The 47195-nt window shown below is 67.2% G+C and carries 47 protein-coding genes and 1 tRNA gene; 16 read left to right on the top strand and 32 right to left on the bottom strand.

Annotated features, from left to right (window positions below; all coding sequences use genetic code 11):
* Positions 1–194 precede the first annotated feature (194 nt).
* From ybeY to AC1Q7Q_RS38985, 5 genes are all read right to left on the bottom strand, one after another.
* Positions 195–947: an rRNA maturation RNase YbeY gene (gene ybeY, locus AC1Q7Q_RS39005; protein WP_183034470.1), complete on the bottom strand. Its 753-nt coding sequence runs from the start codon at positions 945–947 to the stop codon at positions 195–197.
* A gap of 14 nt (positions 948–961) precedes the next feature.
* On the bottom strand, positions 962–1957 hold the full coding sequence (locus tag AC1Q7Q_RS39000) for a PhoH family protein (RefSeq protein WP_043343789.1): 996 nt from the start codon (positions 1955–1957) through the stop codon (positions 962–964).
* Between the two features lie 40 nt (positions 1958–1997).
* The gene (gene miaB, locus AC1Q7Q_RS38995; RefSeq protein WP_492373758.1) at positions 1998–3350 is read right to left on the bottom strand and encodes a tRNA (N6-isopentenyl adenosine(37)-C2)-methylthiotransferase MiaB; all 1353 of its coding nucleotides are present in this window, start codon (positions 3348–3350) and stop codon (positions 1998–2000) included.
* 94 nt (positions 3351–3444) lie between these two features.
* Positions 3445–3825: a hypothetical protein gene (locus tag AC1Q7Q_RS38990; RefSeq protein WP_492373759.1), complete on the bottom strand. Its 381-nt coding sequence runs from the start codon at positions 3823–3825 to the stop codon at positions 3445–3447.
* A gap of 137 nt (positions 3826–3962) precedes the next feature.
* Positions 3963–5651 carry a ClcB-like voltage-gated chloride channel protein gene (locus AC1Q7Q_RS38985; protein ID WP_492373760.1) on the bottom strand — a complete coding sequence of 563 codons (1689 nt, stop codon included), beginning with the start codon at positions 5649–5651 and terminating at the stop codon, positions 3963–3965.
* A gap of 307 nt (positions 5652–5958) precedes the next feature.
* On the opposite strand from AC1Q7Q_RS38985, the gene AC1Q7Q_RS38980 reads away from it, so the two are divergent.
* Together AC1Q7Q_RS38980 and AC1Q7Q_RS38975 are read left to right on the top strand one after the other, a co-directional pair.
* Positions 5959–7629, top strand: a complete 1671-nt coding sequence (locus AC1Q7Q_RS38980) for a DEAD/DEAH box helicase (protein ID WP_492373761.1) — start codon at positions 5959–5961, stop codon at positions 7627–7629.
* A 33-nt stretch (positions 7630–7662) separates the two neighbouring features.
* On the top strand, positions 7663–8724 hold the full coding sequence (locus AC1Q7Q_RS38975; RefSeq protein ID WP_492373762.1) for a serine/threonine protein kinase: 1062 nt from the start codon (positions 7663–7665) through the stop codon (positions 8722–8724).
* Between the two features lie 30 nt (positions 8725–8754).
* Here AC1Q7Q_RS38975 and AC1Q7Q_RS38970 read toward each other — a convergent pair whose 3' ends face one another.
* Positions 8755–9192, bottom strand: coding sequence for a universal stress protein (locus tag AC1Q7Q_RS38970; protein WP_183034476.1), 438 nt, complete (start codon positions 9190–9192; stop codon positions 8755–8757).
* A gap of 82 nt (positions 9193–9274) precedes the next feature.
* Entirely contained in the window at positions 9275–9682 is a 408-nt protein-coding gene (locus AC1Q7Q_RS38965; protein WP_492373763.1) for a hypothetical protein, read from the bottom strand.
* Between the two features lie 226 nt (positions 9683–9908).
* Between AC1Q7Q_RS38965 and AC1Q7Q_RS38960 the strand changes: the two genes are divergently transcribed.
* Both AC1Q7Q_RS38960 and AC1Q7Q_RS38955 read left to right on the top strand, forming a co-directional pair.
* On the top strand, positions 9909–11426 hold the full coding sequence (locus tag AC1Q7Q_RS38960; protein ID WP_492373803.1) for a M20/M25/M40 family metallo-hydrolase: 1518 nt from the start codon (positions 9909–9911) through the stop codon (positions 11424–11426).
* Between the two features lie 89 nt (positions 11427–11515).
* Positions 11516–11935 (top strand): carboxymuconolactone decarboxylase family protein, encoded by a 420-nt coding sequence (locus tag AC1Q7Q_RS38955; protein WP_492373764.1) that lies wholly within the window; start codon positions 11516–11518, stop codon positions 11933–11935.
* A 293-nt stretch (positions 11936–12228) separates the two neighbouring features.
* Here AC1Q7Q_RS38955 and AC1Q7Q_RS38950 read toward each other — a convergent pair whose 3' ends face one another.
* Both AC1Q7Q_RS38950 and AC1Q7Q_RS38945 read right to left on the bottom strand, forming a co-directional pair.
* Entirely contained in the window at positions 12229–12459 is a 231-nt protein-coding gene (locus tag AC1Q7Q_RS38950) for a hypothetical protein (RefSeq protein ID WP_150993073.1), read from the bottom strand.
* A 117-nt stretch (positions 12460–12576) separates the two neighbouring features.
* Positions 12577–13518, bottom strand: coding sequence for a LysR substrate-binding domain-containing protein (locus tag AC1Q7Q_RS38945; protein WP_492373765.1), 942 nt, complete (start codon positions 13516–13518; stop codon positions 12577–12579).
* A 263-nt stretch (positions 13519–13781) separates the two neighbouring features.
* On the opposite strand from AC1Q7Q_RS38945, the gene AC1Q7Q_RS38940 reads away from it, so the two are divergent.
* Positions 13782–14738 (top strand): Bug family tripartite tricarboxylate transporter substrate binding protein, encoded by a 957-nt coding sequence (locus AC1Q7Q_RS38940; protein WP_492373804.1) that lies wholly within the window; start codon positions 13782–13784, stop codon positions 14736–14738.
* 42 nt (positions 14739–14780) lie between these two features.
* Positions 14781–16007 (top strand): aminotransferase-like domain-containing protein, encoded by a 1227-nt coding sequence (locus AC1Q7Q_RS38935; RefSeq protein ID WP_492373766.1) that lies wholly within the window; start codon positions 14781–14783, stop codon positions 16005–16007.
* A 31-nt stretch (positions 16008–16038) separates the two neighbouring features.
* On the opposite strand, the gene AC1Q7Q_RS38930 is transcribed toward AC1Q7Q_RS38935, so the two are convergent.
* From AC1Q7Q_RS38930 to AC1Q7Q_RS38915, 4 genes are all read right to left on the bottom strand, one after another.
* Positions 16039–16776: a helix-turn-helix transcriptional regulator gene (locus AC1Q7Q_RS38930; protein WP_492373767.1), complete on the bottom strand. Its 738-nt coding sequence runs from the start codon at positions 16774–16776 to the stop codon at positions 16039–16041.
* Between the two features lie 221 nt (positions 16777–16997).
* A complete protein-coding gene (locus AC1Q7Q_RS38925) occupies positions 16998–17573 on the bottom strand; it encodes a flavodoxin family protein (protein ID WP_492373768.1) in 576 nt (191 codons plus the stop codon).
* An 83-nt stretch (positions 17574–17656) separates the two neighbouring features.
* Positions 17657–18412 carry an AAA family ATPase gene (locus tag AC1Q7Q_RS38920; RefSeq protein ID WP_492373769.1) on the bottom strand — a complete coding sequence of 252 codons (756 nt, stop codon included), beginning with the start codon at positions 18410–18412 and terminating at the stop codon, positions 17657–17659.
* 1 nt (position 18413) lies between these two features.
* Positions 18414–19463: an AvrD family protein gene (locus AC1Q7Q_RS38915; protein WP_492373770.1), complete on the bottom strand. Its 1050-nt coding sequence runs from the start codon at positions 19461–19463 to the stop codon at positions 18414–18416.
* A 231-nt stretch (positions 19464–19694) separates the two neighbouring features.
* On the opposite strand from AC1Q7Q_RS38915, the gene AC1Q7Q_RS38910 reads away from it, so the two are divergent.
* Positions 19695–20726, top strand: coding sequence for a DUF6352 family protein (locus AC1Q7Q_RS38910; protein WP_492373771.1), 1032 nt, complete (start codon positions 19695–19697; stop codon positions 20724–20726).
* A gap of 51 nt (positions 20727–20777) precedes the next feature.
* Here the strand turns inward: AC1Q7Q_RS38910 and AC1Q7Q_RS38905 are convergent, their stop codons facing one another.
* Entirely contained in the window at positions 20778–21152 is a 375-nt protein-coding gene (locus AC1Q7Q_RS38905; RefSeq protein WP_492373772.1) for a hypothetical protein, read from the bottom strand.
* Between the two features lie 114 nt (positions 21153–21266).
* Entirely contained in the window at positions 21267–22178 is a 912-nt protein-coding gene (locus AC1Q7Q_RS38900) for a DMT family transporter (protein WP_492373773.1), read from the bottom strand.
* A gap of 162 nt (positions 22179–22340) precedes the next feature.
* On the opposite strand from AC1Q7Q_RS38900, the gene AC1Q7Q_RS38895 reads away from it, so the two are divergent.
* Positions 22341–22811 (top strand): Lrp/AsnC family transcriptional regulator, encoded by a 471-nt coding sequence (locus AC1Q7Q_RS38895; protein WP_006158020.1) that lies wholly within the window; start codon positions 22341–22343, stop codon positions 22809–22811.
* A gap of 9 nt (positions 22812–22820) precedes the next feature.
* On the opposite strand, the gene mdcH is transcribed toward AC1Q7Q_RS38895, so the two are convergent.
* From mdcH to mdcA, 7 genes are read right to left on the bottom strand one after another with little or no spacing between them, the layout of a single operon-like run.
* Positions 22821–23759, bottom strand: coding sequence for a malonate decarboxylase subunit epsilon (mdcH, locus tag AC1Q7Q_RS38890; RefSeq protein ID WP_492373774.1), 939 nt, complete (start codon positions 23757–23759; stop codon positions 22821–22823).
* Positions 23756–24394, bottom strand: coding sequence for a malonate decarboxylase holo-ACP synthase (locus AC1Q7Q_RS38885; RefSeq protein WP_492373775.1), 639 nt, complete (start codon positions 24392–24394; stop codon positions 23756–23758). The genes mdcH and AC1Q7Q_RS38885 overlap by 4 nt, the downstream gene beginning before the upstream one ends.
* Before the next feature lie 24 nt (positions 24395–24418).
* Complete coding sequence (gene mdcE, locus AC1Q7Q_RS38880) at positions 24419–25237, bottom strand: biotin-independent malonate decarboxylase subunit gamma (RefSeq protein ID WP_492373776.1); 819 nt, start codon at positions 25235–25237, stop codon at positions 24419–24421.
* A complete protein-coding gene (locus AC1Q7Q_RS38875; protein WP_477134436.1) occupies positions 25234–26085 on the bottom strand; it encodes a biotin-independent malonate decarboxylase subunit beta in 852 nt (283 codons plus the stop codon). The genes mdcE and AC1Q7Q_RS38875 overlap by 4 nt, the downstream gene beginning before the upstream one ends.
* A complete protein-coding gene (locus AC1Q7Q_RS38870; protein ID WP_492373777.1) occupies positions 26082–26390 on the bottom strand; it encodes a malonate decarboxylase subunit delta in 309 nt (102 codons plus the stop codon). Before AC1Q7Q_RS38870 ends, AC1Q7Q_RS38875 begins: the two co-directional genes overlap by 4 nt.
* Entirely contained in the window at positions 26390–27295 is a 906-nt protein-coding gene (locus AC1Q7Q_RS38865) for a triphosphoribosyl-dephospho-CoA synthase (protein ID WP_492373778.1), read from the bottom strand. Before AC1Q7Q_RS38865 ends, AC1Q7Q_RS38870 begins: the two co-directional genes overlap by 1 nt.
* On the bottom strand, positions 27295–28953 hold the full coding sequence (gene mdcA / locus AC1Q7Q_RS38860; RefSeq protein ID WP_183034496.1) for a malonate decarboxylase subunit alpha: 1659 nt from the start codon (positions 28951–28953) through the stop codon (positions 27295–27297). The genes AC1Q7Q_RS38865 and mdcA overlap by 1 nt, the downstream gene beginning before the upstream one ends.
* 348 nt (positions 28954–29301) lie before the next feature.
* Between mdcA and madL the strand changes: the two genes are divergently transcribed.
* Positions 29302–29712: a malonate transporter subunit MadL gene (madL, locus tag AC1Q7Q_RS38855; RefSeq protein WP_174427787.1), complete on the top strand. Its 411-nt coding sequence runs from the start codon at positions 29302–29304 to the stop codon at positions 29710–29712.
* 10 nt (positions 29713–29722) lie between these two features.
* The gene (gene madM / locus AC1Q7Q_RS38850; protein WP_416047649.1) at positions 29723–30499 is read left to right on the top strand and encodes a malonate transporter subunit MadM; all 777 of its coding nucleotides are present in this window, start codon (positions 29723–29725) and stop codon (positions 30497–30499) included.
* Here the strand turns inward: madM and AC1Q7Q_RS38845 are convergent.
* The 5 genes from AC1Q7Q_RS38845 to AC1Q7Q_RS38825 form a co-directional block, all read right to left on the bottom strand.
* Positions 30496–31416: a LysR family transcriptional regulator gene (locus AC1Q7Q_RS38845; protein WP_492373779.1), complete on the bottom strand. Its 921-nt coding sequence runs from the start codon at positions 31414–31416 to the stop codon at positions 30496–30498. The two genes, madM and AC1Q7Q_RS38845, sit on opposite strands and share 4 nt — an antisense overlap.
* 92 nt (positions 31417–31508) lie before the next feature.
* Positions 31509–32516 carry a Bug family tripartite tricarboxylate transporter substrate binding protein gene (locus tag AC1Q7Q_RS38840; protein ID WP_492373780.1) on the bottom strand — a complete coding sequence of 336 codons (1008 nt, stop codon included), beginning with the start codon at positions 32514–32516 and terminating at the stop codon, positions 31509–31511.
* Between the two features lie 93 nt (positions 32517–32609).
* Positions 32610–33374: an SDR family NAD(P)-dependent oxidoreductase gene (locus AC1Q7Q_RS38835; protein ID WP_492373781.1), complete on the bottom strand. Its 765-nt coding sequence runs from the start codon at positions 33372–33374 to the stop codon at positions 32610–32612.
* Between the two features lie 38 nt (positions 33375–33412).
* The gene (locus AC1Q7Q_RS38830; protein WP_492373782.1) at positions 33413–34591 is read right to left on the bottom strand and encodes a thiolase family protein; all 1179 of its coding nucleotides are present in this window, start codon (positions 34589–34591) and stop codon (positions 33413–33415) included.
* 45 nt (positions 34592–34636) lie between these two features.
* Complete coding sequence (locus AC1Q7Q_RS38825; RefSeq protein WP_492373783.1) at positions 34637–35434, bottom strand: crotonase/enoyl-CoA hydratase family protein; 798 nt, start codon at positions 35432–35434, stop codon at positions 34637–34639.
* 329 nt (positions 35435–35763) lie between these two features.
* On the opposite strand from AC1Q7Q_RS38825, the gene AC1Q7Q_RS38820 reads away from it, so the two are divergent.
* The 6 genes from AC1Q7Q_RS38820 (at position 35764) to AC1Q7Q_RS38795 (ending at position 41883) form a co-directional block, all read left to right on the top strand.
* Positions 35764–36225 carry a MarR family winged helix-turn-helix transcriptional regulator gene (locus AC1Q7Q_RS38820; RefSeq protein ID WP_492373784.1) on the top strand — a complete coding sequence of 154 codons (462 nt, stop codon included), beginning with the start codon at positions 35764–35766 and terminating at the stop codon, positions 36223–36225.
* Between the two features lie 4 nt (positions 36226–36229).
* Complete coding sequence (locus AC1Q7Q_RS38815; RefSeq protein WP_492373785.1) at positions 36230–38317, top strand: FUSC family protein; 2088 nt, start codon at positions 36230–36232, stop codon at positions 38315–38317.
* The gene (locus AC1Q7Q_RS38810) at positions 38314–38523 is read left to right on the top strand and encodes a DUF1656 domain-containing protein (RefSeq protein ID WP_150991902.1); all 210 of its coding nucleotides are present in this window, start codon (positions 38314–38316) and stop codon (positions 38521–38523) included. The genes AC1Q7Q_RS38815 and AC1Q7Q_RS38810 overlap by 4 nt, the downstream gene beginning before the upstream one ends.
* Positions 38520–39488: an efflux RND transporter periplasmic adaptor subunit gene (locus AC1Q7Q_RS38805; protein ID WP_492373786.1), complete on the top strand. Its 969-nt coding sequence runs from the start codon at positions 38520–38522 to the stop codon at positions 39486–39488. Before AC1Q7Q_RS38810 ends, AC1Q7Q_RS38805 begins: the two co-directional genes overlap by 4 nt.
* A complete protein-coding gene (locus tag AC1Q7Q_RS38800) occupies positions 39485–40948 on the top strand; it encodes an efflux transporter outer membrane subunit (RefSeq protein WP_492373787.1) in 1464 nt (487 codons plus the stop codon). Before AC1Q7Q_RS38805 ends, AC1Q7Q_RS38800 begins: the two co-directional genes overlap by 4 nt.
* Positions 40949–41031: 83 nt before the next feature.
* Positions 41032–41883, top strand: coding sequence for a MetQ/NlpA family ABC transporter substrate-binding protein (locus AC1Q7Q_RS38795; protein ID WP_492373788.1), 852 nt, complete (start codon positions 41032–41034; stop codon positions 41881–41883).
* Positions 41884–42001: 118 nt separating this feature from the next.
* Here AC1Q7Q_RS38795 and tolA read toward each other — a convergent pair whose 3' ends face one another.
* The 5 genes from tolA to AC1Q7Q_RS38770 form a co-directional block, all read right to left on the bottom strand.
* Positions 42002–42748: a cell envelope integrity protein TolA gene (gene tolA / locus AC1Q7Q_RS38790; protein WP_492373789.1), complete on the bottom strand. Its 747-nt coding sequence runs from the start codon at positions 42746–42748 to the stop codon at positions 42002–42004.
* A gap of 319 nt (positions 42749–43067) precedes the next feature.
* Positions 43068–43144, bottom strand: a tRNA-Met gene (locus AC1Q7Q_RS38785).
* Between the two features lie 206 nt (positions 43145–43350).
* On the bottom strand, positions 43351–45051 hold the full coding sequence (locus AC1Q7Q_RS38780) for an MFS transporter (protein ID WP_492373790.1): 1701 nt from the start codon (positions 45049–45051) through the stop codon (positions 43351–43353).
* Between the two features lie 263 nt (positions 45052–45314).
* Positions 45315–45632, bottom strand: a complete 318-nt coding sequence (locus tag AC1Q7Q_RS38775) for a DUF4212 domain-containing protein (RefSeq protein WP_492373791.1) — start codon at positions 45630–45632, stop codon at positions 45315–45317.
* On the bottom strand, positions 45629–47195 hold a 1567-nt coding region (locus AC1Q7Q_RS38770; RefSeq protein ID WP_492387290.1), incomplete at its 5' end, for a sensor histidine kinase. The genes AC1Q7Q_RS38770 and AC1Q7Q_RS38775, both read right to left, overlap by 4 nt.

The raw sequence follows: 47195 nt of genomic DNA, 5'->3' as shown, positions 1-47195 counted from the left end.
CCTCGGGCTTCGACGAAAAGAGCGGCCGGGACCCAAACTCGCATCGCCTTAAGGCGATACTCAGACATGGGTCCCTCGTTTCCGCTCTTTTCGCCGAAGCCCGAGGCGCCCCATACGGCCTAGGTGAACCTTGACGGCTCGCTTCGCATCGCGCTGGGGTGTTCGCCGCCTGGGGGCGGGTCACACGGCTACACCTAGTCCTTGATTTTGATGTTGCCGTCTGCCAGGTACGGATCCGGGAAGCCTAGGGCTTGCAGCGTTTCCGTCTCGATGGCTTCCATTTCTTCCGCTTCGCCATCTTCTTCGTGCTCGTAGCCCTGCGCATGCAGGACGCCGTGCACGATCAGGTGGGCGTAGTGCGCTTCAAGCGACTTTTTCTGCTCGCGGGCTTCCTGCTCCACTACCGGGCAGCACAGGACGATGTCGCCGCTGACCGGGTCGGACTCGTGCTCGGCATAGGCGAAGGTCAGCACATTGGTCGCGTAGTCCTTGCCGCGGTAGCTGCGGTTCAGGCTGCGGCCTTCTTCCTCGCCCACGAAGCGGATGGTCAGCGTCGCATCGGCGTACAGCGCGGACTTGGCCCAGGTCTGGACCTTGCGCTGGGTCGGCAGGCCGCGCTGCCCCTTGATGCCTTCGCCATATTGCAGTGCCAGTTCCAGGGATGGCGGCGTGGCGGGTGTGCCGGTGGTGGTGACCGTAGGCGTGGCGGTAACGGCGACCGACAAGGCGTCGTGGTTGTCCGGGCGCACCAGCAGGCCGGCCTGCTGGCGGTCGTCGGTGTGCTCGGCCAGCAGCGCGACGACGCCGTCGGCGGCTTGCGACAGGTCCACGGTGATGCTGCGGCCGTCAGGCAGTTGCACGCGCAGGGCGTGTGCCTGGGTCTTGCGCGCGCGGCCTTCGGCGTCGAACAGGATCAGGCTGGCGGGGGAGGAGGATTTTGCGTTCACGATTGGGCGTTTGATTAAGCGTCTCGGTGTTGAGCGTGATATTCGTCATAGGCATCGACGATGCGCGCCACCAGCGGGTGTCGCACCACGTCGGTGCTGGTAAAGCGGGTCATGGCCACGCCGCGCACTTCACGCAGCACGTGCTGGGCTTCCACCAGCCCGCTCTTCTGCCCGCGTGGCAGGTCGATCTGGGTGGTGTCGCCGGTGATGACCGCCTTGGAGCCAAAGCCGATCCGGGTCAGGAACATCTTCATCTGCTCGGGCGTGGTGTTCTGCGCCTCGTCCAGGATGATGAAGGCGTGGTTCAGCGTGCGCCCGCGCATATAGGCCAGCGGCGCGACCTCGATCATCTGGCGCTCGAACATCTTCTGCGTGCGGTCGAAGCCGAGCAGGTCGTAGAGTGCGTCGTACAGCGGCCGCAGGTAAGGATCGATCTTCTGGGCCAGGTCGCCGGGCAGGAAGCCCAGGCGTTCGCCGGCTTCCACCGCCGGTCGCGTCAGCACGATGCGCTTGACCGAGTCGCGCTCGAGCGCGTCCACGGCGCAGGCCACCGCCAGGTAGGTCTTGCCGGTGCCGGCCGGGCCGATGCCCAGAGTCAGGTCGTGCGCCAGCACGTTGCGCAGGTAGTCGCGCTGCATGGGCGTGCGCCCGTGCAGGCCCGCGCGGCGCGTGTGCAGCACGGGGGATTCGTCATCGTCGCTGCCGGTATCCGCGCTCGCGCCGTCGGGCACATAGCCGCCGTGCGCGGCGACCTGGCGCGCCTCGACCAGGCCGAGCTGCACGTCGTCGATCGACAGGGCGGTGCGGGCGTTGTTGTAGAAGCGCTCAAGGGCCGCCGCGGCGTCGCGGGCGTAGGCGCCGCGCACGGTCATGCGATGGCCGCGGCGCTGGATGGTGACGTCGAGCGCTTGCTCGATCTGGCGCAGGTTCTCGTCAAGCGGCCCGCACAGGTTCTGCAGGCGGGCGTTGTCGTCCTTGGGGGCGACGAATTCGGCTGAAGGGATTTTCATCTGGGTACGAGTGGCTGCATCGGGCTGCATCGGGCGTGGGTTACTGGCGCACGACGATTTCGCCGCGCAGCGAATGCGGGAAGGCTTCGGTGATGGCCACATCCACCATTTCGCCGACCATGCGGTCGCGCCTGGCCTGGGGCACGCCGGGCAGTGCGAAGTTCACCACGCGGTTGTTCTCGGTGCGGCCGTGCAGCTCGGTTGGATCCTTGCGTGCCGGGCCTTCCACCAGGATGCGCTGCACCGATCCGACCATGCCTTTGCTGATGCGCTGCACGTTCTCCTCGATGGTGGCCTGCAGATGCTGCAGGCGCCGCAGCTTGACCTCGTGCGGCGTGTCGTCGGCCAGGCTGGCCGCCGGCGTGCCGGGGCGCGGGCTGAAGATAAACGAGAACGAAGTGTCGTAGCCGATCTCCTCGATCATCGCCATCAGCTTGTCGAAGTCCGCCTCGGTCTCGCCGGGGAAGCCGATGATGAAGTCGGATGACAGCGACATGTCCGGGCGCAGCGCGCGCAACTTGCGGATGATGCTCTTGTATTCCAGCACGCTGTAGCCGCGCTTCATCGCCATCAGGATGCGGTCTGAAGCGTGCTGCACCGGCAGGTGCAGGTGGTTGACCAGCTTCGGGCAGCGCTCGTACATCTCGATCAGGCGCGGCGTGAACTCCTTCGGGTGGCTGGTGGTGTAGCGGATGCGCTCGATGCCGGGGATCTCGGCCACGTATTCGATCAGCAGCGCGAAGTCGGCGATCTCGCTGGTGCCGCCCATGGCGCCGCGATACGCATTGACGTTCTGGCCCAGCAACGTGACTTCGCGCACGCCTTGCTCGGCCAGCCCGGCGACTTCCGCCAGTACGTCCTCGAACGGGCGGGAGACTTCCTCGCCACGGGTGTAGGGCACCACGCAGTAGCTGCAGTACTTGGAGCAGCCTTCCATGATGGAGACAAAGGCGCTCGGGCCTTCCACGCGTGCCGGCGGCAGATGGTCGAACTTTTCGATTTCGGGAAAGGAAATGTCCACCTGCGAGTGGCCGGTCTGCTGGCGGCGGTTGATCATGTCAGGCAGGCGGTGCAGCGTCTGCGGGCCGAACACCACGTCGACATAGGGCGCACGCTTGACGATGGCGGCGCCTTCCTGGCTCGCCACGCAGCCGCCCACGCCGATCACCAGGTCCGGCTTGACGGCCTTGAGCGCCTTCAGGCGGCCCAGTTCGGAGAACACCTTCTCTTGCGCCTTCTCGCGCACGGAGCAGGTGTTAAAGAGGATGACGTCCGCTTCTTCCAGCGTGTCTGTCTTCTCCATGCCCTGGGTGGCATGGAGCATATCGACCATCTTGTCCGAGTCATACTCGTTCATCTGACAGCCGTAGGTTTTGACGAAGACTTTTTTCATGGTGCCGATCTCAGTGGTTGACCTGGGGGCATCAGGGTTTTATGGGGGCGAAAGATATCCGGGCCTCGGCGCGTCGCCGCGCCCCGGACTACGACTATTGCGCTGCTTTTTGTTCCTGCTCGGTCAGCACCCAGGCCGTCAGCAACTGGCCGTAGAGGTCGAGCTTGAACCGTACCGGCAGCTTCTGGCCGGCCACCGCCCCGATGGGCAGCAACTGGTTGTCCGTGCCGAACAGCCGCAGGCCCGGCGCCACGCCAACGGTCTTGCCGTCCAGCGTGGCCGACTGTGGCGCGCTGGGCGACTGCGCGGCGAGCACCAGCTTGGCCTTGGCCGCGTCCGCGGGGATCACGCGCAACGCTTGCTGCGCATACGCCGTTGCCGGCAGCAGCGCGGCGGGCAAAACAAGCGATGCAGCTAGCAAGGTGGCCCGGACCAAAGCGAAAAAGGCAGGGCGCGCGGCACGGTTGGCTGGCATGAAGGCTCCGGCAGAAACGGTTCGGAAAAAGAAAGCGGATAACGAAAGCGGAAAACGAAAGCGATTCGGGTCTTCTCCCCGGTGGCGCGGGCCGGGCAACCTAATATTCTACCCGGTCGCCCGCCGGCCGCGCGGCGCTAGAACAGCCCGGATGCTTCCTGCAGCACACGCTGCTTGGAGACCGTGCCCATCAGCTCGCGCCCGGCCGTATCGCGGATCAGCGGGATCCGGTTGAGCGCGTGATGGGTGAACAGCCGCAGCGCGTCGGGCAGCCGCGACTCCGGCGTCAGGGTGGGGAAATCGCGTTCGCACAGTGCCAGCAGGCCCGCGTGCGGCCGCTCGCGCAGGGCACGTTGCACCGCATGGATCGACAGCGCGCCCAGCAGGCAGCCATCCGGCCCAATCATATAAAGATAGCGCGTGCCGGTCTCGGCGAACTTGTCGCTGGCCTGCTCCAGCGTGGCCTCGGGGCCGATGACGGTGTCGGTGGCGTCGCACAGCCCGGCCAGCGTCAGCGCCCGCGCGCGCTCCGCGGCGGCGGATGCCTGGGTGCGCTCTGCCACCACGCTGTACAAGGACAAGGTCTGGCAACGCGATGCGGTGTAGTAGGCCGCCGCAGCGCCGATCATGCCCGGCAGCAGCAGCGCCGGGGCCAGCGTCATCTCGAACACCATCAGCACCGACATCAGCGGCGCCTGGCTGGTGGCGGCCAGGAAGGCGGCCATGCCAACCAGCGGCAGCAGCGGCGCGCCGCTGCCGCCTGGCACGGCGGGTGCCAGCAGTTGTCCGAGCGCCGCGCCGACGAACAGCGAAGGCGTGAACACGCCGCCCACCGCACCCGAGCCCATGCTGAGCACGGTGGCCAGCAGCTTGGCCAGCAACACCGCCGCCAGCGATACGCTCAAGGGGTGCGCCTGCAAGATCGACTGGATGGTGTAGTAGCCGTTGCCGACCACCTCGGGCACCCAGATCGCCAACACGCCCACCATCGCACCGCCCAGCGCCAGGCGCGGCACCAGGCCGCCCGGCACCCGGGCAAAGGCACCCTTGGCCAGGCTGGAGGCGCGCATGAAGAGGGCGCCGGACACGCCGGCCAGCACGCCGAGCAAGACCGCCGCCAGCAGCATGGGCGGATGCAGCAGGTCGGCGGGCACGGTCAGGCCGGGGTAGAGCGGCTGCAGGCCGCCATGTAACTGGCTGACCACCGTGCCCGCCACGGAAGCCAGGAACAGCGGCATCAGGCGCTGCACTGCCACTGCGCCGAAAACCACCTCGGCCACGAAGACCGCCGCCGATAGCGGCGTGTGGTACACCGAGGCCAGCCCGGCGGCCGCCGCGCAAGCCGTGAGCATGCGCCGCAGGTTGGTGTCGCCATCCGGCCCGCTGCCGCCGCGCGCGGACGGAAACACCGATCCGCACAGGGCCGCGAGCTGGATCATCGCGCCTTCCTTGCCCACCGAGCTGCCGGTGACGATGGAGCAGAACGAAGACAGCGCGCGCAGCAAGGTGATGCGCACCGGCAGGCGCCCGGTGCCGCTGGCAACCGCCTCCATATAGTCGGAGACGCCTGGCTGCGCGGCGTTGAGCTTGGCTGCCGCCGTCAGCAGCAAGCCCGCGATCACGCCGCCGAGCGTCGGGATCGCCACCCGCCAGATCAGGGCGAGGCCCGCGAATACCGTGACGATATCGGCATGCGTGCCAAACATCACATAGCCGCTTGCGTCCAGCGCCTCCTTGAACAGGGTGGTGACGATGGCCGCGGCAATCCCTACCGGGATGGCAGTAAAGAGGGTGACTTCCTGGTCTTCGATGAACCTGAACCGCATCGTGTCGGCATCCGGGGGCTGGGATGGGCTGGGCCGGGCTGGCGCGCGCCCGCGCGGTGCGTGGGCTCACCCAGGCAGGGGCCAGGCGGGGGATGGCCGCCATCATAGCGCAGCGGCGCGCGCGTCCCTCGGGGCGCAGCGCGCGCGTGAAAGCGCCAGGCTGGTACACTAGCGGTCTTTCCTCCTAAAGAAGCGGGGGCAGTCGCCTCGCTTCGCCGGTCGGTATTTCCGGTTTTCGGTTTTCTCACTCACGTCGCCCCCGCGATTGGCGCACCACATGCGCAAAGGGCGGCCGAAGCGTCAATTCATGTCTTTTTCCGAACTTGGCTTGTCCGACAAGCTTATGCGTGCCGTGGCCGAACAGGGCTATACCACGCCGACTCCGATTCAAGCGCAGGCGATTCCCGCCATCCTGAAAGGGGGCGACCTGCTTGCCGGCGCGCAGACCGGCACCGGCAAGACGGCCGGCTTCACGCTGCCGCTGCTGCAACTGCTGTCCGAATCCTCGGCCGGCCGCGAACCCGCGCGTGGACAGCGCCTGCCGGTGCGCGCACTGGTCCTGACCCCGACCCGCGAACTGGCGGCGCAGGTGGAAGAAAGCGTCCGTAACTACGGCAAGTACCTCAAGCTGCGCTCCATGGTGATGTTCGGCGGCGTGGGCATCAACCCGCAGATCGAACAGCTCAAGCGTGGTGTCGATATCGTGGTGGCCACGCCCGGCCGCCTGCTCGATCACCTGTCCCAGCGCACCATCGACCTGTCGCACGTGGAAATGCTCGTGCTGGACGAAGCCGACCGCATGCTCGACATGGGCTTCATCCACGACATCCGCAAGATCCTCAACGTCTTGCCGCCGAAGCGCCAGAACCTGCTGTTCTCGGCCACCTTCTCCGACGAGATCCGTGGCCTGGCCGACCGCCTGCTGGACAACCCCGCTTCCATTGAAGTGGCGCGCCGCAATACCACGGCCGAAACCGTGGCGCAACGCGTCTACCCGGTGGACCGCGAGCGCAAGCGCGAACTGCTGGCCCACCTGGTGCGCGAGAACGACTGGCACCAGGTGCTGGTGTTTACCCGCACCAAGCACGGCGCCAACCGCCTGGCCGAGCAGCTCGACAAGGACGGCCTGTCGGCATTGGCGATCCACGGCAACAAGAGCCAGTCGGCCCGCACGCGCGCGCTGACCGAGTTCAAGGCCGGCACGCTGCGCCTGCTGGTGGCGACCGATATCGCCGCGCGCGGCATCGACATCGACCAACTGCCCCACGTGGTCAACTACGACCTCCCCAACGTGCCCGAAGACTACGTGCACCGTATCGGCCGTACCGGCCGCGCCGGCGCCGAGGGCGAGGCGATCTCGCTGGTCTGCGTGGATGAAATCTCGCTGATGCGCGATATCGAGCGGCTGATCAAGCGCCAGATCGAGCAAACCATCTTGCCGGGCTTCGAGGTCGATCCGAGCATTCCGGCCGAGCCGATCCAGAAGGGCCGGCAGGCACGCGGCCAGGGCCAGGGCAACGGTGGTGGCGGCCGTGGCCGCGGCCAGGCACCCGCCGGCGGCCAGCCGCGCGGCCGTGCACCGGCAGCGGAAGCTGGCGAGCGCCAGCAACGTCCGGCACGCGCGCCGCAAGGCCGCGGCCAGGCTCCGGCCGCGGCCGATGGGCAAGGCCAGCGCCGCGCGCCGCAGGCACCGGGCCAGCGCCCGGCGCAGGGCAGCGGCCGCCCGGCTTCGGCCGGGCAAGGCAACCCGCGTAACGGTCAGGCCAACGGCAACCGCACCGGCGAGGCCAACGGCAACCGTGCCGCTGGCAATGGCAATGGCAACCGTGATCGCAATGGCGATGTCAACGGCAACCGCGCCGGTGCCAACACCCACGCCGCGCAGCCGCGCACCGGACAGGATCCGGCGGCACGCGGCCGCCGTCCGGCGCCGCAAGCCGCGCTGCTGGGCGGCCAGCGCGCCAAGCCCACGCGCTAACTCCATAACGTTCCCCAACGGCTGCCACGCGCAATGTCCAGTTCAGGGTTTGACCTTCAGGTGCCCGGCGACGGCGGCACGCCCATCGATGGCGATGGCGTGCCCTACGCCAGCCTCACGCCGGACCTGATGCTGGATGCCATGGAGGCCGCCGGGTTCGAGCCGGATGGCCGCCTGCTGGCGCTCAATAGCTATGAGAACCGGGTCTGGCAGGTGGGGATCGAAGGCAGCGCGCCGGTGGTGGTCAAGTTCTACCGCCCCGGCCGCTGGAGCGACGCCGCCATCCTGGAAGAGCATGCTTTCGTGCGGCAACTGGCCGACGCCGAGATTCCGGCGGTGCCGGCCATCGCGCGCGACGGCGCCACGCTGCTGGCGCATGCGGGTTTTCGCTTCGCGGTGTTTCCCCGCTGCGGGGGGCGCGAACCGGAGCTGGATCGTGCCGATACGCTGACCTGGCTTGGCCGTTTCATCGGCCGCATCCATGCGCTCGGCGCCACGCATCCTTACCAGGCACGCCCCACCATCGACGTGGACACCTTCGGGGTGGCCCCGCGCGACTGGCTGCTGGCGCAAGACTGTATTCCCCTGGAACTGCGCCCGGCTTGGCAGGCGGTTGCCGACCTCGCCGTGGATGGCGCTCGCCGCTGCTTCGAGCGCGCGGGCGATGTCGCGCAGTTGCGCCTGCATGGCGATTGCCATCGCGGCAATGTGCTGTGGATCGAGGAGTCGCATGCGGGTTCGCGCCCACCCGGGCCGCACTTTGTCGATTTCGACGATAGCCGCATGGGGCCGGCGGTGCAGGATCTGTGGATGCTGCTGGAAGGCGACCGCGCCGCCCAGCAGGGCCAGATGGCCGACATCCTGGCCGGCTATGAGGATTTCGCGGAATTCCAGCCGCGTGAGCTTTACCTGATCGAGGCGCTGCGCACGCTGCGCCTGCTGCATTACAGCGCCTGGCTGGCCAGCCGCTGGCGCGATCCGGCCTTTCCGGCGGCATTCCCGTGGTTTGGGACTGCCCGCTACTGGCAGGACCGCATCCTCGAGCTGCGCGAGCAGGTCGCGCTGATGGACGAGCCGCCGCTCTGGCCGGTCTGACCCGGCGCCGGCCAGCCCAGGCCGGCTGCCTTACTTCTTGCCCGGGGCCTTGACCAGGACGACCGGGCACGGGGCGTGCGCCAGCACCCGTCCCGCCACCGAACCAATCACCGCATCGAAGAACGAGCCGCGGCCGTGCGTGCCCATGACGATGCCGCGTGCGTCCACGCTGGCGGCGTAGGCGACGATGCGCTCCGGCGCAAAGCCGTGCAGCGCATGTTGCTCGAAGGCGATGCCCGCGGCGCCGAGGATGTCGGCCACGGACTGCATGGCCTTACCGCTTTCTTCCTGATGCCAGGCGTCGATGGTTTCCTTGCTGACGAAGGCGCGTACCTGTCCGGTGACATCGGGCGTCACATGGACCACATGCACGGTAAAGCCGCTTTGCAGCAGTTTGCCTTCGGCGATAAAGCGAGCGGCTGCGTCGGAAAAGGGCGAACCGTCGGTGGCGAGCACGATGTTGGTCATGGCGGCTATCTCCTATAGTGGCTGTGATCGTTGTCGGCATGGCGGCCCCCGCCGGGTGGCTCGGGGGCGGTCACTACTGTCATCATGGCACCCTGCGGGCAACCTTGCCTGGATCCAGATCAAGTCCGGGCGCAATCGCCGGCACCTTCCATGAGCCTTCCAATTTCCCGTTTTGACGGTTTTTTTGCACCGTGCCGTGGCATCTCAGCGCCTTTTTGATGCGGGGAAATCTACGCTGCAGATAGGACAACTCTGTCGGATGTTCCGGCTTGCCGCCATGTGGATCTACTATCGGTTGGCGATCGGCGCGCTGGCCATGCTCGCGCTGATCCTGCTTTTTGCCATGGAATTCGGGCTGGCCAGTGCCATTGCGCGCCGCGAGGAGGGCTTTTCCCGGTCGCCCGATGAGCAGGGTCCCTGAAGGTGCCTGCGCGCTGCCGGGCCCGATGAAGGCGCGCCGCCAGGGGCGCCGTGCGTGGACAAGTTGCATGTAGCGGTTCAGACTGCCGGGTGCGGGCCGCGCGGCTGTCTCGCGGCCCGCCCGTCGTATCCGTCGCCATGCACTTTCCTATCCAACAAGAGCCATGAGACTACGTTCCCTTGCCCGCGCGCCTGGCAGCGCGCCGCATTGCGCCCCCCTGCATACCCATTCCCATACCTTCCAGTCCCCCTTGCGCAGCGCTGTCCGCGCGACCGTGTGCAGCGCCCTCGGCGCCATGCTGCTGGCCGCTGGCGCGCACGCCGCCACGCTCGACGGCGTGCAGCTGCAGCAGCACGCCGATCAGGCCGCGGCGCGCAGTTACCGCGAATGGGTCGAGTTGCTGGCGCTGCCCAACGACGCCACCGTGCCGGCGGATATCCAGAAGAACGCGGACTGGCTGGTCAAGGCCTTCGCCCGGCGTGGCTTCCAGGCGCGCGAGCTGCCCAATAACGGCAAGCCGATGGTCTACGCCGAATACCCCGCCAGCACGCAGCAAAGCGCTGGCCCGCGTAAGACCGTGCTGTTCTACATGCATTTCGACGGCCAGTCGGTAACGCCGTCGCAATGGGCGCAGCCCAGCCCGTGGGAGGCTACGCTCAAGGCGCGCAGCGCCGATGGCAAGTGGGAAACGCTGCCGCTGGACAAACTCTACGCCGGCCAGGTCGATCCCGAATGGCGCGTGTTCGGGCGTTCGTCGTCCGACGACAAGGGCCCCATCGTGATGTTCCTGGCCGCCATGGATGCGCTCAAGGCCGCCGGGGTGGACCCGGCGGTCGATATCAAGGTGCTGCTGGATTCCGAGGAGGAGAAGGGCTCGCCGTCGCTGGGCAAGGTGATCGCGGACAACCTGGCGCTGCTGCGCAATGACGGCATGGTGATCTTCGATGGCCCCATGCACCAGAGCAACCAGCCCACGCTGATCTTCGGCAACCGCGGCGTGCTGCTGGTGCAGCTCAAGGTATTCGGCGCCAGCCAGGGCCTGCACAGCGGCCACTACGGCAACTATGCCGCCAACCCCGCGCAGCGGCTGGCAAACCTGCTCGCCACCATGAAGGACGACGACGGCCGCGTCACCATTGCCGGTTACTACAAGCCGGTAAAGATCGATGAACGCGCGCGCCGCATCATGGCCGCCGTGCCAGACGACGAGGCCGCGCTGCGCCGCCGCCTGGGCATCGCGCGCGCCGAGCGCGTTGGCGCCAACTACCAGGAGGCCATGCAGTACCCCACGCTGAACGTGCGCGGCATGGCCGCCGGCGACGTGGGCGAGAAGGCCCGCACCATCATTCCGGAAGTGGCGGTGGCCGAAATCGATATCCGCACCGTGCCGGAGACCAGCCCGCAATCCCTGTTCGGCCTCGTCAGGCAGCACGTGGAAAAACAGGGCTACCACCTGGTCAAGGGCGAGCCTACCGACGACGACCGCGCGCGCTATCCCAAGCTTGCTTCGGTCACCGCGGGCGAGGTCTCGGCCTCCAGCTCCGCCGCGCGCACGGACCTGTCGGCGCCGATCAGCCGGTGGCTCACTCAGGCTATGCAACAGTCCTACGGCAAAGCGCCGGTGCAGATCCGAATGATGGGTGGCACCGTGCCGACCGGCGCGGCGGTGCAGGCGCTGCAGGCGCCGTTCGTGATCGTGCCGCTGGTCAATGCGGACAATAACCAGCACAGCTACGACGAGAACATGCGGTTGGGCAATTACCGCGATGGCATCCGTACCGTGATGGGCATCCTGCAGACACCGTTCAAGTAAGGGGCAACGCCGTAGGCCGCAGGCGCCGCGTATCCGCCAGGACGCGGCGTGCCTGCCCAATGACCCATGCAATCACAGGAGATAGCAAGATGACGCAAGCCAGGCAAGATCCCGCCGCCTACGCGCAAACGCCGGCCTTCGAAGCCGGCCGGCAGGTACGTTCGGAAGTCATGGGAGAACAACACGTGCAGCGCGCGTTCGACGCCGCGCAACAGCAGGGCGATGTCGGCCTGCAGCAACTGGTGACGGAGTTCGCCTGGGGCACGGTGTGGACGCGTGACGGCCTGGACCGCAAGCAGCGCAGCCTGGCCACGGTATCGATGCTGATCGCGCTCAACCGGCCGCAGGAACTGACCGGCCATCTGCGCGGCGCCCTGGCCAATGGCGTGACGCCGCTGGAATTGCGTGAACTGGTGGTGCACAGCGCGGTGTACTGTGGCTTTCCGGCGGCGCTGGACGCCGGGCGCAAGCTGGCCGAAGTGCTGGAGGCTGCCAACGTGAAGGGCTAAGTGGGCGGTAGCAGGCGGGAGCAGGCTTGTGGCAGATGCACGGTGCGGATTCAACCGGAATCATGCCAAATGCGCGGCGCTTGCCTTGCAAGCGCTTAACCGCCCAGGCGCGCAAGCGTGTCAGTCCTAACGCTGCAGCGCCTGCGCGGCGAAGCTCACGAGGTAGCCGCTGCCCAGGCAGGCGGCGATCCATCCGGCGAGGATCAGGGCGGTGTCTTTGACGGTCATGATGCGTTCCTGCTGTCTGTGCAGTCTGTGCTGTCTGTGCTTTCCGTGCAGCGCTTGCTTGATGCTCACACGGAGAAACCGAACGGATAGTCGTGCTTGACCGTGCGGGCGCCGTCGCTGAACGCGTCGACCTTGCGCGCGCCATCGGTATAGGCGTCGGCCGAGCGGTGCACGTAGCCGTAGTTGTCGCCGGCGTGGGTGCCGCGAGCGTCCGCGGCAAAGGCGGAGTTCAGGGAGAGCAGGGCGGTGCCGGCGATGGCGGCAGCGAGGAACAGGCGGGCGGTGGTAATTCTCATGATCTATCTGCCTTGTTGAAATTGGGAGAACATGTTCCGTCTCCATGTGACAAAGGATAGATCTGGTACGGGATCGATAAGGGTCCCTGTATCGTATTCGATATTCAAATTTTCTGATTAAACGTCCTGTGCAAGCCCCGGGGCCCGCCCCGAGGCCTGCCGCGCGGCAAAATCCTGCGCCGCCGCCAGCAGCCAGGTCCGCAGGCGCGACATCGCATCGCTCATTGGCCGCGAGTCCGGCGCCACCAGGTAGTAGGCGCGCTGCGAGCGCATGGCCTGCGCCACCGGCATCACCAGCAGGCCCAGCGCCAGGTACTCCTCCACCAGGAAGCGCGGCACCAGGCCCACGCCCAGCTTGGCGCGGGCGGCGCTGATCACCATGCTGTGGTGGTCATAGCGCGTGCCGCGCATGGCGTTGACGTCGCCCACACCGGCCGCCTCCATCCAGTTCTTCCAGTCCAGCCGGCGCGTCGACAGGTGCAGCAAGGGCGCCTGCGCGATGCGCTGGGCGCTGACCGGCCCTTCGCCGGCAAACAGCTCAGGATGGCAGATCGGCACCGATTCTTCATCGAACAGCGGGTCGGCGCGGCCGCCCGGATAGTTGGCTTCGCCGTAGTGGATGGCAGCGTCGTACGGCGTGCCGTCGAACAGGAACACATCCGCTTGCGCGCTGAAGTTGACCACCACCTGTGGATGCTGCGCGTAGAACGCCGGCAAGCGGGGGATCAGCCATTCCACGGCCAGGGTCGGCACGCAGGCCAGTTCCACGATACCGCCCGCGCCCTCGTGCGCCATGATGTCCAGCGTGTCGCGCTGCAGCTTTTGCAGGCTTTCCCGTACCTGGTAGCCGTAGAGCGATCCGGCCGGCGTCAGGCTGACACGCTGGTTGGCGCGGTGGAACAGCGCCACGCCGAGCTGGCTTTCCAGTGTGGCGATCTGGCGCGAGACGGCGCTCTCGCTCAGGCAGAGTTCCGCCGCGGCCCGGCGCAGGTTCTGGTGTCGGGCGGCGGCTTCGAAGGCGCGCAGGCTGCTGAGGCTGGGAATGCGGGAGGCGCTCATGGGGCGAGTGGCAGGGGGCGGTTGACTTGGGCATCTCACTGGCACCCCAGTTTGATGCATGAAAGTCATCATCCTATGCGTAAATCTCGCTTGATGTAAAAAAGTTGATGACTAAAAATGCCGAACTCCCGGAATGTTGCCTATAGGCCTTCCGGCGTTCCCCGCCCCCCAAGAGACCAGAGACGGGACATCACAACCAATAAGGAAACGAGGAGACCGGCATGAATCGACTGCTTCGCATCATCGGCCATTGCGGCATTTCAATGGGTTTGCTGGCCGTGACCGCGGCCACGGCCAATGCGGACGACTTCCCCAACAAGCCGGTCCGCATCATCGTGCCGTATCCGGCCGGCGGCACCACCGACATGGTGGCGCGCATGATCGGCGACCAGCTTACCGTGATGTGGAAGCAGCCGGTGCTGGTGGACAACCGTCCTGGCGCCGGCGGCATCGTTGGCACCGGCGTGGCGGCCAAGTCGCCGGCGGATGGCTACACGCTGCTGATGGGCTCGGTCGGCGAGTTCGGCATCAATCCCACGCTGTACAAGAAGCTGCCCTACGACGCCGCGGCGGACTTCGTGCCCGTTTCGCTGGTGGCCAAGGTGCCCAACGTGGTGGTGATCTCGCCGGCATTTGCCGAGCGCGCCCGCGTGACCACGCTGGCGGAGTTCATCGCCTACCTCAAGGCCAATCCCGCCAAGGTCAACATGGCCTCGGCCGGCAACGGCACGTCGACCCATCTGGCGGGCGAGCTGTTCCAGCGCATGACCGGTACGCAGATGAGCCACGTTGCCTACAAGGGCAGCAGCCCGGCGCTGGCCGACCTGATGGGCGGCAGCGTCGACGTGATGTTCGATAACTTGCCCGCATCGATCCAGTTCGTCCGTGCCGGCAAGCTCAAGGCGCTGGCGGTTACCTCCGCAGCTCGTTCGGCGGCGCTGCCCAATGTGCCCACCGTGGCAGCGGCCGGGCCGGTCGAAGGCTTCGACGCCAGCCCGTGGTTCGGCCTGTTTGCGCCCAAGGGCCTGCCCGCCGCGATTGCGCAGAAGATCAGCCGCGACCTGGCACGCGCCACCAGCGATCCCGCCATCCAGGCCAAGCTGCGCGAGCAGGGCGCCGAGCTGGCGCCGAACTCGCCGGAAGCGTTCGCCGAACTGGTGCGCAACGATCGCCGCAAGTGGGGCGAGATCGTCAAGCTCTCCGGCGCCACCGTCGATTGATCGACTGATCGACCGATCGACTGATCCCACACCGAGCCTCTCATGAGCACGCCAGTCCATCCTTACGCGTTCGCGCCGGCCATGCGGGAGCCGCAAGGCTCGCCCATCCGCGAGCTGTTTCCCTACATGAGCCTGCCGGACATGATCTCGTTCGCGGGTGGCTATCCCTCGCCGGCCAGCTTCGATGCCACCGCGCTGCAGGATGCCGCGTCCAAGGTCATGGCCACCAATCCCGCGCAATGCCTGCAGTATGGGCCGACCGAGGGCATGCCCGCGCTGCGCCAGGCATTGTCCGCGCTGATGGCGGAGCGCGGCGCGCCGTTGCCGCCCGAGCAGGTCGTAGTGACTTCGGGCTCGCAGCAAGGCTTCGACCTGCTGGTGCAGGCCTTTGTCGCGCCGGGCACGCCGGTGTGGGTGGAAACGCCGACCTATCCCGCCGCCGTGCAGGCGCTGCGGCTCGCCGGCGCCGCCGTGCGCGCCATCCCTTCCGACCAGGACGGGCTGTGCGTGCAGGCCCTTGCCACCATGCTGGCGGATTGCCCCGACGCCGAACGGCCGCGCCTGCTCTACCTGGTGCCCACCTTCGCCAACCCGAGCGGGCGCACGCTGGCGCTGGCGCGCCGCCGCGCCGTGCTCGCGCTCGCCGCGCAGCACCGCATCGTGGTGGTGGAAGACGATCCCTACGGCAGCCTGCGCTTTGACGGCGAGCCGCTGCCCTCGCTGCTGTCTCTGGCCGCGCAGGAGCCCGCGCTGACACCGTGGGTGATCTATCTCGGCAGCTTCTCCAAGACCATGGCGCCCGGGCTGCGCCTAGGCTGGATGGCCGGGCCCGCCGAAATCCTGCGGCGCGCGGTGATCGCCAAGCAAGTCTGCGATCTGTGTACCTCGCCGTGGCTGCAGCTCGCCATGGCAAGCTGCCTGGCGGACGGCCTGCTGCCCCGCCAGACCGCGCGCATCATCGACCTTTACCGCCACAAGCGCGACCTGATGGTGCAGGCCCTGGCCGATGCGTTCGGTTCCGCGCTGCGCTGCGAAACCCCGCAAGGCGGCATGTTCCTGTGGTGCGAGATCGACGGCGTGGCCGACGCGGCCAGCCTGCTGCCGCACGCCATCGCGGCGCGCGTGATGTATGTGCCGGGCGCCAGCTTTGGCGTGGACGGACAGCGCTCGGCCGCGCTGCGGCTATCGTTCGCCACCGCGTCCGATACGCAGATCGTGGAAGGCGTGGCGCGTTTGCGGCAGGCGGTAATGTCCAGCCAGGGCGCTTAGCCAGAACCGCTTCGCTTCATGAAACGGCCACTTAGCGGGATATCGCCACCTGCCGGTTCCTGGCATCCAGTTTGCGCAGGATGTGTTGAACCTGGGTCTTCACCGTCCACTCGCTCTTGTTGAGGATACGTGCGATTTCCCAGTTGGTCTTGCCTTGGCGGAGCCAATGGAAGACCGCTTGCTCCGCTTTGGTGAGGGATCGTACGGCCGCGCTCGCGGGATTGCCGCTCCCTCTGAGATGATGGATCTTGACGAGAGCTTCGTGGACCCCGAGGGCAACCGCCTCGGCATGGTGCTCGTGGTGAGCGCGGCGCGCCGTATCCACGCCGAACAGCGCGAAATAAGACGCCAGCCCGCGGTCCGCATCGACGTGCCCGTGGAGAAAAAGATTGCCAAGCGCGTATTGCTTGAATAACGACGCCAATGCCACGTTCTCGCCGGCCATGTCCGGGCAGAAAAACTGAGGAGTGCGCGCCAGGATCCAGTGCGAAAAAACCGGGCAGCCCACGCCTGGGCTACGCGTAACCTGTTGCAGGTAGGCCTCCGGCACGCGAAAGGTGAACGTTTCGAGTGGCCTGACCCCCAAGGTATGTTTGGTGGTCAGGCCGAATGCGGACATCTGGTGCGGGATCAGTTCATTGAGCCAGGTGCGTGACCAGTGCAGGAAGCTATCCGGATCCGCAATCGCGGCGGACCGCATGGACTGCTGAATCTCCCGGCCACGGCTGGAAGGTGCTTTCACATAAAGCGCAGACGCATGCATGTCCATCGTTGTCGCTCCTTAAGCACCTGCCCTTGCGCATTGGATGCGCACGGTGGGTTGGATGGGTAGGGACGGAGCGCGCGCCGGGTGAGCGATGTGTCGTGTCCGCCGATCGTTATGGAGGCGCATGCCACAACCGCTGGTGCCGGCGCCGAAGTACCCGGAAATCATCGTCCGGGCATGTCCTCGGGTCAAGCGGATAATTCTCGAACTTGGCCCGCGCTCAATCAGCGCGTGCCGTAGATGAACCGGGTGGCAATTTCGGCGACTTGCTTGCCCAGTGCCTGAGCCGTATCGCGATCGCATTGCGGCGGAGCGACATCGGGCGATTCGTCCGCATTGGCCTGGGCCATGGCGCCCAGGAAGCCGCCGACCCGGTTCAGGTCCCGCGGGGTTCCCTGGCTGGTGTGATAGCCGGGCATCGTACCCAGCGGTACCCAGATCATGGCGTGTTGCGCGGCAAAGATCGTCATTTGCATCAGGGTGTTCAGCTTGTCCCCGCTCCAGCATGCCGAGCAAGTGAACCCGGCCGCAAGCTTGTTACGCCAGCCCTGCGACGCCCAGACGACGGAGGAGTCATCCATGAATCGCTTGAAGTCGGCAGGGACGTTCCCCATGAACGTGGGGGCGCCAAAGATGATTGCGTCGGCCTGGTCGAGTTCGCTCCAGCGGCTGTTCACCTCAGAGACAGGAATGAGGCTTGTGGTTGTGTTGGCGATCGACTGCGCGCCCACTTGGACCGCATGGGCGAGCACGGCGGTGTGGCCTGCGTTACTTTGATAGACGATGGCAATCCTGGGCATGGGGAACTCCTTTTTGCGTTGTTGGCGGTGGGAAACTGGAAGGCAGAAGACTCGGCCTCGGCCCGCTGGGCGTTGTGAATGCTCTACAAGGTGCTCAATCCGCGCACCAGGCGATGGCGCCAGTCCATGCCTTCACGGAACGACTGATGGCGGGCGTTGCTCTCCTGCTCGATGCGTGCCGCGTTGGCGCGGGCCATGGCGATGGCGTCGGGGATGCTGCATAGGTGCGGCCATCCATAGAGCGCTGTAATTTGCGCGAGTCTCTGTTCGATCGATCCGCCCACCACGCGGCAGGGAATGCCAAGCGCCTGCAACCTCTCCAGCAACATGCGCTCCGTCATGCGGCGAAACGCTTCCGAGACGGGGCGATGGCCGTCGTCGGTCATCGGGAACTCGATCGGCAGGTGGATCACCTCCTCATACGAGGCGCGGGCGTGCGCCTCCACCGCGTGCATGAGTCGCTCAAAGATGTGTTCATGCGTGGGGCGATAGCGCAAGCCCAGTAGCTTGCGCAGGCCACGGGTTAGTGGCCCATTGGCGGGATTGATCCCCGCGATCAGGCGGCCTCGGGCATAGATCCACTCGTGCAGGCAGGAGCCGTCCGAAATGTAGGTGTCTCCGCACAGGTGCTCGGACACGACACGCTCCTTGAACCGCCACAGGCAGAGTTCCATCAGTTCGGGAATGCTGCACTGCTCAAGCACCTTGCCCGGTAGCGCTTCCGGCATGATTTCGCGCATGGTGCGGGCATTGGTGCGGGGAATGCCGGTCAGGTAACCCAGGGCATCGGTCGTGGTCGACTTGCCGGTGGAGTAAGTGCCGGAGATCACGATGCGCATGTCAGTCCCTGCTCGCAGGCGGGGCATCTTCTTCCGTCGCGGGGAGGTGGTGGGCGAATGTGAAGGTGGCGGTCATTGTGCCAAGCTGGCATAGGAAGCGGAAGACGGACCAATTGCATCCATTCGCGCGCCTGCGCTTGTGGCTCAACGTGTGCAGCTCGATCAATTGCTGGCGGCGGACCTTGCAGGGCACGGCGGTGCTGATAATGAAATCCCGCATCCAGAGCGTATTGCTCCGGGTTCGTGAAATCCTGTCTTTCTGGTAGATGACGGCTTGCGCCATCTGGGCGCAAGCCAATACGAACTCCACATTGGAAAGCGTTCGGTAGACGGATGTAGGGGCACTGAAGATGGTCTCCGCGATGGCATGGCCGTCGTCGGGACTGAGCATGAGATGGTGCAGATCGATCCCGTAGACGCCGCCGATCGCCAGCCTGCCGGCTACCGATTGCGGCGCATCGTGTTCGAGCATTCCGGTGTTGTCGACGTGTGTCGCATCGTTGCGCGGCTGCCCGTTGTGGGTCAGGGTCACCGCCAGTTCCATGCCGCCAAGCTGCAGTTCAATCCGCGTGGAAAAGCGGTAGAGCGAGCGGCGATCCTTGAGCGGCTCGGTGACAATGCGATGGATGGCATAAGGCAGGGCGTCGAGCTGTTCATCGGGTGCATTTCCACTGCGAATCTCACAGCGATTGATCAGCACTTCAGGCTCGGACGGACTTGTCGAGAATCGCTGAGCTACCGCCCACTCGGAGAGCACCGCGCCCAGATGGGTTGCGTCCACTGTCGAGAGATGCGGCGGCGCCGTAGCGCCGGTGGACTTCCTGGACCAGTCCTGAGGATAGATGACCGCAACCTTGCCCTGGCATGGCAGCGCTGCGATGTCGGTGCAGGGCGCTATCACGCGATACTGGACGCGCTTGAATCCGGATCCGAAGTAGCGTTGTTCTCGCGGGCCCAGCAACTGATCAATGTCGGCAAAGTGGCGTGACTGTCCGCGCTGGGACGGGTGTTGCCGTGCGTGATTGGCGTCAGCCCTGGCGCTGAAGTGCATGGTTCGCCCCGTGAATTGTGCAGGAGGGAGAGTATCTGCGCGGGCGGTTTGCAGCGTACATACTCTGGTCGGAGTATTGCGCTCGGCAATCAAGTGCGGTCTGTGCGGGTTCTCCCAAGCGAGCCGCGCAATGGCCGCGCGCCAGGAAACTGGTTCTTTTCTGCCAAGGCGCAAGGGGCTCGCTGCCGCGGCCTATGGGATACTGAGGCTCCCCTTGTTTGCTAACCCACCATGGTTGAATCCATCCCCGCCCGCTGGCCCCATTCCGGCTTCGACTCCGCTGCGCGCGACGGTGACGGCCAGCTGCTGGCCAGCGACCACCTGCTGCGGATGTGGTGGCGCCGCCCGGAGGTAGCACCGGTGGACGAATCTTGCGACGCCGAGCGAGCGCTGCATGCTGCGTTGATCGCCGAGCCACGGCGGGCCGTGCCGGCCAGCGAGCTTGCCGCCTTGCAAGACCCCGATGCCCGCGACAACTACGCCGTGGTGCTGGCCATGCGCGAGCGCCTGCTTGCCGCGCCGACCATCGAGGCGGCCTATCTGGATATTTTCCGCGAGGGCAACGTCAGGGTGCCGCCGGTCTTTATCGACCAGCTTGCGCACCTGATCGTGCACGGCATCCTGCATGACAGTGACAAGCCGGATCCGATGGAGTGGCGCGCCGCGGAGTTGTTCTCCCGCGCGCAGAAGGTCTCGCTGCAGGAAGGCGGGGTGATGCTGGCCGATGCCGACACCGTCGAGCTGCACGCGTCGGGCAGTGTCTACGGCGAGCTAGGCCGCATGCTGGCCGAAGCGCAGGTCCCGGCGCGCAAGGTGGAACTGGATGTGCTGGATCGCGATAACGCGCAGGCTTACTGGGGACGCAGCGAGCGCCACGACACGGTGATCCGCTTCGCCAGCGGCAGCGCGGCGCTGGCTGCGTTCAGCCGCGTGCTCGCGCGTTGGGTGCGGCATTTCTTCGGGGTGGAGGTGACGGTGATGCCGCTCTCCGCGATCGAGGACCGGCAGTGGGCCTGGCATATCGGGCTGGACGCGCAGGCCACGCTGTTGCTCAATGACCTGTATCGCGGCGTGGAACTGGAGCCGCAGCGGCAGCGGCGCATCTTGTCGCTGTTCCGGCTGGATTTTGCCGATCCATCCGTGGTGCGCCCGGATGTGGCTGGCCGGCCCGTCTACCTGGCGGCGGCGATGAACGAGGCCGGGATCCTCAAGGTGAAGCCGCAGAATCTGCTGCTGAACCTGCCTCTGGCCTCGATCTCATAGCCGCTGGCCGCAGGAGCACCACGACCAGCAGGAGGAGCCACGTCCGCGCCATCAACGGCGCCATTCGCGGTCGCGGTCATGGTCGTGTTCGTGCCAATCACGCTCGCGCCGATCGCGTTCACGCCACTCGTGTTCACGCCATTCACGTTCGCGCCAGGCGCGCTCGCGCATACCGGGGCCGTAGTAGCCGGGGCCATAGTAACCCGGGCCTGTCACTACCACCGGCTGGGGCTGCACATACACCGGGGCCGGTTCATAGACTGGCGCGGCCCGGTACACGGGGGCTGGCTGGTAGACGGGAGCCGGCGCGACAAACACCGGGCCGGGCATGCCGATGCCGATGTCCACATCCACGCGCGCGAATGCGGCGCTGGATGCAAGGCCTGCAACAGCAGCAATGACGCAAAGGGTGGCAGTTTTCCGCACGGGTGGCTCCGGTTAGTGATTGGCTCCACTGTAAGCCGGCGCGCCGATGTCAGGTATTAGCGGGGTAATACAACTGTGTCTTCTTGTAACGTTTGATGCTTAATTTCCAAAGCATCAGGCGCCGCGCCACTGCAGCCGCCGTCCCAGCCACGGCGCCAGCGCCGACGTTGCCACCCCCAACGCGATCAGCGCCAGCCCGGCCGACAGATCCGCCGAGATCCGCTCCTGGAACGCCACCGCCGAGACCACCAGCCCGATCAGCGGCACGCACAGCATGGCGATCGAGGTGGCTGCAGGCGGCAAGGCCTGCGTCATGTTGAGCACCACGATAAAGGTCAGTGCGGTGGCCAGCGGTCCGGTGTAGAACAGCAGCGGCCAGATCTCCGGCACCGAGAGGAAGTGGGGCGCGCCGTCACGCAGCAGTGCCAGCACCACCAGCGGCACCGAGGCCACGGCGGTTTCCCACGGGATCATGTCCGCGCCCAGGCGCACCGTGCGGTTGGCGCGCAGCTGGATGATGCTGAGCGACCAGGCCAGCGACGCGCCGAGCAGCATCACCAGGCCCACGGCGGTATGCAACTGCCAGTCCCGCACGGTCGGGGCGATCATCAGCGCGATGCCGGCATAGCTCAGGCCGGTGGCGATCCACTGTGGGCGCGACAGCCGCTCCTTGAGCACCAGCGACGACAGCGGAATCACCCACACCGAGGTGGCATAGGCGATCACCGAGGCCCGCCCCGGCGGCACGTACTGCAGCGCCCACAGCGCCAGCGCGGTGAAGGCCGCCATCTGCAGCAGGCCCACACCGATCACCAGCGGCCATTCCTGCCGCGTGGGCACGCGCAGCCGGCGAAATGCACCCAGCACCAGGAAGCTGATGGCGGCGGCCGAGACGAAGCGCGCTGCGGCAAACCAGAGCGGGCTGACGTGGGTCAGGCCCAGCTTCATGACCGGCCAGTTGCCGCCCCAGATCGCCACGGCGCAGGCGAGGGGAATAAACCGGCGCCATCCTTGTTGTACTTGCATGCTTCGACTCGATTCTTTGACCAGGTTGTCCCGCCGCCATGAGATGGGAGGGGGATGCTGGAAAGTCTACGGTTTATTGCGCCGCAGCAAAAACCGAAAGCGGCTGCAAATGCGTGTCGTTGCGGCATAGAATGCTGTCATATAAAAAAACAGGAGTGCAACGTGCTGGACATCGACCTGGACGCCACGGATATCCGGATCCTCAACGAGCTGCAGCGAGACGCCAGCCTGACCAACGTGGAACTGGCCAGCCGCGTCAGCCTGTCCCCCTCGCCCTGCCTGGCGCGGGTCAAGCAGCTGGAAAAGCAAGGCGTGATCTCGCGCCGTGTCACGCTGCTGGACGCGCGCCGGCTCGGGCTGAAGGTGGTGGTGTTTATCCAGATCTCGCTGGACAAGCAGCGCCGCGAAACCCTGGATGCCTTCGAGCGGCGCATCACCACCCTGCCGCAGGTGATGGAGTGCTACCTGATGTCGGGCGATGCAGACTATCTGCTGCGCGTGGTGGTGGCCGATGTGGAAGCGCTGGAGCGGCTGATCATCGACCAGATCACGCGCATTCCCGGCGTGTCCAGCATCCGCTCCAGCTTTGCGCTCAAGCAGGTCCTGTACAGCACGGCGTTGCCGCTGGGCTGATGGCCCGGTTCAGGACGACGCCCGCAGCGCTTCACGCGCCGTGAGCGCCACCACGCTGTCGATGCGCGTGTCGGCGCAGGCCACGGCGATGCCGTCCGGCTGCAGCGGCGCGGCCAGCCGCGTCAGCACATTGCCGGGCGGCATTTCCACCGCCAGGCGCACGCCGCATTCGCGCGCCAGCAGCATGGCCTCATGCCAGCGCACCGGCACGGCAAGGTTGCGCGCCAGGTCGGCGGCGATGCGCGCCGGTTCGCGCAACTCGCGTGCCGCGCTAGCGCTGAAGTAGCGCAGGCGCGGCCGGTTGATGCGCACACCCTCGAACGCGCGAGCGAGCTCGATTGCCGCGCCGTCGAGCAGAGCGCAGTGCGAGGGCACGCTGATGGCAATGGGTTTGGCCGCGTGCGCGCCATTGTCCAGCGCCAGTTCCGCAACGCGTGCCATGGCCGTCGCGGCGCCGGCAATCACGAATTGGGCGGGCGCATTGAGATTGGCCAGGTAGACCGGCGACGCCGGTCCGTGTACCTGCGCGATGATGCGCTCCAGCGGGCCCAGCTCCATGCCGAGGATCGCCGTCATGCCATAGCCGCTCGGATACGCTTGCTCCATCAGCTTTGCGCGCTGCGCCACCAGCCTGACCGCATCGGCATGGTCCAGCACGCCTGCGCAGACCGCCGCCGGGAAGGCGCCGATCGACAGGCCGGCCACGGCATCGGGTTTGGCGCCTTCGGCAAGCAGGCAGCGCGCCATCGCCACGCCAGCGGTCAACAGGCACAACTGCACGGCCACGGTGGACGCTAGTTCGGCCGCGCTGTCCAGCGCCAGCACATCGCGCCCGAGCACTTCGCTGGTCTCGCTTACAGTAGTGCGCACGGCAGGGTGGTCGGGCAGCGCATGCAGCATGCCGGGGCGCTGGGCGCCTTGCCCCGGAAAGGTGAATAGTGTGCTCATGGCTGCGGCTGCCAAGGGTCCTGGCTCATGACAGGGCCAGTCGCCGTTTTGAGCAACACGCGGCCGCCGGTGCGCACGCGCTCGCGCAGCGCGAACGCGCCAAACGGGGTGGCCACCTGGATGTCGATGCGCGCTTGCGCATCGTCGAGCAAGGCAGCCAGAGTGCGGGCCAGGCCGGCCGAAAGCGGCCTGCCCGCCGTAACCAGCAGGTCCAGGTCGCTGCCCGCATGCAGCACGTCGATGCCGCTGGCCAGCGTAAAGCCGACACCGCCGGTCACGCCCCAGTCCACCTGCGCAGCATCCAGCGCTGGCGCGATGCGCGCCAGCGCGGCAAGCGCAGGCAACGCGGCGCGGCGCGGATGATCCCGCCAGCGTGCCTGCCGCGCGAGCATGCCCGGCGTGACCACGCGCGCTACCTGCGCGGCGGGCAGCCACGCCGCGTGGCGCTGCGCGCGCGTGGTGCCGCGCAGCCCGACCGGGATGCGGCCTTCGATGGCGCCATCGCGCCGCACCACCAGCGGGGCTTGCGCGAGCCAGTCGGCACTTGCCCACTGCGGCAGCGCATTGGCACGGGCGAAGCCCGGTGCGTCCGCGAGCCACAGCAGGTCATGCGGCAGGAGCGTGCTTGTGGTCATCTCATGCGCCGGTCGTGCAATGGTTCAGTCCTGCCACTGCTGCGCGAGCACTTCGCGCACACGGCTGGAAGCCTGGCGGTTTTCTCCACCCAGGCGGCTGCGCAGATCCCGTTGCGGATCCGCCTGGATATCAGCCAGCGCGGCTTGCAGCGCGCCATGCACGGTATCGAGATCGGCCGCGTCGGGCTGCGCCGCGTGGTTGACGCCGACCCGCTTCCACAGCAGGCCCAGCGTGGCGTAGTTGCCAATGTCATACGCCATCGGCGGCACGGTGGCGGCAAAGCTCTCCAGGTCCTCCACGCTGCGCATGGTGATGCGCGCGGCGGCCTGCTTGCCCATGGCGTGTACCTGCACGCCGGCATCACTCAGCGCGATCAGGCGGTTGGCCTGGTATCCGTGCGCGAGGAAGGCGCCCGACATGGCGCGCCCGACCAGCAGCGCGATCACCGGATGCCCTTGCAGCCGCGCCGTGGCGTAGGCGTCGGCCGCGCCCGCCAGCGACTGATGAATGCCGAAGGCTTCCTCGCGCCGTCCGTAGGCCTGGCTGGGCGTATCGACGATGGCCACGATGGGCCGCTTGATGGCGCCGTCGCGGTCGGCCAGCACGATCTCGTGCACGGCGCGCGCCAGCGACCAGCCTTCGAGCAGGCCGACCTCGCCGTCGCGCACGCGCGGGAAGGTGTTGCCGGCGTCGGGCACCACGGCGATAAAGCGCGCCGGCTGGCCGGCCAGTTCGGCGTCGGCCACCTGCACGGTGGCGGGATAGCCGGGGCGGCGCGGGGCGTTGCGCGTCAGCGCCGCGAGCCAGGCCTCGCCGCGGCCCTGGGTGTTTGCTGAACTCATGGCTTTGCTCCGTGTGCGTAGATGGTGCGGACGGTTTGCGGCTCCGGCTGGCGTGCCGGATCGTATTCGGCCAGGCGTTGCAGGTAATGCGCGTAGCGCTCGCTGCGGTGCACGGCCGGCACGCCCTGCGCCAGGGCCTCGCGCACCGTGGCGCGGATGGCTTCGGTGTCGTCCTCCACGTAGCGATCCGCCAGGCCCGTGGCAATGCGTTGCTCGCCGCCGGTAAAGCTCCAGATAAAGGGCCGGTCACGCGAATCGTATTCGGCCACGCCCGCTTCTTGCTCGATCACCGCCGGCCCATTCAGGCCGAGGCGAGCCTCGCGCGTCACCACCAGGCAGCTGCACAGGCCGGCCGCGATGGACATGCCGCCGAAGCAGCCCACGGTGCCGGCGATCACGCCAACCACCGGCTGGTAGCGGCGCAGGTCGACAATGCCCGCGTGGATCTCGGCGATGGCCGCCAGTCCCAGGTTGGCCTCCTGCAGCCGCACGCCGCCGGTCTCGAACAGGATCACTGCGCGCGTGGGCACGCCGCGCCGGTTGTCCTGCGCCGCCAGCTCCAGCGCCCCGGCGATCTTGGCGCCGCCCACTTCGCCCAGGCTGCCGCCCTGGAACGCGCCTTCGATGGCGAGGACCACGGCAGGATGGCCGTCGATGCGGCCCTTGGCCACCACCACGCCGTCATCCGCCTGCGGCACCACGCCCTGGCGTTCCAGCCACGGCGAGACCAGCTGGTCGAAGGGGCCGGCGAGTTCGCGCAAGGTGCCGGGATCGAGCAGCGCATGCACGCGGGCGCGCGCGCCGAGTTCGACAAAGCTCTCGCGGTTCAGCAGCGATGCGTGGTTCATGGTTGCTCCGGTTGATCGAGGGCTTCGAAGGCCTCCGCCAGCCGCATGCCCACTACCCCCGGCGTGGCGCCGAAATCATGGATGTGGATGCGCATGGCCGCGCGCGGCTCGGTGCTGAACACGCGCGAGAGCTGCGCGTCCCAGACCTTTCCGTAGCCGTCCACCGAGGTGGTGACGTGAACCAGCGTGGTACCGGCCGTGCCGGGCTCGACCATGACTTCGAGATCGCCGGAGCCGACCACGCCGACCAGCACGCGCTGGCTTGCCGGCGCGCCGGCGGGATATTCGAACTGGAGCTGTTCCATTATTTGTCTCCTTGCACGGGGGCTTTGGCCGGCCGCGCTGCGGGTGGCAGCCGGTCCAGGAAGAAAGTGGCGGCGAGCAGGTCCGCTGCGCCGCCGGGAGAGGCGTTGCAGGCGAGCATGCCGCCTTCGAGCCGGCGCAGCAGGCGGCGTCCGGCCAGCGTGCCGATGCCGCCGGCTGCCAGCACCTGGCCCGCGCCGTCCTGCATTAGCGCCAGGCCTTCGCGGCCGGCGCGGGCCAGCACGCAGGTATCGTCGAGCCGCTGCATGATCGCCAGCAGCGCATTGACGCGCGCGCTGGGCTCGGCGTCGCCGCGCGCCCGGCTGCGAATCAGCTCTGGCAGGCCAGCGCGCAGCACATGCGGGAAGCCCGCCTGCGCCTGGCCGCGCGCGCCGGCGACGCCGTAGTTGATGCAGGCCCGTTCGCCCTTGTTGCCCGTGCGCGCGGGACGGTGCCGGTCGGGCAAGCGTGCGATGGCGCCGGCGGTGCGGGCTATGCCATGCGCGCCATGTCCATGCCGGTGCAAGCCCGCCGCGCCAACCAGCAGTCCCAGGCTCCAGATCGCGCCGCGATGCGTGTTGATGCCGCCGGTGGCGCGCATCATCGCGGCCTCCGCTTCGCGGCCCAGCGCGCCGAGCCGCTCGCGCAACGCCACGCTGGGCTGCGCCGCGCGCATGCCCGCCGCCGCCATCTCGGCAAAGGCGGGATGCAGCGCGCGCGCCGAGACGCGCATCAGGTCCAGGTTGAGGTCGGCGTGGGCGCCATTGCCGCGGCCATCCACCAGCCCCGGCTTGGGCGACAGCGCGGCCTCGTCGATCAGGGCATTGACGGCGAGATCGGCCAGCGCGATGGCGGCGGGGTTGAAGGCATCGTCACGGTGCCCGGCAGGTAACGCGAGGCTTGCCATCACCAGCTCCGGAAGCGTGCCGGCGGCTCATACAGCCCGCCGGACCAGTCGACCAGGTCGGCCATGCTCTTGGCCGCCAGCAGCGAGCGCGTAGCCTGGCTGCGCTGCACGCCGAGGTCTTCGGGCAGCGCGATCAGGCCATCGCTGCGCATGCGGCGCGTGGTGCTGGTGTCGTGGCGCAGGCCGATCGGCGTCACCCCGGCCACGGCCGCCAGCATGGCGCGGCGCTCCTCCAGCGAGCGTGCCTTGTAGAGATAGGCGATGCCTTCCTCGGTCAGCACGTGCGTGACGTCGTCGCCGTAGATCATCACCGGCGCCAGCGGCATGCCGCTGTCCTTGGCCACCTGCACCGCATCGAGCGATTCGACAAAGGTCGGCTTGCCGCCTGCCTGGAAGGTCTCCACCATCTGCACCACCAGCTTGCGGCCGCGCGCGAGCGGGTCGTCGGTCTCGATCAGGTCGAGCCACGCTGGTGTGGGATGGCGCCGGCCGCCCGGGTTGTGGCCCATGTTGGGCGCGCCGCCAAAGCCGGACAGGCGCCCGCGCGTGACCGTGGAGGAGTGGCCGTCGCCGTCGATCTGCAGCGTGGAGCCGATGAACAGGTCCACCGCGTACTGGCCGGCAAGCTGGCAGAAGGCGCGGTTGGAGCGCATCGATCCATCCGCGCCGGTGAAGAACACATCCGGGCGCGCGGCCACATAGTTCTCCATGCCGAGCTCGCTGCCAAAGCTGTGCACGCTCTCCACCCAGCCCGACTCGATGGCGGGGATCAGCGTGGGGTGGGGGTTGAGCGTCCAGTACTTGCAGATCTTGCCCTTGAGGCCGAGCGACTCGCCATAGGTCGGCAGGATCAGTTCGATGGCAGCGGTATTGAAGCCGATGCCATGGTTGAGCGACTGCACCTGGTGGCGCTCGTACACGCCGCGGATCGCCATCATGGCCATCAGCACATGCACCGGCTTGATCAGGCGCGGGTCGCGCGTGAACAGGGGCTCGCAGAAAAAGGGCTTGTCGGCCTGCACCACGTAGTCGATCCAGGAACCGGGGATATCCACGCGCGGCAGCCCGGCGGGGTCATCCACGATCTCGTTGACCTGGGCCACCACGATGCCGTCGCGGAAGGTGGCGGCCTCCACCAGCGCGGGCGTGTCCTCGGTGCTGGCACCGGTGTAGAGGTTGCCGTCGCGGTCCGCCTTGTAGCCGGCGATCAGCACGATGTTGGGCGTCAGGTCCACATAGAGCCGCGCGTACAGCTCGATGTAGGTGTGGATGGCGCCGACCTCCAGTTGGCCATCTTCCAGGAACTGCGAGATGCGCAGGCTCTGTGCGCCGGCATAGGCAAAGTCCAGTTTCCTGGCGATGCCGCGCTCGAACAGGTCGAGATGCTCCACCCGGCTCACGCTCGGGATGATCATGTGCAAGCCGTGCACCTTGGCCGGGTCTACCTCGGCCAGCGAGCGCGAGAGGAAGTCGGCCTGCTTCTGGTTGTTGCCCTCCAGCACCACGCGGTCGCCCGGCGCGGTGATGGCTTCGAGGAATGGGACGATGTCGGCCGTGGGCACGACCCGGCCGCTGGCAAAGGCGGCGCCGCGCGCCATGCGGCGGCGCTTTTCGCTGCGGCGGGTGTCCCACTGTCGGTCCGTGGCTGGGTTCGGCATCGCGTCTCCGGTGTGCTTGATGCAAGGAATGGCACCAAGATACGCAGCGCGCGCGGCGCAAGCAATGACGCCCGGCGTGGCATCGTTACTCTAGATGTAAGTGTTGGCGGCCCGACATGCAAGGCGCGCGGTCCCGGCCGGGGGCGCACTGTACGCCGCCGCACCTGGCACGCAAGAGCCGGCCTGGTCACTAGTGCGCCGGATGGCGGCATCCCGCCGTTAATCCCACGCTAACGATTCTCCCGCCGGGTTGATTGATGCAGCGCGATGGCTGGCCTAGATTGCATCCATCAAACCTAGAACCAGCCCGCGCGCAACCCTGCCGACGGGCCAACAGGAGACAGCACCATGATCATCTACGGAACCGCCTTGCTGGCGCTCTGCCACCTAATCGGCTTGTTCCTTGGCGAACTGCTAGGCATTGCGATCGGCGTCAAGGCCAATGTGGGCGGGGTCGGCATTGCCATGCTGCTGCTGATCTCGATACGGCTCTTCCTGCACGGGCGCGGCCTCCTGCCCAAGGAGACCGAGGCGGGCGTCGGCTTCTGGGGCGCGATGTACATCCCGGTGGTGGTGGCGATGGCGGCGCAACAGAACGTGGTCGCCGCGTTGCGCGGCGGGCCGGTAGCCCTGATCGCGGCAGTCGGCGCGGTGCTGGTCTCGGCCTGCTGCATCGCGGTGCTCAGCCGCACCGGCGACCACGCGCCATTGCCGCCGCTGCCCTCGCCGGAAGCCACCCCCAGCCACGCATCGCGCTAAGGACGCCGCCATGCCGCATTCCATTTCGCACATGATCGAGAACATCCTGCTGCAGAACGCCCTGGTCACCGCGTTTGCCGCGGTTGGCATCATCATGTGGCTGTCGTCAAGGCTCTCGCGCTGGCTGACCTTCGGTCGCGTCCACGCCTCCGCCATCGCCATCGTGATCGGCCTGCTGCTGGCCTACTATGGCGGCATCGTCACCGGCAAGGAAAAAGGCCTGGCCGATCTCTCGCTGTTCTCCGGCATCGGCCTGATGGGCGGCGCCATGCTGCGTGACTTCGCCATCGTTGCCACCGCCTTCGAGGTGCAGGTGACCGAGGCACGCAAGGCCGGGCTGGTCGGCGCGGTGTCGCTGCTGCTCGGCACCATCCTGCCGTTTATCGTGGGTGCTGCCGTGGCGCGCGCCTTCGGCTACAGCGATGCGGTCAGCATGACCACCATCGGCGCCGGAGCGGTGACGTATATCGTGGGGCCGGTGACCGGCGCGGCGCTGGGCGCCAGCTCCGACGTGATCGCGCTGAGCATCGCCACCGGGCTGATCAAGGCCATCATCGTGATGGTCGGCACGCCCATGGCGGCAGGCTTCCTTGGCCTGAACAACCCGCGCGCCGCGATGGTGTTCGGCGGGTTGGCTGGCACCGTCAGCGGGGTATCGGCGGGGCTGGCGGCGACGGACCGCAGGCTGGTGCCTTACGGTGCGCTGGTGGCGACGTTCCACACGGGGTTGGGGTGCCTGCTGGGGCCGTCGTTGTTGTTTCTGGCGACCAAGGCGGTGGTGGGTTAGGCGGGCTGCGGCACCCGCATCGCCAACCGGCAAACCGCCGCCAGCGCCAGCAGGTTCGGATCCCGCTCGCGCCGCCGCAGAAAGCTCAGCCCGATGGTCTGGCGCAGCCGGTACTGCGAGGACAGTGGAACCAGCGTCACCTTGTGCGCAAACACGTCGCGCACGCGGCCGGGCAGCAGCGCGTAGCCTACGCCGCCGCTGACCAGGTTCATCAGCGAGAAGATGTCACCGACCTTCATCACCACATTGGGTGTGAAGTCGGCGATGCGAAAGGCGTCCATGAAGCCCTGGTAGGTGATGAAGCCTTCGCTGAGCGTGACGAAGGGCTCGTCCCGGCATTGCCGCAGGTCGATGGAGGCTTGCCGCGCATAAGGCGAATCCGCCGGCGCGGCGAAGTAGATTTCGTCCTCGAACAGCGCAATGGATTCGATCTCGGGGTCCGGCTCGGGCATGGCCATCAGCGCAGCGTCGATGGCGCCTTGCTTGAGCTTGAAGAGCAGGTCGGCGTTGGAGCCGAGCACCAGTTCGGCCTGTAGTTCGGGCCGCCTGACCTTGATGCCGATCACCACGTCGGGCACCGTGCGGATGGTCAGAGAATAGAGCGAGCCGATCTTCATGTGATCGGCCGAATACCCGGCGGCCTGGCGCGTGGCGCGGATGCCGTCGGCCATGGCCTTGAGGACATCGGTGGCCACATCCGCCAGCACGTGCGCGGCTTCGGTCGGCAGCAGGTTGCGCCCTTCGTGGCGGAACAACGCGCAGCGCATGCCTTCTTCCAGCGAGTGCAGCGCGCGGTGCACGCTGACCGTGCTCACATCCAGCGCCTCGGCGGCCTTGGCGAGGTTGCCGGTCTCCATGTAGGCGAGCAGGACTTCGAGCTTGCGCAAGGTGATTTCTTCGTTGATCCGGTTTCGCATGGGAGGCGGGGCGTGCGTGCGTGCGTGCGTGCGGTGGCGGTGACCGGAGCATGATAACCAGATTCGATGCCGGATGGTTCGGGGGGCGCTCCTCAGTCCAGGTTCAGGTTCGACGCGCGGATGGTTTCCCCCCAACGTTTCTGCTCGCTGCCGACGAACCTGGCGAAACTCGCCTGCGGCTGTCCGCCGGCCAGTCCCCCCATCTCCTTGAACCTGGCCGCTACCTCGGTGTCGCGCATGACGCTCGCCAGGCTGGCCTGGAGCTTGGAGACCAGGGCCGGCGGCGTGCGTGCCGCGGCGAATATGCCGAGCCAGCCCATCACCACGAAATCGTTCACGCCTGCCTGTGCCATGGTCGGCACGTCCGGCAGGCTGGGCAGGCGCTCGGCGCTGGTGACCGCCAGCGCGCGCAGCTTGCCCGCGCGGATGTGCGGCAGCGCCTGCGTCAGGTTGTCGAACATGAAGGTGGTTTCCCCGGACAGCAGCGCGGTGGTGGCTGGTGTCGAGCCACGGTAGGGCACGTGGATGACCTCGGTCGCGGACCGCATGCGGAACAGCTCGGCGGTGAGATGGGTGGTCTGCCCGATGCCGGCGGAACCATAAGAGAGCTGGCCGGGCTTTTTCTTCAGTTCCGCGCTCAGGTCGGCCACGGTCTTGATGGGCGATTGCGCGTTGACCACCAGCACGTTGGGAAACGAGATCATGTCGGTGATCGGCACGAAGTCCTGGGGCCGGTAGTTCAGGTGCTTGTAGGCGCTGTAGTTGATGGCATGGGAGCCAGTGTTGCCGACCAGCAAGGTGTAGCCATCGTCCGGCGCGCGCAGCAGGGCCTGCGTGCCGATGATGCCGCCGCTGCCGGGGCGGTTGTCGACGATGACCGGCTGGCCCAGCATGGCGCTGAGCTTTTGCGCCACCAGCCGGGTCGGGAGGTCGGTGGTGCCACCCGGCGCGCCGGGCACGATGATCGTGATAGGGCGTTCAGGCCATGCCGGCTCGGCCAGGGCCGTGCCGGCGGCGGGCAGCATCGCGGCCGCGCACAAGGTAAGCGCGGCCGCGCGTAGCGGGGTGGCGCAAAGCCTGCCGAACAGCGTGATAGGCATGGGGTGTCTCCTCCGGTATGCATGGTCGCCCTCGTGCGGGCGTGGCGGCGCGTCCGCTTCCCGGTCCGCACCGCCATTGCGACGACTGCGCCTTTAGCGCGGCGCCATGCGGATCGCGCCGTCGAGCCGGATGGTCTCCCCGTTGAGCATGGCGTTCTCCAGGATGTGCAGCGCCGTCGAGGCGAATTCATCCGGCATGCCGAGCCTCGCCGGATGCGGCACCGAGGCGCCCAGCGAGGCGCGCACATTTTCCGGCAGGCGCGCCAGCAGCGGCGTATCGAACAGCCCGGGAGCAATGGTGCACACGCGGATCATGCGCTGCGCCAGGTCGCGCGCCGCCACCAGCGTCATGCCGACGATGCCGGCCTTGGCGGACGCATAGGGGATCTGCCCGATCTGCCCTTCATAGGCTGCCACCGACGCCGTCAGCACGCACGCGCCGCGCTCGCCGTCGACCAGCTCGTTGCGGGCCATGCGCGCGGCGGCCAGGCGCAGCGTGTTGAAGGTGCCGACGAGATTGATGCGCACGATCGATTCGTATTTTTCCAGCGAGCCGGGCTGGCCGTCCTTCTCCACTAGGCGCACCGGGCCGCCCACGCCAGCACAATGGATCAGCGCGCGCATGGTGCCGAGCGTGTCGGCCGCGTCGAACACGCGGGTCATCTGTGCGGTGTCGCAGACATCAGCCTGGACAAAGCGGGCGAGCGCGCCGAGCTCCTCTACGGCGGCCGCACCGTTGTCTTCGGACAGGTCGGCGATCACCACGGCGACGCCGCGTTCGGTGAGGCGGCGGGCGCAGGCGAGGCCCAGCCCGGAGGCGCCCCCGGTGACGACGGCGGACATGTTGGCAAGCTTCATCTGGTATCTCCTCGTTCTGGATATGGGTGCGTGCCGGCTCAGAGCCGTTCGATGATGGTGGCGTTGGCCATGCCGCCGGCTTCGCACATCGATTGCAGGCCGTAGCGCTCGCCGCTGTCTTCCAGCGCGTGCAGCATGGTGGTCATCAGCCGCGCGCCCGAAGCGCCCAGCGGGTGGCCGAGCGCGATCGCGCCACCACGCGGGTTCAGGCGTGCCGGGTCGGCGCCCAGCGCGCGCTGCCACGCGAGCGGCACGCAGGCAAAGGCCTCGTTGATCTCGTAGTGTGCAATCGCATCGAGCGCAAGGCCGCCTTTGTCCAGCGCGCGCTGGCTCGACGGGATCGGCGCGGTCAGCATGGTCAGGGGGCTGTCGCCGCAGGCATCGAAGGCGACGAAGCGCGCGCGGGCGTTCAGGCCCAGGCGGGAGGCGGCGCGCTCGCTCATCAGCAAGATGGCGGCGGCGCCGTCGCTGATCTGCGAGGCGTTGCCGGCGGTCACATGCCAGCCGATCTGCGGGAAGCGCTGGCCGAGCGTCTCGTCGCGAAAGGACGGCGCCAGCGTGGCCAGGCGCTCGGCGGTGGTGGCGGGGCGGATGGTTTCATCGTGCGCGATGAGGCCCGCGGCGGTACGGATTGGCAGGATCTCGCGGCGGAAGGCGCCGGCCTCGCGCGCCTGGTGCGCGCGCTGGTGCGATTGCGCGGCGTACTGATCGAGATCATCGCGTGACAGTTCCCACTGCGCCGTGACCAGCTCCGCCGCGACCCCTTGCGACACCAGCCCGGGCGCATAGCGCGCCTCGAACGACGGGCCGTACGGATTCTGCCCAATGCGCCCTGAGCCCATTGGCACGCGGCTCATGGATTCGATGCCGCAGGCAACCACGATGTCGTAGGCGCCCGCCATGATGCCTTGCGCGGCAAAGTGCACGGCCTGCTGGCTGGAGCCGCATTTACGGTCGATGGTGGTGGAGGGCACATGCTCTGGGAATCCCGCCGCCAGCCAGGCCACGCGGCCGGGCGTGGCGGATTGCTCGCCCACCTGGCTCACGCATCCGGTGATGACGTCTTCCACCAGCCCGGGGTCCAGCTTGTTGCGCGCGACCAGCCCTGCCAGCACCTGCGCCAGCAGCTCCGTGGGATGGAGTTCAGTGAAGGCCGAGCCGGGCTTGGCGCGGCCCATGGGCGAACGGATGGCGTCGACGATGACGGCTTGCTGCATGGCGGGTCTCCGATGTTTCTTGACGGAAATGGGAACGACGATGGATCAACTGCCGGTGAACTCGGGCTTGCGCTTTTCCAGAAAGGCCGACACCGCCTCACGGTGATCCGAGGTCTGGTGCGACAGCGCCTGGAAGCCGGCCGACAATTCCAGCAGCGTGTCCAGCCGGGTATGCAATGCCTCGCGCAGCAGGCGCTTGGCCAGCCGCACCGCATGCGGCGGATTGGCGGCAATGCGTTCGGCCAGTGCATTGGCCGTGGGCAGCAGCTGATCCGGCGGCACCACGCGCGAGACGAGGTTCCACTCCAGCGCCTGGCGCGCATCGATGACCTGTCCGGTGAAGGTCAGCTCGGCGGCGCGCGCAAGGCCGATCACGCGCGGCAGCAGCCAGGCGCCGCCATCGCCCGGAATGATCCCCAGCTTGACGAAGCTCTCGGCAAACTGCGCCTGCTCGGACGCAATGCGCATGTCGCACATGCAGGCCAGGTCCAGGCCCGCACCCATGGCCGCGCCGTTGACGGCGGCGATCACCGGTACCTCCAGGTTGAACAGCGCCAGCGGCAGGCGCTGGATGCCCAGGCGATAGTCCTGGCGAATCTCCATGCCGGGCACCTGGCCCGAAGCCTGGCGTTCCATATCGCGGATATTGCCACCTGAGGAAAACGCGGTGCCGGCGCCGGTGATGATCACCGCGCGCACGCTGGTGTCGCGGTGGATGCGGTCGATGGCCTCCAGGAAGTCGGCCACAGCGGTGTTGCCGGTGAGGGGGTTACGCCGCTCCGGCTCGTTCATGGTCAGGGTCACGATGTGGCCCTGCTGCTCGTAGCGCAGGAAGCTTGTCATGCTGGTCTCCGGTCGTTGTTGTCGTCGTCGTCGTCGCCTTGGCTCGGGACGGCCGGCGCAGCGCGGCGCCGCCGACAATCGCTTGCCCAAAAGGCTAAGGGACCGTGCCCTCGGGTGTCCAATATTCATTTCGGCGATGCCGATATCCCGCGTATATCAGTGCCGGTGCCGTTTGGCAGCGGCGCGAGCCTGGATGCGCAAGGCAGGTTCAACTGGCGATGCGATTTCCATGTGCTTCCCGCATCGCCCCGCATCGGCTTGTATCAGCGGAGATTGCTTTGTAGTGTGATAATTTGCATCCTAACTATATGGCTGCTATCATTCCGTCCATGCCTTCCATCGACGCCCTCCGTTTTGCCTTTACCGGCCAGCTGATGCTGGCCGGGCGCCAATGGCGCCACATTTCGCAGGGCGCCGTCACCGCCTACGGGATTTCCGCGGCGGCGGCGGGGCCCCTGCTGTTTATCCGCCGCCTTGGCGGCGGCGTGCGCCAGGTCACCCTGGCCGACTATGTCGGGCTGGAAGGCGCATCGCTGGTCCGTCTGGTTGACCAGCTCTCCGCCGCCGGCCTGGTGCGCCGGGAAGTGGATGCGAACGATCGCCGGGCCAATGCGCTCTGGCTCACCGACGCTGGCGAGGCGCTCGCCGAAAAAATCGAGGTCGAGCTCAAGCATCTCCGCGCCAGCGTCTTCGCTGGCATCAGCGAGCAGGACTTCGAGGGCGCCATGCGCGTGCTCAACGCGCTCGCCCAAGCCGCCGAGTCCGCGCCCACCACTGCTTTCGGGTCGTAAGAACATGGTCAGCTGGCCCACCGGACGGGACTGGATCTTCTCCCTCAAAGCCTTTGCAGCGGCCATGCTGGCGTTGTTCATCGCGCTGTACCTGGGCCTGCCGCGCCCGTACTGGGCCATGGCCTCCGTGTATATCGTGGCGCATCCGCTCACCGGCGCGACGCGCTCCAAGGCGCTGTATCGCGTGCTTGGCACGCTGCTTGGCGCGGCCGCATCCGTCGCCATCGTGCCGCCGCTGGTCAATGCGCCAGTGCTGCTGATGGCCGCGGTGGCGTTATGGACCGGCATCCTGCTCTACGTCGCGCTGCTGCACCGCACGCCGCGCAGCTATGTGTTCATGCTGGCGGCCTATACGCTGCCGATGGTGGCCTTGCCCTCGGTGAGCGATCCCTCGGGCGTGTTCGACATCGCCGTGGCGCGGGCCGAGGAAATCTGCCTGGGCATCGTGTGCGCGAGCATTGTCGGCTCGACCATTTTCCCCGCCAAGGTTGCCACGGTGCTCGGCCAGAAATCCGCCCAGTGGCTGGCGGACGCCGCGCTGTGGGCCACCGATATGCTTTCGGCGCATCCGGCCGCGAAGGTGTCGCGCCATCACAGCCGCCATCGCCTGGCCGCCGACATCCTCGCGCTCGACCAGTTGATCAGCCATCTCTCCTACGACGCCGAAAGCGCCGCGCGCGTGAAGCACGCGCAGGAGTTGCGTGGCCGCATGACCATGCTGCTGCCCGTGCTGTCGTCGCTGGCTTCCGTGGTTGACGCCTTGCACCAGCACGCTGCGGGCATTCCGCAACGCCTGTCGCACAACATGGCGCTGGTGTCGGCATGGATCAGCGCGGGCGCGCAGGCGCCGCTGCCGGCGTTGCAGCTATCGCCGGACGCGCCGATCGACGACGCCGGCCTGGAGCCAGGCAGTGCCGGGCCAGACTGGCACGCGGCGCTGGCCGCCACGGCCGAGGGCCGTCTGCGCGAGCTGATGGAGTTGTGGCAGGACTGCGTGTCGCTGCAGCGCCGTATCGGCGAGGCCGCACCGCAGGGCGACTGGGCGCCGGTGTTCCAGCGCTGGGGCGTGGGCGCCGCGCGCCATTACGATCACGGCATGCTGCTGTTCTCCACCGCCACGACCGCGCTGGCGATCTTCAGCATGGGCATGGTGTGGATCTGGACGGGCTGGGCGGATGGCGCGGGCGCGGTCGCGCTGGGCGCGGTGTCGTGCTGCTTCTTTGCCGCGATGGACGAGCCGGCGCCCATGATCCGCTCGTTCTTCCGCTGGAACGTGGTCTGCCTGGTGCTCGCCACCATCTACTTGTTCGTGGTCCTGCCGAACGCGCACGATTTCGAGATGCTGGTGCTGATGTTCGCGGTGCCCTACCTGATCATCGGCGTGATGATGGCGCAGCCCCGGCTCGCGCTGATCGCCATGCCGCTGGCCGTGATCACGGCCAACGATATCGGCATCCAGGGCGCCTACAACGCCGACTTCAACGCCTTCTTCAACGGCAACGTGGCCGGCATCGCGGGCATTCTGTTCGCGCTGGTGTGGACCCTGGTGGCCCGCCCCTTCGGCACCAGGGCCGCGGTACGCAGGCTGGTGCGCGCCAGCTGGGGCGATATCGCCCGCAATGCCACCGGGCGCGAGCCGGGCGAGCACGCGCATCTGCGTGCCCGCATGCTGGACCGCCTGGCGCAACTGGTGCCGCGGCTGGCGGCCAGCGAGGATGAAACCACCGGCGACGGCTTTACCGAAGTGCGCGTGGAGCTCAGCACGCTGGCGCTGCAGCGTGAACTGCCCGCGCTGGCGCCGGAGCACCAGCACTCGGTACGGCGCGTGCTGCAGGGCGTTGCCAGCTACTACCAGGCACGCCTGGATGCCCGTGCCGACACGCCGCCGCAAGTGCTGCGCGACCGGCTGGCCAAGGCGATCCGCAAGGTTGCCTCGCGCGCCGACCAGGCTTCGCGCGAGGCCTTTGCCGCGCTGGTGGAAATGCACGTCGCGCTGTTTTCGGCGGCACCCGTGGCAATGAGCGCGGCTGGTGCCTTGCCCGCGGGCCAGGCGGCAGACCCAATGAGCAAGCAAGCGAGCAACAAGCAATGAGTGGTGAAGTCGACGTCTATGGTGTGTTTGTCCCGAGCCTGCTGGCGTGGATGCTGGTGGCGTTCCTGATCACCGCTTGCGCGCGTGCCGTGCTGGCGCGTGTGGGTTTTTATCGGCTGGTCTGGCACCGGTCCCTGTTCAATCTGGCGTTATATGTGATCGTCCTGGGTGGCATCGTCTACCTGGCCTATCGGCTGCAGTCATGAAACTGAATCTTCGTACGCTTGGACCCATCGTCCTTACCCTTGTCGTCACCGCGGTCGCGGTCGTCGTCGTCAAGCACCTGTGGGACTACTACACGGTGGCGCCATGGACCCGCGACGGCCATATCCGCGCAGACGTGGTGCAGATCGCGCCGGACGTGTCCGGGCTGGTGACCAAGGTCCTCGTCAAGGACAACCAGCGCGTGCAGCGCGGACAGCCGTTGTTCGAGATCGACCGCGACCGCTTCGCGCTGGCCTTGCAGCAGGCGCAGGCCACGGCGGCGGCGCAAAGCGCCATGCTCGCGCAGGCGCGCCGTGAAGCCCGCCGCAGCCAGACCCTGTCCGAGGTTGTCTCCAAGGAAGTGGTGGAAGAAGGCCTGGCCAAGGTCCAGCAAGGGGAAGCGGCGCTGGCGCAGGCGCAGGCCGCGGTCAACCTCGCCAAGCTCAACCTGGAACGCACCAGCGTGCTCAGCCCGGTCGACGGCTACCTGAACGACCGGCTGCCGCGCCTGGGCGACTACGTCAACACCGGCCGCCCGGTGCTGTCGATGGTGGATGCGAATTCCTTTCACGTGGAAGGCTACTTCGAAGAAACCAAGCTGCACGGCATCCATATCGGCAATCCGGTGGACATCCGCATCATGGGCGAAGCCCGCGTGCTGCATGGCCACGTGCAGAGCATTGCCGCCGGCATCGAGGATCGCGACCGCACCAACGGCTCTAACCTGCTGCCGAATGTGAACCCGACGTTCAACTGGGTCCGCCTCGCGCAACGCATCCCGGTGCGCATCGCGCTGGACGAGCCGCCCGCCGACTTGCGCATGGTCGCAGGCCGTACCGCTACCGTATCGGTGCGCGAGCCCTCGGCCCGGGACAAGGCGCAGGCCGGGCCGGAAGGCCAGAAGGATCAGAAGGACAAGCTCGCGCTGGCCGCCAAGGGAGCCGCCAGCCAGGGAGGCGCGCAGTGAACACGTTGCGCAAAGCCCTGCTGCCGGCACTGGTGCCGCTGCTGTTTGCCGCCTGCACCACGGTCGGGCCCGACTACCATGTGCCGGACAACGCCGCCGTGAAGGCGCAAGCGGCCAACGGCCCGCTGCTCGGCACGAACAACCCCGCCGTATCGATTGCCGAGGTGCCCGATGGCTGGTGGCGCCTGTATGACGATCCGAAGCTCGACCAGCTGGTGCAGCAGGCGCTTGTTGCCAATACCGATTTGCGCGTGGCCGCGGCCAACCTGAAGCGCGCCATCGCGGTCTACCACGAGGTGGAGGCAGAGAACCTGCCGGGAGCCGGGCTCTCCGCCAGCGCGGAACGCGGGCAGATCGCCGGCGAGCCGCTGCTCAAGGAAGAGAAGATTCCGGTGATGAACTTTGGCGATGTCGGCTTCAAGGTTTCCTACCTGATCGACTTCTTCGGCAAGCTGGCGCGCGCGGATGAAGCGGCGCTGGCCGGCGCGCAGGCCAGCCAGGCGGCACTCGACCAGGCCCGTGTCGGCGTGGTGGCCGAAACCGTGCGCGCCTACGTGCAGGGCTGCGCCGCCACGCATGAACTGACCGTGGCCGAGCATCAGCTGGAGTTGCAGCGCCGCGGCGTCGAGCTGGCCCGCAAGCTGGTCGATGCCGGGCGCGGGCAGCCGGTGGACCTGCTGCGCTCACAGGCGCAGGCCGACGTGCTGCGCGCGGCCTTGCCGCGCTTCAAGGCCGAGCAAGAGGGCGCGGCGTACCGCTTGGCGGTGATGCTGGGCAAGCCGCCCAGCGCCACATCGCAGGCGGAGTACGCCTGCCACGAAGAACCCAGGCTGCGCCAGGCGCTGCCCGTGGGCGACGGCGCCGCGCTGCTCAAGCGCCGGCCCGACGTGCGCCAGGCCGAGCGCGAACTCGCCTCGGCCACGGCCAAGATCGGCGTTGCCACGGCGGATCTGTACCCGTCCATCCGCATCGGCGCCTCCGCCGGCTTCACCGGCATCCTTGACCACCTTGGCCAGGCACCGACCGCGCACTGGGGCTATGGCCCGCTGATCACCTGGAACATCCCGACCAGCGGCACGCGTGCCCGCATCCACGGCACCGAAGCCGGCGCCGAAGCGGCGCTCGCCCACTTCGACGGCGTGGTGCTCAAGGCGCTGCGCGAAACGCAGTCGGCGCTGAGCAGCTACACGCGGGAGCTGGAGCGCACCCAGGCGCTGCGCGATGCCCGCGACAAGGCCAGTGAAGTCGCGCGGCAGAACCGCCAGCTCTACCAGGCCGGGCGCTCGCCGTACCTGTCGAGCCTGGATGCCGACCGCACGCTGGCCAGCACCGAAGCGTCACTGGCGGCGTCGGAAAGCCAGGTCGCGCTGGACCAGATCAATCTCTTCCTTGCGCTGGGCGGCGGATGGCAAAATGCGCCCAAGGTCGAGTCGCGCACGATGAGCGAGCAGGCGCACTGAACGTGCATCGTGCGCGCGCTGGGCTGTCATCATGGTTAAAGCCATGCAAGCTGGCTTGCATGGCGGAAAGGAACACAAGCAGCATGTCCAACTTTTCTGGTTTTTCTGGTTTCTCTTCTGGTTTCTCTTATCCCTCCCTGCGGCAAGCGCTGTCCGTCGCGGTAGCCACGCTCGGCATCGTGGCATCGGGCGCTGCGATGGCGCAGGAGCAGACCCTGCGCGTCGGCACCGTCAGCGGCCCTGACGCGCAAGTCTGGCAGGTAGTGCAGAAGGTCGCCAAGCGCGAAGGACTCAACATCAAGGTCGTCGAGTTCAACGACTATGTGCAGCCCAACGCCGCGCTCGACGCCGGCGACCTCGACGCCAACAGCTTCCAGCATCAGCCTTACCTGGACAGCCAGGTGAAGCAGCGCGGCTACAAGATGGTCAGCGCGGGCTACACGTATATCTCTCCGCTGGGCATCTACTCGCAGAAGCTGAAGTCGCCCAAGGACCTGCCGCAAGGTGCCAAGGTCGCCGTGCCCAACGATCCCTCCAACGAGAACCGCGCGCTGCTCCTGCTGGCCGCGCAAGGCGTGATCAAGCTCAAGAGCGGCGTTGGTACCAACGGCGTCAACGCCACGCCGCTGGACGTGAGCGACAACCCGAAAAAGCTGAAGCTCGTCGAGCTCGACGCCGCGCAACTGGCGCGCTCGCTGCCCGACGTGGCCGCAGCGGTGATCAACACCAACTACGCGCTCGCCGCCGGCCTGCAGCCCACCCGCAACGCCATCGCGCTGGAAGACATCCACAGCCCGTACGCCAACATCATCGCCGTGCGCACGCAGGACAAGGACAAGCCGTGGGTGAAGAAGCTGGTCGCCGCTTACCAGTCGGAAGAGGTACGGCAGTTCATGAAGAACGAGTTCAAGGGTGCAATGGTGCCGTCATTCTGATCGGGCAGGTGGCCGAGGACATGGAGTTGTCCCGGTAGCCGTCCCGGTTGCGCAGACCTGACACTCAAGCCCTTTCGGATCGCAAGGTCCGAAGGGGCTTTTTGTTTGTGGCCGGCCGCTATTCCCGTGGCATGAACGTGATGTTGACGCCGGGGGGCGCCACGCCGTTCTCGTCGCGCGGCAGCGGGTCGGATCGCTCCACCGCGCGCAGCACGGCGTTGTCCCAGCCGGCATTGCCGCTGGACTTGGTGAGCCGCACCGACAGCAGCGAGCCATCCGGCGCCATGCGCACCGCGACCACCGCGGCCGGGTTGCCGGCGATCTCTTCGGTAAAGATGATGTTCGGCTTCACGCGGCGCCGCACGCGGTCCGCGTAGCCGGGCGAGGCGTTGCCGCCAGCACCGGCACCGGTGCCCGCGCGGCTGCCTACGCCACCTGTGGTGGGAGCGCTGTTGGCCATGGCCTGCAGGCGCGCTAGTTCGCTCTGGCGCTGCTGCTTCAAGGCCGCCTGGCGCTCCGCCTCTCGCGCCTTGCGCTCGCGCTGGTCGGCCTGCCTGGCCTCCTCGGCCGCGGCCGCCTGCTTGCGCTTCTGAGCCTGCAAGGCGATGTCGGCGTTGTCGTCCGGCTCCGGCTTCAACACGGGCTGCGGTTCCACGGGCGTCGGCTGGACCACCGGCTGGGGCTGCGCAATCTCGGGCACGGTGTCCCATAGCTCCGCCTCCACGCCGGCCGGCGTGCGGCTCTGCCAATGCACCCCGTAGTAAAGCATCAAGCCCAGCAGCAGATGCATGAACAGAGCCAACAGGAAACACTTCAGCGTTCCTCGCTCCTGCACCTGTTGATACGGATGGGCGATGGTCATCATGACGCGCGGCAGGCCACGGACGGGCGATGCATAGTCAGTGCTGTGTCACTCTGGAATCACTCTCACATCCCTGTGAAAGGAGACGGTGCAATGCCCTGTGCGCGGCCCCGCGCATGGCTCCACTGCATGCAGCTTAGGTCGGCATCGTTGCGGTAGGCAAGCGGGATTCTCCGCGGCGGGGTGCTCTGAAGGTGGAGCGTAGATCCGGCGAGGATAGAAATCGACCGCAAGAAAACAGAAGCCCCAAAAGCAAAACCCCTCCCGATCTTGCGATCGGGAGGGGTTTTTGTTGTAGCCCGTTTCCAGGCTTCAACGAATATGGTGGCGAATCAGGGACTCGAACCCCGGACCTGCGGATTATGATTCCGTCGCTCTAACCAACTGAGCTAATTCGCCGAACAAGACCGAGATTATACATGGCATTTTGAGGCTGTCAACACCACTTCTTCAAAAAGTTTTGAGGGTGTCGAATGGCACGGCATGCACCCTGCAGCCTGCAAAAAAAAAACGGCGGGCCTTGCGGCCCGCCGGTGGAGCGACTGACTACCGGATCAGTCGTGCATGAGGCTGGTGCCCTGGACGACGGGCCGGCTCACGCGCCTTCAGTCGTTGGCGTAGATATCCACGTCCTTGGTTTCGCGGATGAACAGCGAGCCGAGGACCAGGGTGACGCCCGCGATGATGATCGGGTACCAGAGGCCGTAGTAGATGTTGCCGTTCTGCGCCACCAGTGCGAAGGAGATAGTGGGCAGCAGGCCGCCGAACCAGCCATTGCCGATGTGATACGGCAGCGACATGGACGTGTAGCGGATCCGGGTCGGGAACATCTCCACCAGCATGGCCGCGATCGGGCCGTACACCATGGTCACGTAGATCACCAGGATGACGAGGACCACCAGCACCATGATGGTGTTCATCTGCGCGGGGTCCGCCTTGGTCGGGTAGCCGGCCGAGGCCATCGACTCGCCCACCTGCTTCTTGAACGCAGCGATCTGCTTCTTGCTCGCATCGTCGAAGCTGTGGCCAGCCGGTACCAGCGAGGCGTTGAAGGAAGCGATCTCCTTGTCGCCGATCTTTACCGAGGCCACGGTGCCGGCCGGAGCTTCCACCACTTCATAGCTGGCCGAAGCTTGTGCCAGGGTCCGCTTGACGATGTCGCAGGAGCTGCGGAAATCGATTTCGCGGGCGATCGGGCTGCCCTGGAAGGAGCATTGCTTCGGATCCGCGGTCACCACGATCTGGGCACTTTGCTGCGCGCGCTCCAGGGCCGGGTTGGCGTAGTGGGTCAGGGCCTTGAACAGCGGGAAGTAGGTCAGCATCGCCAGCGCGCAGCCGGCCATGATGATCCACTTGCGCCCGACCTTGTCCGACAGCGAGCCAAAGAAGATGAAGAAGGGCGTGCCGATCACCAGGGCGCCCGCGATCAGCAGGTTGGCGGTGGTGGCGTCGACCTTGAGCACCTGGGTCAGGAAGAACAGCGAGTAGAACTGGCCGGTGTACCAGACCACGGCCTGGCCGGCGGTCAGGCCTATCAGCGCCAGGATCACGATCTTCAGGTTGCGCCATTGGCCGAACGCTTCGGTCAGCGGGGCCTTGGAGGTCTTGCCTTCGGCCTTCATCTTCTGGAAGGCGGGCGATTCGCTCATCGACAGGCGGATGTAGACCGACACGCCGAGCAGCAGGATCGAGACCAGGAACGGAATGCGCCAGCCCCAGACTTCAAAGTTGGCGCCCGTCATGTTGCGGCACACCAGGATCACGATCAGCGACAGGAACAGGCCGAGCGTGGCGGTGGTCTGGATCCAAGCGGTATAGGCACCGCGCTTGCCGTGCGGCGCGTGCTCGGCCACGTAGGTGGCGGCACCGCCGTACTCGCCGCCGAGCGCCAGGCCCTGCAGCATGCGCAGCCCGATCAGGATGATCGGGGCGGCCCAGCCGATGGTGGCAAATCCCGGCAGCAGGCCCACGATGAAGGTCGAGGCCCCCATGATCAGGATGGTCACCAGGAAGGTGTACTTGCGCCCGATCATGTCGCCCAGGCGGCCGAACACCAGCGCGCCGAACGGCCGCACGATGAAGCCGGCGGCAAAGGCCAGCAGGGCGAAAATGAAGGCGGCGGTTGGATCGAGGCCGGAGAAGAACTGCTTGGCGATGATGGCCGCCAGCGAACCGTAAAGATAAAAGTCGTACCACTCGAACACCGTCCCGAGCGAGGAGGCAAAGATCACCTTCCTCTCTTCGGGCGTCATCGCCGAGCCCTGCGCTGTGCCTCCGGGCATTGCCACGTTCTGTGCGTTAGCCATTGTCTCCTCCGTTTGTGATCGGAACTTTCAGGTTGGCGGCCGGCGCGCACGCGTTCTCTGGCGGGCGCGCGACAACCTCCTAAGTTGCAATGGATTGTGGGAGGCGAAACTTACTGCGTTCTGACAATTTCGGCCGAATTCGCCACTAAACGCTCGGGGTATACGCTAGGCAAAAAGCTGGCTTGGTGGTGCTGCGCTGCGGTGCGAAGGGTCTCTGGAGGGCTTGCGAAAATCAGCTTCGAGCGGCAGGGCCGGGCTTCTTGCTATGCAGCATCGTCATGTTGGCGGGCAGGCGCGGGCAGCCCGCCGGTGTCATCGCTCTCATCGCGGTTCATGCGCCAGGCATAGATTGCCGCCATCAGGACGTAGACGATCAGCGCACCCTGCGCACCAACCCAGAACGAGAAGGGCCAGCCGAAGAAATTGAAGCGCAGCTCGCGGGCATACCAGGCGACCACGAAGGTGACGACGAACCAGATCGACAGCAACGCGGCAATCCAGCGCAGGTTGCGATGCCACGCGCGGCGCTCGGACTGATCGGCCTGGTCGCGCCCGCCGCGCGCGTGGTCGGGGTTGGTCATGCAGGCTCCAGGGGGGATGGCCGGCGCAGCGTGATGCGAAAGCACGCGCCGGCCAGGCGCGGCTCCGTCTGGTAGACGTGGTCGAGGATGCTGACATCGCCGCCATGCTGCTGCACGATCTCGCGCACGATGGCCAGGCCCAGGCCGCTGCCCTGGGTCTTGGTGCCGAGCACGCGGTAGAACCGTTCCATCACGCGCTCGCGCTCGGCCACCGGGATGCCGGGGCCGGTGTCTTCCACTTCGAGGTACGCGAAGGGCTCGAACGCATCCGCGCTGACGCGCACGGTAGCGCGGCCATCGGCCGGCGTGTAGCGGATGGCGTTGTCGATCAGGTTGTTGAGCATCTCGGTAAGCATCAGGCGATTGCCTTGCACCATCACCGGGTGGTCGTCGGCATCCACACCGAGGTCGATGCGGCGCGCCCACGCCTGCGGCAGCCAGTCCTTGACCACCTCGCGCGCGAGCGCGGCCAGGTCCAGCGGCGCCATGCTGCCGGCGCCGGCCAGGTTCTCCATGCGCGCCAGCGACAGCAACTGCGTCACCAGGTGGGCCGCGCGCTCTGAGCTGCCGGCGATCTGCGCCAGCGACTTGCGCAGCTCCTCGGGCGATTGCTCGCGCTGCGCCAGTTCCGCCTGCATGCGCAGCCCGGCCAGCGGCGTCTTCATCTGGTGGGCGGCATCGGCGATAAAGCGCTTTTGCGTCTGCACGGAAACGTCGAGCCGCGCCAGCAGGTCGTTGAACGAGGCCACCAGCGGCGTGATTTCCTGCGGCGCGGCGCGCTCGTCGATGGGGCTGGTGTCGCCGGGGTTGCGTGCGCGGATGCGCTGCTGGATCGAAGTCAGCGGGGCCAGCCCGCGCGTGAGGCCGAACCACACCAGCACCACCGCCAGCGGCAGGATCACGAACTGCGGCAGGATCACGCCCTTGATGATTTCATTGGCCAGCCGCGCGCGCTTGTCGAGCGTCTCGCCAACCTGCACCAGCACCGGCTGCGCGTCGCCCGCCTGCTTCAGGTCGACGTAGGTGTAGGCCACGCGCACGTCGTTGCCCGCGATGCGGTCGTCGCGCAGCGAGACCAGCCCGGCGTGGCCGCGATCGTCCTCGCCGGGCAGCGGCATGTCGTTGTCGCCGGCGACGAACTCGCCGTGCGTGCCCACCACCTGGTAGTAGATGTTGTCGGTTTCATCGGCGCGCAGGATCTCGCGCGCCGACAGTGGCAACTGCAGCGTGACGCGCCCGTTGACCTCGCGCACCTGCTGCGACAGCACGATGGCGCTGGCCTCCAGCGAGCGGTCGAAGGGCCCGTTGGCAATGGACTTTGCCACCAGGTAGGTCACGGCAATGCTCATCGGCCACAGCAGCAGCAGCGGTGCTAGCATCCAGTCCAGGATTTCACCGAACAGCGAACGCGGCGACGGATGGCCAGCGCTGTCTTCAAGGTGCGGCAGGGCGTCGGCCAGCGTTTCGTCGCTGACGATCTCATCGGGCGGGGAGGGCGTGGGGGGGGGGGGGGGGGGGGGGGGGGGGGGGGGGGGGGGGGGGGGGGGGGGGGGGGGGGGGGGG

The organism is Cupriavidus sp. GW823-FHT07A04, assembly GCF_058794615.1.
The sequence above is the reverse complement of the archived record's forward strand: the minus strand, read 5'-3'. Positions and strand labels throughout refer to the sequence as shown.

What these genes read in the sequence shown, in the direction of transcription:
- AC1Q7Q_RS39000 (WP_043343789.1), bottom strand. Translation starts at nt 1,957, where the DNA reads ATGAAAATCCCTTCAGCCGAATTCGTCGCCCCCAAGGACGACAACGCC.
- miaB (WP_492373758.1), bottom strand. Translation starts at nt 3,350, where the DNA reads ATGAAAAAAGTCTTCGTCAAAACCTACGGCTGTCAGATGAACGAGTAT.
- AC1Q7Q_RS38990 (WP_492373759.1), bottom strand. Translation starts at nt 3,825, where the DNA reads ATGCCAGCCAACCGTGCCGCGCGCCCTGCCTTTTTCGCTTTGGTCCGG.
- AC1Q7Q_RS38985 (WP_492373760.1), bottom strand. Translation starts at nt 5,651, where the DNA reads ATGCGGTTCAGGTTCATCGAAGACCAGGAAGTCACCCTCTTTACTGCC.
- AC1Q7Q_RS38980 (WP_492373761.1), top strand. Translation starts at nt 5,959, where the DNA reads ATGTCTTTTTCCGAACTTGGCTTGTCCGACAAGCTTATGCGTGCCGTG.
- AC1Q7Q_RS38975 (WP_492373762.1), top strand. Translation starts at nt 7,663, where the DNA reads ATGTCCAGTTCAGGGTTTGACCTTCAGGTGCCCGGCGACGGCGGCACG.
- AC1Q7Q_RS38970 (WP_183034476.1), bottom strand. Translation starts at nt 9,192, where the DNA reads ATGACCAACATCGTGCTCGCCACCGACGGTTCGCCCTTTTCCGACGCA.
- AC1Q7Q_RS38965 (WP_492373763.1), bottom strand. Translation starts at nt 9,682, where the DNA reads ATGCAACTTGTCCACGCACGGCGCCCCTGGCGGCGCGCCTTCATCGGG.
- AC1Q7Q_RS38960 (WP_492373803.1), top strand. Translation starts at nt 9,909, where the DNA reads ATGCTGCTGGCCGCTGGCGCGCACGCCGCCACGCTCGACGGCGTGCAG.
- AC1Q7Q_RS38955 (WP_492373764.1), top strand. Translation starts at nt 11,516, where the DNA reads ATGACGCAAGCCAGGCAAGATCCCGCCGCCTACGCGCAAACGCCGGCC.
- AC1Q7Q_RS38950 (WP_150993073.1), bottom strand. Translation starts at nt 12,459, where the DNA reads ATGAGAATTACCACCGCCCGCCTGTTCCTCGCTGCCGCCATCGCCGGC.
- AC1Q7Q_RS38945 (WP_492373765.1), bottom strand. Translation starts at nt 13,518, where the DNA reads ATGAGCGCCTCCCGCATTCCCAGCCTCAGCAGCCTGCGCGCCTTCGAA.
- AC1Q7Q_RS38940 (WP_492373804.1), top strand. Translation starts at nt 13,782, where the DNA reads ATGGGTTTGCTGGCCGTGACCGCGGCCACGGCCAATGCGGACGACTTC.
- AC1Q7Q_RS38935 (WP_492373766.1), top strand. Translation starts at nt 14,781, where the DNA reads ATGAGCACGCCAGTCCATCCTTACGCGTTCGCGCCGGCCATGCGGGAG.
- AC1Q7Q_RS38930 (WP_492373767.1), bottom strand. Translation starts at nt 16,776, where the DNA reads ATGGACATGCATGCGTCTGCGCTTTATGTGAAAGCACCTTCCAGCCGT.
- AC1Q7Q_RS38925 (WP_492373768.1), bottom strand. Translation starts at nt 17,573, where the DNA reads ATGCCCAGGATTGCCATCGTCTATCAAAGTAACGCAGGCCACACCGCC.
- AC1Q7Q_RS38920 (WP_492373769.1), bottom strand. Translation starts at nt 18,412, where the DNA reads ATGCGCATCGTGATCTCCGGCACTTACTCCACCGGCAAGTCGACCACG.
- AC1Q7Q_RS38915 (WP_492373770.1), bottom strand. Translation starts at nt 19,463, where the DNA reads ATGCACTTCAGCGCCAGGGCTGACGCCAATCACGCACGGCAACACCCG.
- AC1Q7Q_RS38910 (WP_492373771.1), top strand. Translation starts at nt 19,695, where the DNA reads ATGGTTGAATCCATCCCCGCCCGCTGGCCCCATTCCGGCTTCGACTCC.
- AC1Q7Q_RS38900 (WP_492373773.1), bottom strand. Translation starts at nt 22,178, where the DNA reads ATGCAAGTACAACAAGGATGGCGCCGGTTTATTCCCCTCGCCTGCGCC.
- mdcH (WP_492373774.1), bottom strand. Translation starts at nt 23,759, where the DNA reads ATGAGCACACTATTCACCTTTCCGGGGCAAGGCGCCCAGCGCCCCGGC.
- AC1Q7Q_RS38885 (WP_492373775.1), bottom strand. Translation starts at nt 24,394, where the DNA reads ATGACCACAAGCACGCTCCTGCCGCATGACCTGCTGTGGCTCGCGGAC.
- mdcE (WP_492373776.1), bottom strand. Translation starts at nt 25,237, where the DNA reads ATGAGTTCAGCAAACACCCAGGGCCGCGGCGAGGCCTGGCTCGCGGCG.
- AC1Q7Q_RS38875 (WP_477134436.1), bottom strand. Translation starts at nt 26,085, where the DNA reads ATGAACCACGCATCGCTGCTGAACCGCGAGAGCTTTGTCGAACTCGGC.
- AC1Q7Q_RS38870 (WP_492373777.1), bottom strand. Translation starts at nt 26,390, where the DNA reads ATGGAACAGCTCCAGTTCGAATATCCCGCCGGCGCGCCGGCAAGCCAG.
- AC1Q7Q_RS38865 (WP_492373778.1), bottom strand. Translation starts at nt 27,295, where the DNA reads ATGGCAAGCCTCGCGTTACCTGCCGGGCACCGTGACGATGCCTTCAAC.
- mdcA (WP_183034496.1), bottom strand. Translation starts at nt 28,953, where the DNA reads ATGCCGAACCCAGCCACGGACCGACAGTGGGACACCCGCCGCAGCGAA.
- madL (WP_174427787.1), top strand. Translation starts at nt 29,302, where the DNA reads ATGATCATCTACGGAACCGCCTTGCTGGCGCTCTGCCACCTAATCGGC.
- madM (WP_416047649.1), top strand. Translation starts at nt 29,723, where the DNA reads ATGCCGCATTCCATTTCGCACATGATCGAGAACATCCTGCTGCAGAAC.
- AC1Q7Q_RS38845 (WP_492373779.1), bottom strand. Translation starts at nt 31,416, where the DNA reads ATGCGAAACCGGATCAACGAAGAAATCACCTTGCGCAAGCTCGAAGTC.
- AC1Q7Q_RS38840 (WP_492373780.1), bottom strand. Translation starts at nt 32,516, where the DNA reads ATGCCTATCACGCTGTTCGGCAGGCTTTGCGCCACCCCGCTACGCGCG.
- AC1Q7Q_RS38835 (WP_492373781.1), bottom strand. Translation starts at nt 33,374, where the DNA reads ATGAAGCTTGCCAACATGTCCGCCGTCGTCACCGGGGGCGCCTCCGGG.
- AC1Q7Q_RS38830 (WP_492373782.1), bottom strand. Translation starts at nt 34,591, where the DNA reads ATGCAGCAAGCCGTCATCGTCGACGCCATCCGTTCGCCCATGGGCCGC.
- AC1Q7Q_RS38825 (WP_492373783.1), bottom strand. Translation starts at nt 35,434, where the DNA reads ATGACAAGCTTCCTGCGCTACGAGCAGCAGGGCCACATCGTGACCCTG.
- AC1Q7Q_RS38820 (WP_492373784.1), top strand. Translation starts at nt 35,764, where the DNA reads ATGCCTTCCATCGACGCCCTCCGTTTTGCCTTTACCGGCCAGCTGATG.
- AC1Q7Q_RS38815 (WP_492373785.1), top strand. Translation starts at nt 36,230, where the DNA reads ATGGTCAGCTGGCCCACCGGACGGGACTGGATCTTCTCCCTCAAAGCC.
- AC1Q7Q_RS38810 (WP_150991902.1), top strand. Translation starts at nt 38,314, where the DNA reads ATGAGTGGTGAAGTCGACGTCTATGGTGTGTTTGTCCCGAGCCTGCTG.
- AC1Q7Q_RS38805 (WP_492373786.1), top strand. Translation starts at nt 38,520, where the DNA reads ATGAAACTGAATCTTCGTACGCTTGGACCCATCGTCCTTACCCTTGTC.
- AC1Q7Q_RS38795 (WP_492373788.1), top strand. Translation starts at nt 41,032, where the DNA reads ATGTCCAACTTTTCTGGTTTTTCTGGTTTCTCTTCTGGTTTCTCTTAT.
- tolA (WP_492373789.1), bottom strand. Translation starts at nt 42,748, where the DNA reads ATGATGACCATCGCCCATCCGTATCAACAGGTGCAGGAGCGAGGAACG.
- AC1Q7Q_RS38780 (WP_492373790.1), bottom strand. Translation starts at nt 45,051, where the DNA reads ATGGCTAACGCACAGAACGTGGCAATGCCCGGAGGCACAGCGCAGGGC.
- AC1Q7Q_RS38775 (WP_492373791.1), bottom strand. Translation starts at nt 45,632, where the DNA reads ATGACCAACCCCGACCACGCGCGCGGCGGGCGCGACCAGGCCGATCAG.